Source organism: Acinetobacter sp. YH12135 (genome assembly GCF_013418565.1).
Taxonomy (GTDB): Bacteria; Pseudomonadota; Gammaproteobacteria; order Pseudomonadales; family Moraxellaceae; genus Acinetobacter; species Acinetobacter towneri.
In genome coordinates this window covers 57672-115342 of record NZ_VPBU01000003.1, presented here as the reverse complement: position 1 = coordinate 115342, position 57671 = coordinate 57672, and the positions used below count along the sequence as shown (strand labels likewise).

Sequence of the window (57671 nt, the reverse complement as noted above, 5' to 3'; positions counted from 1 at the left end):
TCGTTTTATAGCAGTTCTTATTCATTTTTCAATTACCAATGTGTCTTTATTTGGGAGATTTTTTCGCTTTAATACTACGAGCTCATTTTTTAGTTTGTACTTTTCTTTAGATCAGAATGAATAACTGGCACTAAAACCATAATTCAAATCATAATTTTGGAAATATTCAGGCTTCTTGATTGGTTTACCGATAAATATATCGTAGTAAAAAGTGCCACCCACCTTAAATTGACCACGTAGCCCCATCGCACCACCCACAAGGGTTTTACCTAAAAGCCATTGGGCAGATTGACCATCAACATGCCCAGCATCCAAGGCCATATAGAATTGATGTGCGGGAAAAATAGACATGGCTAAATCATTGCGCCAGTAGAAGCCACGGTCTGCTGCTAGGGTTAGGTCACCATCAAAACCGCGTACTGTATACCTTCCACCAATGGAAAGCCGGTCTTGGATGGTCAGCGGGGTGTCATTGTATTGCGCTCTAAAGGCACTTGAGTAGCTATATTGCTGGTTCTCAAATTGGAACGGAACATTCAGATTGGCATCTAGCGTCCAGATCTTCATCCGTGATGTACCTTCGTTCAGCGCTTCCTCAACTGCTGGTAATGAATCGAATGCACCTGTGCCTCGCTTATACCCTAGACTCAAATCCAGCACTGCAAATTGAATATATTCACGATGATCAAGGTTTAACTGCCAACCCGCAACATCTCTGCGCTGTATGGTCAGTTCGGCATCATCAATATAGCTTTTAGATTCTCGATGCCAGCCTTTCAAGGTCGCTGAGGTTTTACGCTTGGCATCCCGATAAAGCAATCGGGTCAAGCCTAAGTCTTGAGTCTGACTTTCTCCATTATAGTTATAGACATTATTGGTGCCTGCAACAGCTTGGTCATAATTGTATCGACTCGCATTGGCGCTGATCAGCCAGTTTTTATAAGGGACTGAATAATGAAGGGCATAGTTATGGGTTCCGCTCTTCACAGTGGTTCCATTTTGATCCGTAATCTCTTGCTGATCTGCTAAGTTACGGCCCATGGTGACGTAAAATAAGTCACTTCTAAATAAAGGGTTATCGACTGAAACGGTGATGTTACCTTGGTATTTACCGGTTTGACGACTACCGGCATCATCAGCACTTAAGGTCACGCGAATTGGAATTTTTCGCTGTTTCCATTTGACGATAACATCACTTTGATTGGGCGCATCTGCAGGAATAATTTGAATATCAGCTTCCGCTGTAGGCAGTCTTTTTAAGTTTTCTAAGCCTTGCTCTAAGTCACGTAAATTGAGAATATCGCCACTCTTCATTGGAAAGATATTTTTGGCATATTGAATTCGGCCTGCTCGGGTATTTTCCTCATCACTTAAATCGAGTTTGATTTCTCGAACTAATCCCGGAATGACGGTGAGTTTTAATACGCCTGTACTTAAGTTTTGAGGTGCAGCCAATATTCGTGTCGTAGTAAAGCCTCGGCCAATGATGATGTTCTGCGTTTGCGTCATCAACAGATTAATTCGCTGCTCACCCATGCATAAACCTGGAGTAAAACTTAAATCTTTTAACGCTTGTTGCACATATTGATCAAAATGCTTACTCATTTCGCCATCAAGTTCAACTGTCTTGATTTCAAAACAATTCTGATCTTCAAGGTCGGTAAGTTGTACAGCTTCTTTTTTTTGGATGACATCTAAATTAACATCACGTTCTGGTTGTATAATTTTTTCTAGTTCTGCTTGGCGCTGCTGGTTTCGAATCAAACCATCTATCGCTGGATCAAATGTTTCTGCAAATGCAAAAGGAGTAACAACAAAACCACCCAAAGTAAGCAAAATACTTTTTAATACTATATTTTTTTTGAACATAAATTTATTGCATGTTAAATTTTGCGCAGAAATTAACAAATAATGACCAAATATTCAATGGTATTTTATTTTTCAATTTCTCCCATTAGATTGTACCCCTCAATAGACACTTAACTTTCATTCTGCAGGACACCTTCACTTGCCACATGTGTCGTTGATAGCCAATCTGACCATTGTTCTTGATATAACTGTACCATATGAGCACTTGGCTGTTTTTTCGTAAGCGTCCGCTGAACACACCTTATGAATTCATCCTATAAGCCTTAATTTAGTCCCCACTTAAAAACAAGTGGGGACTTAAATTTATGACGACAAATAATCAGACATCCATCGCATCTCTAGCGAAAAAACGAAGAACATACAGTGCTGAATTTAAACAGCAGATCGTTCAGGCTTGTAAAGCACCTGACGTTTCAATTGCTTCGGTCGCTTTGCAACATGGATTGAATGCAAATCTTGTATCCAAATGGATTCGCTTATTTGATGGTAAACCAAAGAATGATCGCTCACCACCACCGAATAAACCTGCATTTATTGCCTTATCCTGCTCTGCACCATTAGATCCTATTTCTACTAATATGTTAACGGTTCAAATTGCTTTACCTCAATCAAAAGCAGAAATTGGCTTTGTGATACGGGTCTGATTTTTCTTGATAAGCTGTGGCTCAAATTTACCCTCACGATCTCTAGGGGTATCTAGTTCAAACTCACCATCATCAGTCAGTAGACGCTTCGTTGTGTAACCATTGCGAGCATTTTTACCTGTTCGTGGACTATTCTTTTCGTAACCTAAATGGTCGGTGAGTTCCGCATTAAGGGCAGTTTCAACAGTCAATTTCTTTAAAGCCCGACTAAAATTATTGAGATCGAGTTCGGTTTTTAGGTTCTTGGCTAACTCTTTAGCGAGTGCCAACATTGCTTCATCTTTCATGGTAAACACCTTTTGTTTGACCCCAACAACGTTGGGGGAGTTTAAGCGTTTACATAGTTTTATTTACAGTCTCAACAAATCCGAAAACAAGGCATCACCATTGCTCATCTAAGGAGTAGACCCAGATACGATATTAGGCATATTTAGGTTTTTTGTCGTGTACAGAGTCAAAAAAGATAGAATCTGGATTTTTATTACATTTACTATCCGTATACTTCAACAGCAGCTTTGAATGTTTCACTTAACCTTAAACTTTTTTTAAAATTAAATATATTTACATATACGTTCTAAAATTTGATATAATTTATTAAAACTTTAGATTCCAAGTGTAAATAATGAGAAGCGCTAATATTCGACGTGATGGCTACTTAAAATTTCTGAATACATGGCAAGACCGTGATGTCATTAAAGTACTTTCAGGTGTGCGTCGCTCTGGAAAATCCACCTTATTGGCAATGTTTCAACAAATCCTAAAAGCACAGGGTGTACAAGCCGAAAACATCATTGCCATCAACTTCGAATTTATGGAATTTGAAGAACTCACCGATTACCGTAAACTACATGATTATGTATTGTCCAAAGTTGATAAAAGTAAAAAAAACTATGTTTTCTTAGATGAAATACAACATGTTACAAATTTTGAGAAAGTAGTCGACTCTTTATATGTTCGGGATTATATCGATTTATATATTACAGGCTCAAATGCATTCTTTCTAAGTGGAGAACTTGCGACTTTACTTACAGGACGCTATATCGAGCAACATGTTCTACCTCTGTCATTCCAAGAATTTAAACAGTGGCATATTGAAAATAATCCGATCATCCAACAATTATCAAATCGTGATTTGTATGCCATGTATACGCGCAGTAGTTTCCCTTATACGCTTGCCATGACTAGCCAGCAGGAAACTTATGATTACTTGCAAGCAGTCTATGCCAGTGTAATGTTTAAAGATGTTATTCCCCGTTTGAATACTGCCGATATTAACTCTCTCGAGCGTGTCGCAAGATATTTGGCAAGCGTGACAGGCTCACCTATTTCCATCAATAAAATTAAAAATACCTTTGTTTCAAGTGGGGTTAAAATTTCATTTGAAACAGTAAAACGCTATATTCAGGGCTTACAGGACAGTTTGTTATTTTATAGTGCCGCACAATTTAAAGTACGCGGGCGTGAGTTATTACAATCCTCTGAAAAATACTATTTAGTTGATGTCGGATTGCGCCGGATTATGTTGCCTGATGCTAATGCTGATCAAGGTCATATCTTAGAAAATGTGATTTATCTTGAGCTTGTCAGACGAGGTTATACGGTCTATGTAGGGCGGGTTGATGAATATGAAATTGATTTTGTTGCTGTCGATACTTTACAGAATTTAACTTATTATCAGGTGGCATTAGAAACGCTCAATGAGGAGACACTCAGCCGAGAGTTACGTCCATTACAGAAAATTTCTGATTCGTATCCCAAGTATTTGCTTACCTTAGACACGATAGGGACTGAAGCGAATTATAATGGTATTGTAAAAATGAGTGCTCTCGATTGGTTGCTATCTGAAAATAAGTAAAGTTGAGGGTAGACATGGATACACTTATTTATTAATTAAAACTCAAAGACTTTTCAGCATTAACCAAGAGTGTGATCAAGCATAATTTCTGCTCCATTTGTGATGGATTGATTTACCTCGACTCGATTTCTATCTGATTAAGATGTATGGTCCGCTTGCATCATGTGAGGACAGGAAAAGGCGAAACGGCTACTTTTTGCATGTGATTAGATAGTTACGGCTGTTATAATCCGTTACTTAACGGGGGATTAATATGTTTAAAAATTTATTACTGAGTTTATTTGTGGCTGTTCCACGGCTTTGTTGCATAAAGATTTTGTAAGCTTCTGATTTAAATAGGTTTGTATGAATTTCAACCTAAAAATTAATGAACAAAATCAGTTGGTTATGTATTTATGCAACAAAGCCTATGTTAGAATATTTTTTTATCGATAGTCCAACATTAAAATTTCGTCTATCTGCGGGCTCAAAGAAACGATTATTACTATCATTGACAATCACGGAACCCACATAGTTTCGATCTAATAAATTATCTAGTCGTGCATAAGTATTTACTTTCCAGTCTTTATTGACCCACAAATAGCCAACATTTGCCGCAACGACCGTATAACTTGGTGCAGTATCAGAGTTGATATCATCGACATAAATCTTGTCCATATAACGTGCTTCTAAGCCTGCCTGAAATCCCTGCTCAGGTTGCCATGCCAAGCCTACAAAAGCTTGATTCTTGGCAATACCTGGAATATATGTTCCTTTTTGTATCAGCGGTTTGGTTGTGGTCGCTGGAATATCAGCATCAAAAGTCGCATCTAAATAACTATAACTGGTTCGAATATTGAGTGCTTGCCAGAGCTGTTTTTGCCACGATAACTCTAAGCCTTCACGTAAGGTTTTTTCTGCATTACGAAATGTGCTTCGCCCGCCATTGGCATCGTCAGGCACAATGTCATTTTTAGTTTCAGTATGAAATACAGCAAAAGTAAATAACCCTAAGGTATTCTGCGATTTTAAGCCAAGTTCTACGGTATCACTGGTCGCAGGTTTTAAATTAAAGTTAATGCCTGAAGTCCCTACTGTAAGATAGGCCATCTCGGTAAAGGTTGGTGTTTCGAAGCCTTTGCCATAGCTAGCATAAGTATAAAGCTCAGGTAATATATCCCAGCCTAAAGCGACAGTTGGAAGTAACTTTTGATAATCTGTTGAACCACTGTCATCACCATTGCCTGTGGTTTAGTCATGGTGCTGAAGCTATTTCTGATGTCTTAATTCTATTACCTGCAACACAGTACATTTAAGTTGATGATGCTACTAGCAATGTTTTAACTATTGGAAAATATTACAGTAATTTAAATTATTTGGGGGAATTTTCAATAAACATAAATTTCGACACGTCACATTGTGTCGTTAGTAAGTAGGATGATTCAATCACTTCAAACTTAGCATTGGTATAACCCTGCCCTATGAGACAGCTTCATAATAAGGCTGCTTATATCTAGAATACTGTGGCAGTTTAAAGTTTTATTTTAATTTTACCTCAAACCACATTTGATAAATAATGAAGAAAACCTAGATATAACCCCCACAAACTACTGATATTTTTAATTTGCTAAAATTTTACATTGATCATATTTCATTCATGTAATTGTCATTTTTGCTTCTTATGATGAAGCTTTTTAAACATGATGCTTCAAAAAAATGAAAAAAAAACCACTAACCTTAGCTTTATTAGCTTCGACAATTTTATTAACCGCATGTACTGATGATGGGGACAATGGTCAAAATGGATTGAATAGTTTGATTCAACAGACGCCTTTAGTACTTGGAAATGATGATTGCTGGAGTGCTGGAACACGTATTGAAAGTGGTTTGGATAAAAATCAAAATGGTGAGTTGGATGCGAATGAAATCCAGCAAAGCTCCATCCAGTGTGGTCCAAACTTATTTGCCCAAGGGGTTGCATTGCCTTACCAAAACTTAACAAGCTTTAAGGCGAATGGAACAACTATTGCGAGTGCATTTACACTTCGACAGGGTGGCTTTGGCTCTGATGTTGCTGCCCATCCTACGAACAATAAACAATTTTACGCAATCACAGATCGTGGCCCAAATGCTGACTATAATGATGGCGTGAATGGTGCTGGTAAGATTTTTCCAATGCCAGACTATATACCTAAAATTGGGTTGTTTGAGGTACAAGATGATGGCTCAATCAAACTCATCAAAACGATTTTATTAAAAGATCGTGATGGAAATAATATTAGTGGATTACCGAATACTGCTGCACTAGGTGGTACAGGCGAAACACCTTACGATATTCATGGCAAGGTCATCGCTAAAGATCCATCAAAGCCTTATGACCCAATAACGAACCCTATCAAACTTGATGATTACGGTCTCGATTCTGAAGGTTTGGCAGCATTGAATGATGGTACATTCTGGGTGAGTGATGAATATGGTCCTCACATTGTGCACTATGATGCCAATGGAAAAGAAATTGGTCGTATTAATCCTTTTGTAAATGATGTGCGCAATACCTTCACTTTACCGCAAGAATTTAGTTATCGTCGTGCCAACCGTGGTATGGAAGGTTTAACTATTACACCTGACCAAAAAACATTGGTTGGGATTATGCAATCGACAATGGACTTACCGACTAAAGCTGTTAATAAATCAACCTTAACACGTATTGTGACGATCAATCTTGAAACAGGAAAAGTTGCTCAGTATCTCTATCGTCAAGAAATTGATGCTAACTCAAACTCAGCTATTATTGCGATTAATGATCATGAGTTTTTAGTACTGGAACGTGATGGCAAATTCCTTAAAGACGATCCGAATATCATGAAACATGTTTATCGTATTGATCTGAAGGATGCTACCAATTTGGAGGATATCGCAACTCAGGGCGATCTAGTGCAAGATCCTAAACTTGGTTTAACGATTGCAGGTAAAACCCTCGAGCAATATTTCATCAATAACGATAAAAAATGGGAAGCATTACAAGCACTAAATATTCAGCCAGTAAGTAAAACATTGGTATTGGATATGGGTAAACGTGTAAGTTATGCGCATGACAAAATGGAAGGTCTATGGTTGATTAACCGACAAACTCTTGGCATTGTGAATGATGATGACATGGGTCTTTGGACAACCAATGGTTTAGAGCAAAAGTATTTGGATAATGTGGGCATGCGTGTCGATACACCTACCTTATATATTGCCGATAAGTTAAATCTTTTCAACCCATAACAATGAATGAAGCCCAAAAGCTAAAACTTTTGGGCTTTTTAAATTCAACTTTTGTCTAGAGAGAAAAATGAGAATAACTCAATCGGCTTTGATAACTTTCTTGGCAATTACAGTGCTACCATCGCTGAGCTATGCATCTCCCAAAGTCACATCTCGCGAATACAAAGTACTATTAGATCCCATAAATTTTAATTATGGAAATGAAGCAAGCAGCATAAATAGCTATTTTTCAGCGGTGAAAAATGCGATTGAAAATAAAATCAGTCGTGACGTAACTGGTGCTATGATCTTTGATACACAAAGAGAAATCCGCTTTTACGATACTCAAGGAAGCTGTACTTTAAAAAATATGGGATACAGCTTCAGAGAGCGTAATGAAAATGGTACAAAAGAAGTAACTTTAAAGTATCGTGGATATGACCATTATATTGCTGACTTCAAAGATTTGACTAGCAATGTATCAGGCGCAAAAACTAAGCTAGAAGATGACATTACTCGTAAAGATAACTTGAGTTTCCTTGTAGTTGCAAGCAAGTCAACAACCGTACCAACCTCGCGAACCATTAACGATTTTGAGGATATCAATATTCTATTTACTGGCTTCAAAAATGACTATAATTTTAATAATAGTCTAGCCCTGAATCAAGTTGGTGGTCTAACTATCTATGAACGAAAATATAGTGGTGCAACGATTGATTTAGGTGAATTCGATGCAGATTTAGAGTTAAGTTTATGGTATACCCTATTGCCTTACGGTAGTCTAAAACCTGTTTTAGCAGAAATTTCGTTTAAATATTCAGATCCCAATGCGAATTTCACAAGAAAAGTAGTTGATCGTGCTGCTTTAAGCTTCAGTGCTTTAAAAGGTTTAACCCAATATAATGCACCAACTTCGACAGCAACAAAGACTCAGTTTGTGTACCAATATCAATCAAATTTCTGCAATTAGCCTTCATACACATCTAGAAAATTTAACCTGATAGAAACAATAAAAAATGGGTAACTGTCAGATCAGGTTTGAGATACAAGTTATCCTTCTCTGCCCCAATTTCAAGCCCAATATTTAAAGCTTGGGCTGTTCTAAACACATTAATCACACAGCCTAAACCGAGTGAATAAATCGGCTGTCTTAATAGAACAACAACAGCACCTAGAATATGCTCAACTTCAGCCACAGTTTCAGGCTCGTATAGGTATTTTCCGTTCGCTTCTACGTGATTGTCAGTTTAGGACGCAAACTGGGGCTCATCCCGCCTGCACGTCCAACGCACAGCTTGGGGTATGAAGAATCACTCTATTGGTTCAGAGTATTGGCCTTCTTCGATGGCAAACGCAGCCGCATGTCGAAAAGGCCCATCAGGCGAAAATAGCAAGCCCCCCATTTGATCACTTACCGTGGCAGTTGGGACAATGGGGCAACACTTGATATGCCGAGCTTAAGAGGGTGAATAAGAGGGATGTGAACCGCCCCAAGGAATGGGGCAATTGGGGATGCGGTAACAACTCCTAACCGCATCAAGAATACCAAACTTGCAAAAGTCCCAAATTGGGACTAATATCTATTTATGAGAATTATCGCACTATCAACCTTAAAAACATTTTGGGAAGACAGCTCAGAATACATTGACGCTAAAGAGCCAACGTTAGCTTGGTATAGGCATGCATTAAACGCTGATTGGGGAGCACCGGCGGATGTGAAACAGGACTTTAGAAATGCCAGCATCCTCAAAGATGGGCGTGTCGTGTTTAACATTGCCGGTAATAAATACCGGTTAGTTGCTTGGATCAATTATGCGTACAAAGTGGTTTACATACGGTTTATCGGCAGCCATGCGCAATACGATAAAATTGATGTACAAACGATTTGAAGCCAAAAGGTAGTAACAAGAGGTAAATATAATGGACATCAGACCTATTAAAACAGATGCCGACTACCGCGCGGCATTAAACGACATCGAAAACCTAATGATGGCGGAGCCTGATACCGTCGAAGGCGAAAAGCTGGACATTTTGGTTACGTTAGTCGAGGCCTACGAAGCAAAGCATTTTCCAATGGATTTGCCAGACCCTGTTGAGGCAATAAAGTTTGAGATGGAGCGCAAAGGCTTAACCGTTAAAGATCTTGAACCCATGATAGGTAAAAGCAATCGTGTTTATGAAATCCTAAACCATAAGCGATCACTCACGCTAAAAATGATTTGGAAACTTCATGAAGGGTTAGGTATTCCAGCAGAGTCGCTGATCAAGCCACCGCAAGTTCGCGCTTTATAGTGCTGCGAATCAAAATTAGTTTGTTATGAATGACGCTCGCTACCCAAACATTTCTGCTATTGATAACAGGCTAGCTGAGCTTGAAAATGAAAAGCAGCAGCTTCTCGCATTAAGAGAGGCTTTGCGTAGCGCTCAAATCGAGCGTTCAGTACAGACATTCACGCCAGAACAAAAGGTCGCCTTATTCAGACAACGATTTCGTGGAAGAGAGGATATCTTTGCCAATCGTTGGCAAAATCAACAGGGGCGCAGTGGCTATTCCGTAGCCTGTGATAATGAGTGGGTAAGCGGGCTATGCAACAAACCCCGCATTAAATGCCAAGACTGTTCACACCGAAAGTTTAGCGAATTAAACGAGCACATTATTTACAGGCACCTTGCCGGTCATCAAGTGGTTGGTCTGTATCCACTACTTAAAGATAATTCGTGCTATTTGTTGGCAGCCGATTTTGACAAAGGCTGTTGGCAAGAAGAAGTCAAAGCAATGTCTAAAGTGTGCCAAGCGTTTGATATTCCGCACGCGATAGAAATCTCGCGTTCTGGCAACGGGGCTCACTTATGGATATTTTTTGAAACCAATATCCCAGCGAACCATGCTCGGGCACTGGGTTTCGCTTTGCTTGATAAAGCCATGGAAATATTTCCAAATCTATCGTTTGACTCCTATGACAGGCTCTTTCCTAACCAAGATGTACTTCCTGAAGGCGGGTTTGGCAATCTCATTGCGTTACCACTTCAAAAGGAGGCTCGCCTTTCAGGTCGTAGTTGCTTTGTTGACAGTGACCTGAATGCCATCGATGATCAATGGCGGTACCTTGCTGAGCTTAAAACGCTCACTCAGTCGAGTATTGACCAACTCATAACAACTATTTCACCCAACACCCTATTACTGTCCGAGCAAGGGCTAACAGACAACCGCCCTCCTTGGGAAATCACAGCCAAAGCCGCACCAATAAAATTAGAGTCTTTGCCGAAAAACGTGACCATTACCTTGGCCAACCATATCTACTTTTTGATGAGCGAGTTACCTGGGCCATTACTGGCCGGACTAAAGCGATTAGCTAGTTTTTCTAATCCTGTGTTTTTTAAAACACAAGCGTTGCGCTTTTCAACCCATGGCATTCCGAGGTTTATTTCCTGTGCTCGTATTGAAAACGGTTATCTAGCACTACCGCGAGGCTGCCTCGATGATGCGATTGCTTTGCTACAAGAGCAAAACATTTCGCCACTATTTGACGATAAGCGTGAAATTGGTAAACCATTATTAAAGCTTACCCCTGAGTTCACTTTGCGAAAGAACCAGCGTGACGCAGTGGCCGCAATATCTAAACATGACTTCGGTATTTTGCATGCGCCAACTGCATTTGGAAAAACGGTTACTGCCATTGCTATGATCGTAAAACGCAAAGTAAATACCCTCATACTGGTTCATAGCCGACAACTGCTCGAACAATGGCAAGAGCGCTTACGCACGTTCCTACCCGAAGTAACCATTGGCAGTATAGGCGGAGGTAAAAGAAAGCCGAGTGGCATTATCGACATAGCCACCTACCAAAGTTTGGTTAATAAAAAAGACAATTCCATCACTCCTCTCATTCAAGACTACGGCCATATTATTGTTGACGAATGCCACCACCTATCTGCACCAAGGTTTGAAATGGTACTCAACGAGGTAAGAGCAAAATATGTATTGGGCCTTACAGCAACACCAGAGCGACAAGATGGTCATCAAAAGATCATTTTTATGGCGGCAGGGCCTATTCGCTACAAAGTGAAACAAAGCCCTGATGAGCAATTTACTCAAACCGTGATGATTCATCAGCTCTACGATGTACCAGCAGCAGAGCTTATAAAAACAGATGAGCGCCCCAAAATAAGCGATGCCTACCGCTGGCTCGTCAATAATGAGCAGCGCACTTCAAAAATCGTCTCAGACGCCTACGAGTGTGTTCAAAATGGCGGACACCCGTTAGTCCTTACAGAGCGTAGAGAGCACGCAGAATCCATACACTCACGACTTACCGAAATGGGTATAAGCACTGTCGTACTTAAAGGCGCCATGAAAGCTGCGGAACGCAAGAACGCTGACAATCATCTGCAATCGGCTCAAGTCGTCGTCGCAACAGGAAAATATGTAGGCGAAGGGTTTGACCTACCAAGACTGGATACGTTGTTTTTGGCCATGCCCATCTCATGGAAAGGAACATTGGCTCAATATGCCGGTCGTATTCATCGTGAATCGGAAGGCAAAACACAAGTCACTATTCACGACTATGTGGACTGCACTCTCCCTATGCTGCAACGCATGTTTAAAAAACGCGAGAAAAGCTACAAGGCTATGAGGTACGCCCTTGAGTACATTGATGACAACAGTAACAAGCAACCTTCATTGAAATTAGAAAACATCCCTTCACCAAATACCAAGCCAAAATAAACAGCAGCACTTCATTAAACACTTCCCCATGCCTTTACCCCCATACGCCAAAACTGAGCTAAATCAGCTGTGGTTTGTGCTCCACAATTGGAAATAAATTCAGCAATCTCTAAGTAGCTGGCACCTTGAGATTGTTCACCATCATAGTATTGAAGCTGTGTCATGGCCGACGAAAAATGCAGCCGCTTGTCACCGTCGCGGTCAAACCGTTTTGTTAAGAAGGTATGGTGCTGTGACGAAAATTGCCTCATCTCACTTGGAAACATGTCAACACCTGCCGCTAACGCCAATTCATAACAGACCATCTCCCACGCGCCCACATCATGGGTATCGTTTAAATTGGGAAACTTAGCAATCCACAAGTGGTCTTGTTCATCTGTGACACAAGCTTTGGGCCTTGCACCACCTAATGATGAGCCTGGAGAAATCAGCATTTTCAACCAGCGGTAATACTCGTCACTGTCGATGTTATCGTCTTTTTCAATCTGCATTGCTGCATGCTCTAGCTCTCGCAAAGAAGCCATTGGCGGCGCAGCAAATTCAGAATTGTCGTCCAAAAAAGCATTCGAGCCTGTTCGCTTAAATCGAATACCACCCATCCGGTAAGAGTCATTTACGCCCAGCAGGTAATCCAATTCGTTTAATCGACTTGTTGCTCGAATGCCTTTGCGCGCCTCAATCGCCGCACGCCGCTGCATTAAAATACGCCCCCATCTATCAGGCGATGAATCAAGAAATGCGCGGAAGCTTTTATCGACTTCATCGTTTTAGAGTACACCGGAGTGGAGGGTCAGGATGGGATCAATTTGCAAGCGATAGGCTGAGGTTAAAAATGCTTTATCGTAGGCAAAACTAAACACGCCACCTCGGCTTGAATCGCTGTAAGAAAGCAGCCCTATTAGCAAAGGTGCTTCAATTGGCTGCCAGTCGGCATAGACTTCAACGATTTCACGGCTCATCTTGAACCTTCCAGCAATTTTATGTTTTGCAGCTTGATACCCACTTCATCATGGGCGGCCATTTCTGCAAAGTTGCTTTCCATGCCAAGAACGGCCATCACCTTTAAGTAAGTGCCTATGGCAACGCCCGGATCACCGGCTAAGACTTAATTCACGGTTTTATGATCAAAACCAGTACGTTCACACAGTAGCTTTTTGGTAAAACCACGTCTTTTCATCGCCAACAGCAAGTCTTCACCAAACTGCGTCAGGATTTTACGCTGCTTTGGAAACAATATATTGTGTAAGTCACGCTTAGCCATATCACCAACCAAAGGGACTATATTCCCACTTTACTCAATATAATTGGATTTATATCCTACTTTTAGGTTTAGCTTGCGCGTTGGCCAAGGCGATGATGTGAATCCCTGAATGCCAAAGGTCATCAAATTACACTTTTATGCGCATAAAAATGTAAAATTCCGCACTTTTCTGCGCGTAAAAGTGTAGGCTGAGTTATACTACAGGCAGTTAACAGTCTTAATTGGCGGGAAATGACAATGCAGCGCAACTTACTAAACGCCCTAATAACATGGAAAAATCAACCGGTGCGCAAGCCATTATTGATCGATGGTGCAAGACAAACAGGTAAAACCTATCTGCTACAAGAGTTATTTGGGAATACCTTTGCCAACATCCTTCGTATCGACTTCCTTGAAAACCCTGCCTACAAAGAAGCGTTCGATGGCTCTCTGTCACCTGACGAGCTAGTAATGAATATTGAGTTGTTAACCAACCAAGCGTTCAACCCAGAAACCGATCTGCTGATATTAGATGAAATTGGCGAATGTGAACGTGCCGTTACCTCACTAAAGTACTTTGCTGAAAAAGCACCGTCCTATTTTGTCGCTGCCAGCGGCTCGAATATTGGTTTGCTCAACACCTTCCCTGTGGGCAAGGTAGAACAATACAATTTACGACCACTGACCTTCCAAGAATTTATTTACGCATCCAACGAGCAAGCGCTGATCAAAGCGTTTGATAGTCAAGCAAGCACACCGGCAGTACACACCAAATTGATGGACAAACTCACTGACTACTTTTTTACTGGTGGTATGCCGGAAGCCGTTTCTGCTTGGTATCAGTATAAGGATTCAAGCATTCTAGAGCGTGTTGAAAAAGTCACAAAAATTCATGCCGATTTAGTGGAAGGTTATCGCCGCGATTTTGGTAAGTACGCGGGCAAGGTCGACACCACACTGATTGAATCGGTATTTAATAGCATTCCAGCCCAGCTATCACTTGTCAGCGATGAGTCGGTTAAACGCTTTAAATTTAAGCATGTGCATGAGCGTAAATCTCGTTATAGCGATTTTGAAACCGCGATCCATTGGCTTAACTGCTGCCGCCTAGCTTTGCCAAACTACCCTATTGAAGGATTGCCGAAATCTCCGTTAGCGGCCTATAAAAAAGAAAATATGGTGAAACTGTTTTTGTTTGATGTGGGTCTGCTTAATCATATGCTCGGCAGCAGTTATAAAGAAATTAAGCAACAAAACTATGAATACAAAGGTTATGTGGCTGAAAACTTTGTGCAACAAGAGCTCACTGCCATTGGCGTTGACCCAAGCTATTCATGGAATGACGCCCGTGCCGAAATCGAATTTATTTTGGCGACCGATGAAGGCGATATCGTCCCTGTGGAGGTCAAAAGTGGTAAACGTACAAGAGCAAAATCGTTGGCATCCTACGTTGAAAAATGTACTCCAAGTAAAACCTTTAAGTTAACGGGTACACAAGGCTCATCCGCATTAGAGCAAACCAATATCGTGATGCCTTTGTATTTCACGCAGTATTTACCACAGAGATGGTAAAAGCGCGTTACTTAGACCCCGAGGTCTACACAAAGTGACTTCATAGGTAACAATTTGTAGACCTTTGGTGGGCTTACAACCTTTCAACCAACCCTCAATCGGTTTTTTGCTAACGTCATTTGGCCAGCCTATCGCCTCATCGTTTAAAGCAAATCACTCAAGCGATTTAACAGTGCTTTACGGCTATTATTCGCCACAACAAAGCGCTTAAAACGTTGTTCAAACGCCGCTTCATCAGCTTTGAACTGATAGGCCTCAAACAGCTGATGCAGATAGCGTGATGCCGCATCGTAACCACTGGCGCAAGTTCGATCCGCTTGCTCTTGTGATTGCTGCCAGTAGTGCTCACGTTGATTGTAGATATACGTCAACGCTTTTTCTTTTTCCGCTTTTTCGATAGCTAATTTTTTTGCGAGTGCTGCGGCTTGCTCTTGCTGTAATTGACTTTGCGCTTGCTCAATGAAAGGAGAAATGACGGCGGAAGTTAACCAGTATTGATAGATCTCGTCTGTGTTGACAGGTTCTTTTCGCGTCAGCGCTAAGGCTTGGTGACGGGTTAGCTGGCCTTGCTCAAACAACGTGCGTAATAGCGTGTCTTTCTCTGCTTGCGAGAGATTATGGATCCACGCATCAAGCGTAAGCTGAGTTTGTTTGGCTTGGTGACTGGGTTGTTCGCTCAGCACCATGGCGAGCGCCTTAACCAATGCTAAGGGAATATCATACAGCGCAGCAAACGCCTGCTCCTCTTCCCTGAGGTGCTCAAAATCGAATTGAATTAACGGCACTCGCTCAACGCCATCATTAAAATCAAACGCTTTGAGCCACATTAAGTACACAAGGCGCCAATCCCCTTGCATTAACCCGCCGCGTAAAGCGGCTAAATGCTGGAAAAAGTCGTCAGCATGCTCATCGTCAAAATACTCATCACACTCCTCAAGGGAAAAAATCAGCAACTGCCACTCATCGTTTTCGTGAACATGAAGTCCATCACTTGAAAAGCCAAGTAACGCATCTGGAAGCGTTCCTGCTGGTAGCTTGATGTATACATCGATTGAGCCCCAATCGGCATAGTAAAAACCGATATCAAAGTATTTTAACATCAGCTCAAAAGGCTCGGCCTTTAGATCACTGTAGGTGTAATACACCTGAAAGGCCGTAGCGCTGATCTCGGCACGGCTTGAAATGGCTCTGAGTGCTTGACGTGCTTTAGCATCTAAATACCCATCCAGACGCTCAAATTTATAGTATTGAAATTCGCTCACGGTGACCTTGCTATTTATTTATTGTGAATTGAAAAGTTTGTTTTAACAAAGGCTGTACCTGAATCACTCTGGCGACTTGTTCAGCGTTTATATAACGTCTTGGGTCAATCGTTACAAATCCCCAAAACTGCAAAAATCGCTCAATAAATCGTGATTCGATGAGCATACTTAAGTTTCTTTCTGGCGAGAAGTAATCATCCGTAGGGAATACCAGCAATAGATTAGGGAAAGCTGTCATCACCTCTTTCACAAGCTGCTCCACACTGTTGTGGCTTTGAATACGCCACAGCATAAACAACCAAAAAGTGCGCAAGTCGACATCGTATTCGAAACTGTCCAAATAACCCCAGTTATATTTGCTGATAGCGGCCTCTAACATAGGTTTGAAAAAGGCCTGTATGCCTAGCGCTTGATACTGCTTTTGCGCTGATTTTTTTACATGGTAGCGGCCACTGCGCCGATAAATAATACCGCTAATTTCGGCAAGCACTCGGGTGTAGTGCAAGGCATTAAATTTGTCTTCATTGCTGCCCGAAAACTCGCTGATGCTTATACTACGTTCTAATTGAGCAACGGCAAACTCAGGCAATAACTCACTGGCCTGTTTAACCAACTTAGCCGGTAAGTTGCCTTTACTCGTGGCTTTGAAGGAGCCTTCTTGCGCCATGGCCTCATCAAGAATGAGGGCTAGATAACGCATTATTGGGCTGGCAGAAAGAGAGTCGGGAGTGCAAATTGTCACCCACTTTAATTCATCAAAAGGCGCATAAAGCCAATTGGCCATTTGCGTTGGCGTTACGCCACAAAAATCGGGATGAGGTTGATGATTGCGTTCTTGCACTTTGTGCTGCAAAGCGGCATTGAGTTCATCAAGACTCAAATTTGGGTTCATTGCCAGCATGGTTTCAACATCATCGAAGACTTGGGCATGTTGCTTGGAAACGCTGCTCATACAACAACGTTTAAATTTTTTACCACTGCCACAATGGCAAGGATCGTTTCGGCCGAGCTTCATTACTGTCCCTTCTTATTGTTATAGAAAAAGCGCTGCATTTTCTTGTTTACGCTGCTCCAATGTCTTAGCAATCACGGACATTGTTGTTTTACTGATCCCTTGTTGCTTGGCAAGATACGTAAATTGGCTGATGGCTTCTGCGACTTCTTCAATAACTTGCTTTGCATCATTCCAATTCGCAAAGCCAGCACTAGTAGCAAGTTTTTGCATCACCTTAAGCGATGGCGCTTTGCCATAACCGCCGAAAGCAGTGGCGTGTTCGTTGAATGGATGTGGGCTGTAGGTAACATCGTAAAAAGGTGCAGGGTTCCATTGACCGTCATCCGCTTGCAAAAACGCCCAGTTTTTACTGTGGTCGTCTTGGTTAGACGACAGCAGGTTAAAAACGGCACGGCGAAATTGCAGCTGCCCAGCAGCAGGAGATTTACACAACTGACGGCTGGCTTTGATCAAGTCAATATAATCTAAACTTGGCGTTCGAAAGTCTGCATCCAGCAGCCCGCAAGCGCTGTGCATATGCAAGCGACCTGAACTGCGATTACCGCTTAAACGGGCCTGCTCCGTGACATAATCAAAACGCTTAAGCGCCAACCAGGCAGACGCACCGCTTGTAGTTGGTGCTTCAATGAGTTGCCAGACTGGTGGTTGGCACTTGGCAAGCTCGGCCATTTGCAAATAAACCGCTTCACACAACCCTTCTTCATGCCCGAGCGCGAGATTTTTCGAGGTAAACTTAATCAGCCAAGCCTCATCTCCAGGCTGAGCAAAGGTTCGACAATGCTGAGTTTCCCCTGCAGGCATATAAATCTGCGCCTTAGGCCTTGCTCCACCCGAACTACCACCGGCGACTAATGCGGCCAACACCTGTTGCGTATGCCCATCTAACTCATCGTGATTATCATCCATATAATCTGACATTGAAGCATCGAACAGCGTTTGTGCTTCTAAGCCCAAGGTTGCTAAATCAATGTCCGCGTATGTCGTGGCTGAAAACTCAGACACCGGAGCAAAAGACAGCGCTCCCATGCCTTTATCACCGACAAAGGCCAGTCTATCCATCGCCGTTAATTGATTAGGTAGGATGCCCTTTTGCCGGAAAATACGATCTTGTAACAACATGCCCCAGCCATCGGGCAAACAATCCCCAAATACGCCATGTACACCTTGGTGCGGCGCTTTAGGTGCGGCTTGAACTAGCGTATTCGCTTGCAAGGTAAACGGTGATAAATTGCCAAACTGCTGCAAATAGTCGTCAGTATACTGAAAAAAAACGCCTTGCCGATTCTGCGCCAAGACTCCAACAGATATCTGCTCACCTGAGCTTAGCGTACGAGTAACATTAAGCTTCTGAATCGGTTTAAAACTCATCTTTTAGCACCTCATCAATACTCATGGGTATAGCAGCGCGTTCTTTGCTAAGTTGCGTGAGCTGATAAAGCCTATCTAGCGAATCAAGTGTCTGCCATAGCAACAGCAATTGACGAAATGAAATTTGCCCGGTCAGCTCAAATTTCTTAATGGTGGCCGCAGGTACGCAGCTTCGCTCAGCCAATGCAGCGCGCGACAGCTTTGCCTGCTTGCGTAACTCACGTAAATAAGCCGCATAAGCTTGGCTTACATCGGTATCATCAAGTAAGGTAAAATTCATCCGCAAAGACCAAATGGATACAGTTATATCCATTATAGCGAAATAAAACATAAAGTGGATACTATGATATCCATAATTGCGTAGAGTGTTGAAAAAATCACTCGATAAAGCCCTTCAAAACTGCTATTTTTAGACCCTAACAGCAGCATAAGATTAACCCGTTAGGTCAGGTGGCCTAACTTAAATAAAAAAGTCTCCGACAAACCCGGTACGGTTCAGCCATATATAACTCCATCAACCTGATTTTTTACCATTCGGTTTACCTAATTAATCATCACAAAATTATGTTGGTGATTATTTGGTAAATTTTTAAAAACTTATGTGACCAAAATTAAACGATCTTAATAAACATTAATTCCAATAAAAATATTTTAAAACGTAAGTTATTGATGTTATTGTACTTATATACACAGCAATTTATACAATTTAATGTAAATTATGTTGGTGACTATTGCCAAGGTTGGGGTAAATTTTTATGATCTAACTTTTACTACTTTGTAGCAGGAATCACAGCCATACAATCAATCAATCCCAACCTCGGTAATAGCTTAAAAATATTACTAATAAAAATAGAACCAAATTAAATTATGCACACCAAAACTATAAATTGTGTCTACTTTTCTACACTTACACAATAAATACCGTTAGATTACTTGAAAAGTAAACAGTTAAATAGTAGAAATGTATCATAGTTATATTTTAATAATCTAAATATGTGCCGTGGAACGCGTAAACAAGTAACTTCTGAATGTTCATTTAATTTTGATAACCCCAAAATTATCTTCAAGCGAGATCTTTCTAAACTCGCATTAAACACTCATCCAGATTTTGCTGGCATTCATCACTGCTATCACATGGCCTTTCGAGCTCTACGATTAACTTCTCATTTTCGTTTAGCATCAAACAAACTCAATGTTTGGTCTATAGCAGGAATATCCAATTTCTGGATCGCTGATAATTTTGATTTGTACCTGCATCACATGAAGCTTCCGCCTTCACCTCAGGAATTACATGTATATACGTTCCCACCTGATGCCAACTTACAACAACAACTCAAACACTATGCAAGCTTTGAATTCTTAAGTTTTTTGCAAGCAAATACTTTTGATATACACAATTTAAATCCGCAGCATCTTCAGCAAGCGATCAACCGATATATTTCGACTGAAGTTTTACTCGACTTTAATCGCTTACATTCATTCAAAGCACATAAAACGCTCAGTCTTGAGGGGCTTGGTAAGTTACTCAATTTTAGCCATACACAACTCCACAATAGAAACAGAAAAATCCATGCACGTCGCCAGCATCTACTTGACGAAGTCAGCAAGCAATCAAAAGTCGTCGATCATTATTTAAATCAAAATGATTTTTCACCAAATCCAACAGATTTTTGGAATTGTTCATATGCACGAAAGTGAAACTAAGCCCCTTCCTCAACCCAAAATTTTATTATCAGACTTATTAAAAAAGCTTTTTAATGCAGAGGATTTGTGTCTTCATGCACATATTAACTTTATCGCAGATCTATTGGTTTACCATGACTGCTCAGATTATCTTAAGGGGCTTGTTCTCAGTGAGATTGAATCTGATATTTCTACAAGTTCACCACCTCGCATTCCCGCTACTCTCCAAGCGTCTAGAAAATCTAAAATTGGTGATTCCCCAATCACGTATTACATCAACAGTATTGCCAGCATTTATCATGCGCACACGGAACTACTCACCTGGAATGTGCTCGTCCTTAAAGCAGCACTATATTTATTAGCATTGCCGCAGATCAAACCAGATTTATTTGAAAAACAACATACAGAGCATCTCAATACGATTAAGCGCTTATTTCAGCGTTTCCGCGTTGCAAACAAGTCTTTTTTTGCAAAAAAAAAAGATGCTCACGCATTAGATTATCAAGCATTCTTAACTCTTAAATTCCCTGCTTTATTTCTATCATTAGAGCAATTTGTAGAGTCTGCTCTTCAACCTGAAGCAGATCAAGAACTAAATGATTTTCAGAAAAATTTCTGTGATGAATTACGTATTGCATTCAATTATGTACTAAAAAGCCGTCCAAAAATTGCCAAATCAAGTGTAGATAGTAAACTGCAATATCGTACATGGGATACCGATGGAACTATTAACGAAATCATTGAGACTAAAAAAAGTAATAGAGGTTTAGCTAATGAGCAAGCCCTTGACGAGCAAGAAGACCCCTCTGTTATTGTTCAAGCAGATCAGATTACACCACTTGCCAGACATTCTAAAAATGCCCAACGTATGGCACTTTCGTTAATTCCAAAACATATGCAACGACAAGATCATTTGCTCACTGCAAGTTGTTTACTCCCAAGTGTTTATACTATTTCTGACCTAATTACATACCTGTATCATGATGATAAAAAACATAATGATAAAAGCGTGCTCGTTGTATTACTTTGCTTAATCACAGGCGTTGGCTTTAAAGACTGGTTAAATTTTCAAAAAAGGCGTGTAAAAAGATTAAATCATCGCCAAGTCATTAAATTGCAAAGTGACCAATACTATCTCTCAACCAAATTCAGCATTTTTGAAGATGCAACGTTTGAATATCCGGAGTCACTGATCAATAACACCGTTCATTTAGATATCCCTATCCCAAATCACTTTATTGATCGTATCAAAGCAGAACCAATCATCACTGAAGATGAGCTAAAGAAAAAAATTAGAATAATAAAAGATGAAGTCAAAATTCCTCAGCTGAACTTATCAAAAACTAGCTCATTACTGCATCATGTTATTTTGCAAAAAACAGGCAATAGGCAACTTGCTGACATCATCACTGGTGTAGATGCAAGTCACTCTTCTTCAAGCTCTTACTGCCATTACAATGTAAATAAATTACAAAAAAATTATGTCAAAGTTTTATCTGAACTATGTACACAGCTCGCTGAAAATGACTACGGTGATATTGTCTATAGTGATCAGTCCATCTGCTTTGGTAGCCAAAAAGCACCAAGTAAAAATGTCATAAAGGACATCCTTTTCTATCTTTACACCAAAATTTATACGACTTCAGATAACGACTGGGTAGAAAGTTTTAATGCTTATAGCATTTGGATGTGGCATATCCTACTTTTGTTTACCGCTGCACGACCTGTTCGGGACTTTCCAGGTTTTTTGAATAATATAAGTTTTCAGCAACAGACAATTATGCTGTCTGACAAAGAGGTCGGTGGTAGACGTGGCTTTGGACGCTTGATTCCACTTTGTGCATTTCTCATCGGTGAATTAAAGAAATATCTTCGTTTCCTCGAACATATCCAACAACATTACATGGCGATTAACCGCGAAATCTCAGCCCAAATTGATGCCATATTTAATAATGAACAGCCTCTGTTAAATCTTTTACAAAATGGCACACTCACTCCGCTTACACCTTCCAATGTGCGTGACTTTCATCCTGAAGTTGGGTTAGCACATCCCAACTGGCACCGCCATACAACACGTGCCTTTCTCACCAACAAACAAATCCCCGAGCCTTTAATACTTGCACTTTTTGGACATGAAGCCTTCCAACAGGAAGCCGCACATCCATTTTCTAGTTTGTCTCTGAACCAATATCGCGCGCTCGCAACACATTTAAATGAAATGCAGGAATATTTTGAAATTATTGGAGTGAATTTAAATGTCCTCATCGCTTAAAAAAGCAGATCAACTGTTTGCCGAAAAGAAACGAGAACTTACTCGACAATTAAATGAACAAAAAATTCAAAATGAAGTTCATGCTTCACTCCGCAAATATTTTTCAGAACAGCAGTTTGATCAGAATCCACATTTGCTAGGTGATTACGGCGAGGTTTATAGCCACATCAAGAAAAACTCTACGAGTAAAAAGTGGATCAAGTTTGCATATGATTTTTTTGAAGATTACATCAAAGAGTTAAATGCTCAGCATCGCTTGGATTTAGAGCTGCCTCATGCTGTTTTAGATATTAAAAGAGATAAGCCTATCGTGACCATGAGCTGGAATGCCGATGGTCATGAAATAAATGACCTCGTACAACAGCTTTATAATTATTGGGAATTGGCTGAAAGCTGTGACTCATTCTCAAATGAGGAAATCGTGGGCAATATTATATTGTCTGCCATTCTATTTGGTGGCTTAAATGAAAAAGCTGAACTTAATGCCTTGCTTGAACACCTCAGAAATCCAGTAAAAGTACGCCATTATAAAGACCTTAATATTCTTTTTTTAGAATCCCATTCTAATCATTATGGCGATATTTTTATTGATGAATATACTGTTCGAAAATCTAGAAATTTTATTCCAGACCCCGTCACACGTCTGTGGCTAATACATTTTAATCTGAGAGATATTCGACATGTTCATCTTCCCGTAGAGGGCTATCTTGAGTATATCTTTCGAAAAATAAAGAAAAAGTTTAAAAAAAATAGCTTATCGCATTTACTTCAGCATGCTCGCTACAACTGGTTACAGCTTCCCAACGTAGATATAGATCCGGCGCTCTCTGAATGCCTCATCGGGAATTTACTCAGTTGTGGTTTACCCGAACAAGAGTTTGAGCGTTTTGTGCAACCAAAATTTAAATATAAGCATGAGCTCACTACTGAAGTCATTCATCAGTCTAAGAATTTACCTCCACAAACTGTTTATTTGCATCATGAGCAAGATGCACTAAAAGATGTACTAAAAATTCATAAAGACTTATTAAAAATTATTCGTCTTCGCCAAACAGATGCCCCAATCTATCAACTCATGATCGATTATTGTATGGAGAATGCAAAACTCTTTAATGAATACAGTAAACGAATCACCCTGTGGTTAATTAGTCTCTTTAAACCACCTCAAGAAGATATAGATCTGCTAGCTCAGAGATTTGATTTTTGCGCAACAATTTTTGCTAAAATCATTTCCAACAATAGCCAGTTAGCCAAAAGCTCAATTTACACATACTACACTCGAATTGGTGAGCCTTGGCTAATCTATTCTTTACAATATCAATTTTCTGAGGACGATGAAGAAACACGCCTGCAAAAAATATATGCACAGATTTATCAAAATAACTGTATTGCTGAAAGTCTGCTCGAAGATACTGTTAAAAAATCGGCTGCTCAAATTGTAAAAACACTCAAACGTTTTCATCAATTTCAAGAACAACTATTCGATGCCCCAGCATTCACTTTAGAGACGCTGGATCAACAAACCAGACCACGCACACGTATTATCAGCCCAGTCACATTTCAACTGTTAATCAAAAAACTTCAACAAGCACATCTACAAAATATCATCTCTCAACATGACTATGAAAATCTTAGTCTTATTTATACGCTTGCTTACAGAACTGGGATGCGAATTAATGAAATGATTGGTTTACGTATCAAAGATACTGAAGGATTAAACAGAATATCATTATTGGTCAAGCCATATGGGTCAGAAAAAATAGGCAATGAACACAGATTAAAGACTGACAGCGCGCAACGTAGCGTGCCCGTGTATTGCTTACTCAAAGCATCTGAGTATCAACAATTTCATCAATATGTTGTCAAACAGCGGTTAACAAAAAAACCGAATGATTATTTATTCAGTCAGTTCAATGAGAATAAGAAACTCAGCCAGCACATGCTGACTGCACCCTTTAAAAATTTTATGGATCAGTTATTCAAGCAACATCACTATACATTTCATTCATTTAGACATTCTGCAGCAAATCATTTAGCATTAATTTTTAAATGTGATTATCATTTTTTGTCTGATAGCCTCACAGACTATACGGAAGTTGAATATAATCAGCTCAGGGCTGAGTTATTACGTAATTCAATTGATCAAAATCATTGGATTATCATCGCACATCTTTTGGGGCATCTCGAACCCATCGAGACCTTTAAAAGTTATATTCATGTAGCTTACTTTATTGCAGGTTATCAATTTTCCAAATATCGCCCATTACTAAGCAATGGTTTGGTTAAGAAAATGCTGGGGATAAGCAATTCAACACAAGAGTTACATTTTCTAAAATCGCTCAATGATCAGTCTGAATTCAATTTTGAAATGCATGCTACAACGCTCTGTAAACTCCTTCTAAACAATCAAGAAAAATGGATAGCGAGCAATGCTCACACACTACATGCAGAATTAGAGGTAAATCAAACGCAAGAACATTGTATTTTTGACTATTTTGTCGCGACTCCAGAATCTAAAATCGATCTTGATCTATTTTATAAGGCACTCTGCTTATTAGAGTTATACAAATATGATACGGAGCGCGTAGCACAAGAACTTTGCCTATCTCATGAGCTCATCAAGTATTGGTATGACAATGCAATCCAACTCAAACAACTTAAATCTAGAAAAAACAATCCAAGACTTTTTCATATAACCGAACTGCAATACATCAAACCGTCAATGATTGATACTAATGAGGACCTTTTATTGGTCACACATTTTTTTAACTATCTACAAGCCTGCTATCAAAAGTCACCTGAAAATATTAGGTATGTCTTAGAATTCTTTATTAATCACGTAACTGCTTCACATACAGGTTTACATTCAACGCGGAAAAATATTCAGAATCTGGAAAAATTCTACTATGCGGCCAAAGATCTGTTTCCTGCCAACATGTGGCATTTACTTGGAATAGATATGGTTAATTTTTTAAACAAAGAAATTACGCCGAATCTACTCAAACTTGCCAAGGCAAATCAGAAACTAGAAGGTTACCCAACAACAAAAGAAAATAATGCACGCTTACAGCTATATTCCTTAAAACAAGGCAAAGCACTACCGGCTTTTAAATTTTGTTTACATCTGGCTTGCATTGGTAGGCCTGCTCAATTGCAGTTAGAAATAAAATGACTTCAATAAATCATCGTAACGGATACTGCTTAACTCTCGTGCTACACCTAAGTTTTAATGGTGAGTGTCTGTTTTAATTTTTTTTGGGGGTTATACAGTTAATTAATGCTGATAAAAGCCTAGGCTGGCCATATATAATTCCATCAACCTGATTTTTTACCATTCGGTTTACCTAATTAATCATCACAAAATTATGTTGGTGATAATTTGGTAAATTTTTAAAAACTTATGTGACCACAATTAAACGATCTTAATAAAAATTAATTCCAATAAAAAATATTTGAAAACGTAAGTTGTTTATTTCATTGTACTTATATACACAGCAATTTATACAATTTAATGTATATTATGTTGGTGACTATTGCCAATATCGGGCTTTGGATTTTGATGCTGTATTGATTGAATTTAATGGGGAGGATGATCATGTTCATTTATTAATTAATTACCCACCAAAAGTTGCTATTTCAAATTTAGTGAATAGCTTAAAAGGTCTATCTAGTCGCCACCTTAGAAAAGACTTTCCTGAAATTAAAAACAAACTTTGGGGTGATTCTTTATGGTCGCCAAGTTACTTTGCTTCAAGTTGCGGTGGTGCGCCATTAGAAATTATTAAACAATACATCGAGCAACAACAATCACCTCATTAGAATTAAAAATCGAGCCTTATATCACCTCCATAAATGAGGGTGTTTTACGGCTCATTGGATAAATAAACATAAACGTCGACTACTCCCAGATCATTTAGCAACCGTACGTATTGAGCATGAATCTGCATCAACGCAATACATCTGTGGGTGCACACTGCGTCGTATCGGCGAATATCAGTGAAAAATTGAATTTCAGACCAGCGCAGTTCTATAAAGAACAGCATGTGCGTGGTAAATGGGTTTGTGATCAATGTGACACCCTGACTCAGCAAACGATGCCTGCCTATGTGATCGATAAATGTATTGCGACACTTGAGTTACTTAGCCATGTGCTGGTATCCAAATATGCTGATCACTTACCGCTGTATCGTCAGCGACAGATCTTTCTGCGCGCAGGTGTAGATCTATCTAGATCCACCCTGTCAGATTGGATTGGTCGCTGTGGTGTAGACACTTGAACCTCTGGTCAATGCCTTAAAACAGGTGGTGCTGCAGCAAGGGGGTGATCTATGACTTTCAAGAAACCGTTCAGGTCTGCATGCAGAAGAATTCCTGAATGGCTGGCAGGGACATCTGGTCTGTGATGATTACAGTGGTTATAAAGCACATTTCAAATCAGGTCAGATCATTGAAGTAGGTTGCATGGCACATGCATGTCGTAAATTCCATGAACTGCATATCACTGGGAAAAGTCAGATTGCTGAACAGGCACTGGTGCTGATTCAGAAATTGTATGCGATAGAAGCAGAGTTAAGGCACAAGACCGACGGTACAGCGCAACAACGCTGCGAATACCGGCAACGGCATAGTCAACCAGTGATGCAACAACTATATGAATTGCTCAACCAACATCATCTGATGGTGCCATCAAGCTCTACCACCGCTAAGGCAATCAATTACACTCTAAAGCGCTGGCAAGCCTTAAGCCGCTATTCAGATGATGGTAATCTATCTATTTACAATGATTTGGTGGAGAACCAAATGCACCCTTGGGCTTTAAGTCGTAAGAACTGGTTGTATGTTGGATCACTGCGCAGTGGTCAGCGAGTTGCTAACATCATGACATTGATCCAGTCAGCAAAGTTGAATGGTCTAGATCTGTATGCCTATTTAAATGGTGTACTGCAAAAGTTGCCGACATACAAAGTGATCCAAATTAAAAGATTGGCATAGAGTTTAGAGGACACTTACAAATCAATGGTATCGCCAAGTTGATCGTCATCATCTTTAGCTAAAACGGTCTTTAGCTTATCATTTGTGGCTAGACGCAACAGCATCAAATATCTAGCTTAAGAAGCATCTCAGAGTAAATTTTTACAACAAAGCTAATAAGCTTAGGCTATTTTAATAGTTTTCATGATCCGCTGCTTTATACAAAGGCTATAAAAATATTTAGTAATTTTTTATCTAAATTACTCTATATACTTAAAACTTGGTTGATCTCCCTATCTTAACCACACCATTTTTTGAGCACTGAAAAACTTTTTTCTGCAAAAATATATGAGGAACAACAAAAGTGTAAAATCTAAAAATAATATCTATTCTTTTAACTATTTTTCATTCAGCTATACACACAGATATTTTGTATCCAATTTTCTTAGTACTTGAATTCTTCAGTGATACATTAAAAAATGTGTAGCAAGTTGCTACACTTTTCCTTAGACAAGCTCTTTACCAAAAATATCATTCAGCCTATCACGAATACTTTGTACAAATTCCGGATTATTTTTTAGTTTATGCTTCATATTACGTTTAAAGTCATTCAAGCTCATACCAACTTCAGCAAAATCCATTTGGAATAAAGTGTCATTAATAACAATATTTGCTTGAGAGTCAGTGAGACAACCAATTTTTTTAAACCACTTCTTGAACTGCGAATACTTTTCATCATTATTAAAAATGTACCAGGAACGTACATTCGTATCGAATTTTGCCCCCAATTCTTTTACTAATGCATTCTCTTCAAATGGAACATCAAGATAAATTTTTTCAATTACAGCAGTTTCATTTAGTGTTTTATCAGTAATACGCTGATGCAGTTTAAAATTCACCCCCACAATTGGGCGCCCTTTTTTTATGGTTTCATACTCTAGTTGTAGATCTGTATTTTCGTTAATTTCTGCAACTATTTTATCTAATACATAGCGTCTAAAATCTACCCAGCGATCATATTTAGTTTCATTAATATCAATCAGAGCTTTCAAGTTTTCTAAAAGCATTGGGACTTCATAACTCTTTTGGCTTGCGTACTTGAATTCATTTTTAATGAAATACGTATAAAGACTCATACTAGCAACAGAATCCAAGGCAAACAGATGTTTCAATTGATAGGTGGTGAAATTCCCCCCAGCCAACTGCGTGAAATACGGTAACACCTCACTGGTAAAACGAATCTGAATGGCATTTTTAGAATCATCTTCCCATCTTAACTCACGGATAATAGGAACGACAGAATGTACTTTTTTAGTCTTTCTCTTACCATCATCAGTAGGTTCCTCAATAATAAAATGAGCCACCCTAGATGAAAGTTCTTTATAAATCCGGTCTATTGCAACATTAATCGAATTGCGTTTATTCAATCCTAGTAAATCTGCCAAATCATCCTTATACAGATAAATATAGGTTTGTTCTGTGATTTCACCATTTACCCTATTTTTCTCACTATAATTTGCAACAGCCATTGCATATAGGAGCGCCTTATATTCATTGGCTGATAACTCAATTGGGCGAATTAAGCGGTTACTAGTGCTAACAACGCCATTATGACGAATATTGCCTATACAGTAAGGAATATGATTCAATTCTTCTTGCAATGATTCTGATTCTGTCATAACCGTGATATTTATATATTTAATTCTATTTTTATATACAAAAGTGGAAAAACTTTCAAGACTTTCACCACAAGAATCTAAGAGTGGAAGGCTTGTCATCAGAAATATGCATTTTTGACGATTTATTGTCCTTAAAGTGGAATGAAATATATTATTTCCACCATATAGTGACAGACCTTCCACCTTTAGCTCTAAACTAACAGTTCAAAATACCCATTTTCACTTATTTCTTCCAAATTTAGGTATGCTATGTCAGATAGAAACCTAGATGTGACAAGGCTTCCACCTTTCATTAGATTTGAAAGGTATAAATGAATAGATAATCATCAGGAAATATCCAATAAAAAAAATTTATCCACAGGGTGCTAACACATAGTGACAAACCTTCCACCCTTAAAGATTGTTTAGCCAACTTTATCAACAAATTAAGTATTTATTTTTGCAAGAGTTTTTTAAAAAATATAACCTTTTTAAAAATAGTAGTGACAAACCTTCCACTCTTGTGACAAACTTTCCACTTTACGGTGACAGACCTCCCACCTTTGAGTGACAGACCTTCCACCTTTGAGTGACAGACCTTCCACCTTTGAGTGACAAACCTTCCACTTTACGGTGACAAGCCCTCCACTTTTAAACTTATAAGCATTTGTTTTATATAGCAAAAAAACAGTCTTAATTATTAATTAGCTAAATAAATAATTATACTAATTATTAATTAAGCTAGCTTATTTAAAAATTAGTTTTTTAAGTTGTTTTACACCTAAATAAATAAGATTTATAAATTTAAAAACTATAGTATGATGAGTGAAAGTTATTTATATTGTTAAACATTCAAATACGGAAGCATCTGACACGTATGTCTGCAAAAATTATTACGGTTGCTAACCACAAAGGTGGATGTGGCAAAACAACGACCGTTGTACATCTAGCCTCTGAACTTGCAAATCTTGGCAATAAAGTTTTAGTCATTGATTTAGATCCTCAAGCAAACGCAAGTTTACACATTGGGATCCAACATCCAAGCGAAATTGTTGTTACTTCAGCAGAATTACTCGTTGGTGATATTTCATTATTAGCTGATGCATTACAAGAAGAAACAAACTTTGAAAAAGTATCATTAATTTATGGCTCATTAAATTTAGGAAAAACTGAAGACCAGCTTAAAGAAGAAGCTCCTCGTCCTTCAGAAGAATTAAGCATCAAGCTAGAACTGTTAAAAGATCTTTACGACTTCATATTAATTGATTGCCCACCTAGTCTTAAACTATTAACCAGTAATGCCTTAGCATCATCAACACATGTCATTATCCCTATCGAATCTGGATCACAATATGGACTGTATGGGGTAACAGATCTTTTAAACCATCTTGAAAAGATAAAACGTATTAATCCAGATTTAGAGCTTTTAGGCGCTTTACTGATTAAACATGATGAACGTCAGAATGTTTGTAAATTGATTCGGGATGAAGCTTTAAAACAGGTTGGAAAAATTTTACAAACTACCATTCCTCAAAGTACTAAAGTTAATCAAGCAGCAATTCTGCAACAGCCACTTTTGAAAGTAGAAAAAAATTCAAAAGTACGTAAGGCTTTTGAAAGCCTTGCTTATGAAATTGTAGCGAAAGTTTAAACCTGAGAGTATTATGGCAAGCACTAAAGAGCTTTTAGCTCAAAAATTGAAACAAAATACAGAAAAACATCAGCAAGCACAGAAAGACAATATTAAAGAGCTAAAAGAATTTAGACGTAATGTTCCTATTGAGGATATCAGTCGCAGTCCCAACCAACCGCGTAAAGTATTTGAAGATTCTCAATTAAAAGAACTGGCGGATTCTATTAATGAAATCGGCCTTTTGCAGCCCATTACAGTGCGTAAACTTGATAATCTGAAATATGAACTGATTGCAGGCGAGCGACGCTTACGGGCGCATCAATTACTCGGCAAGTCGGTGATTGAAGCCATTATCATTGATGCTAATGATGAAGAAGCATCTTTGTTAACCCTAGCTGAAAATTTAAAGCGTCAAGATCTGACAGATTATGAAATTTTTATTGGTTTGAACTCACTTGATGAAAAGTTGAAGAAGAACAAGCAACGTTTAGCTAATTCATTGGGTTTAAATCGCGAAGATATGTACAAATATCTATCGTATGAAAAGCTGCCTAAAGCAATGTTGAATGACCTGGATTTGGAGCCAGGTCTAGTCGGTCGTACTGCTGCAACAGCGTTCAAGAAATTTTTATCGGATCATATAGAGCAACTTTCGGAGGCGGAAACAGCTTTACTCGGTGCTTGGGAGAAATTAAAAGAAAAAAAACTGGAGCAAAGCAAAGTTACTTCTTATGCTGAAAAACTATTGAGTCAAGATCCAGAAAAAGTAACCACGACATCAGTGGTAAGAAAAATCGAATATGATGGTAAGGTTGCTGGAAATATCAAACTGAATCAAAAACAGCTCAATATCTCTCTTAAAATTTCAGAAATTGATGAAGCTAGTCTTTTACAACTAGAAGATTTTTTAAAACAGCTTATTCAGAAAAGTGAAAAAGTGTAGCAACTTGCTACACTTTTCAGTTTGCTCATAAAACTCTCACACTTACGTGAGAATTTTTTATAATTATCACATGCGAAAAATTATACCACCCAAACTGAAATTGATATGGTTACGCTAGAAGAGTTTATTCCTAAAAATTATCTTATACGTAAAATAGACAAAGCGATTGATCTCAATATCATTCATGAACGTGTCGCGCATCTATATTGTCCCGATAAGGAGACTGTTGAACGAATTTTGCCGTTGCAAAATAATTACAGGGTCTCTGTTATGCAAGTAACGCAGCAATGTTTACTGTCAGTTACAGCACAAAACTTGAAGAAAATCGCCTTGCACTTATCGAAGTTAATTTTTATTGTATTTTTTAGCCATCAATACGCTTAAAAATAAATCACTATGAATAAGCGATAGAAGTTTAGAAAATACCCCCACTTTAACGATCGCTAAAGTGGGGTTTGTGATTAGTCTGAAAAGTGTAGCAACTTGCTACACTTTTTTAATACTTAAATTGTACGACAAGAAATGACGTATCAATACTTACACACGAGCGTATTATTGGGTACTATTGGTTTAACTAAAACTAGATAACCTATTCATTGCAGGACAATTCCATGGCACGTACTCCAAAGCAAACCAAACAAGAACCCATTGAGGTCATTCTTTGGAAAGCTGCAGACAAACTTCGTAAGAACATTGATGCTGCTGAGTACAAGCATGTAGTCCTTGGTTTGATCTTCCTCAAGTACATCTCTGACTCATTTGAAGCTCACTACAACCTATTGGTTGAAGGTGAGGGAGAGTTTGCAGGAGCTGATCCTGAAGATCGTGATGAATACACTGCATACAACGTCTTCTTCGTTCCTGAGATCGCACGTTGGTCATACCTGTTAAACCAAGCAAAGCAAGTCACCATTGGTAAGATTGTAGACGATGCAATGGAAGCCATTGAGAATGAGAACCCTCAGCTCAAAGGTGTACTACCTAAAGTCTATGCACGTCAAAATCTCGATCCTACGAGCCTAGGTGAGCTGATAGACCTCATTGGTAACATTGCCCTAGGTGATGCAAAAGATCGCTCTGCCGACGTTTTAGGACACGTATTCGAGTACTTCCTAGGTGAGTTCGCTTTAGCTGAAGGTAAGCAAGGTGGGCAGTTCTACACGCCTAAATCCATCGTGAGCTTATTGGTTGAAATGCTAGAGCCATACAAAGGACGTGTATTCGATCCTTGCTGTGGTTCAGGTGGTATGTTCGTACAGTCTGAGAAATTCGTAGAATCGCATCAGGGTTTAGTGGACGACATCTCCATCTATGGTCAAGAAAGTAACCAGACAACTTGGCGTTTGGCCAAGATGAACTTAGCCATTCGTGGCATTAACTCAGAGCATGTGAAATGGAACTCTGAGGGTTCATTCCTGAATGATGCACACAAAGACCTGAAAGCGGATTACATCATTGCTAATCCACCATTCAACGTCTCTGATTGGAGCGGTGAGCAGTTAGTGGGTGATGCTCGTTGGTCTCTAGGTACACCACCTGCAGGCAATGCGAACTTCGCATGGATGCAACACTTCTTGTATCACATGAGTCCTAAAGGTCAGGCAGGCGTTGTGCTTGCTAAAGGTGCATTAACCTCTAAGACCAGTGGTGAAGGTGAGATTCGTAAAGCCTTGGTTTCAGAAGCCAATGTCATCGACTGTATTGTGAACCTACCTGCCAAGCTGTTCCTGAACACACAGATTCCTGCTGCTTTATGGTTTATGCGTCGTGACCGTGTTAACTCAAGCCAATACCAAGATCGTAGCAATGAGATTCTGTTCATTGATGCTCGTAACCTAGGTCATCTGATTAACCGCAGAACCAAAGTCTTGTCTGATGAAGATATTAAGCTCATCACAGACACTTACCACAATTGGCGTAACAAGGGTGGTGAGTATGAGGATGTTGCAGGCTTCTGTGCATCTGTACCACTTGAGAAAGTCGCTGAGCTTGATTATGTACTGACGCCAGGTCGTTATGTTGGTTTAGCTGATGATGAAGATGAGTTCGACTTCAAGGTACGCTTTACAAGCTTAAAGGCAGAGTTTGAAGCACAGCTTGCTGAGGAAGCCAAGCTAAACCAAGCCATTGCTGAGAACTTAGCAAAGGTGGTTGTATGAGTGAGTGGCAGGTTGGGCGATTAGATAGCTTCTTTACCCTAAAACGTGGTTATGACTTACCAAAGCAATCTCGTGTTTCTGGTAGTGTTCCCATCATTGCTTCTTCAGGTTTTGCTGATTTTCATAATGAAGCCAAAGTAAATGAATCAGGTGTTGTGACGGGCCGATATGGAACCATTGGTTCAGTTTTTTTCAGTGATGTACCATTTTGGCCATTAAACACATCTCTTTATGTAAACGACTTTAAGGGGAATGACAAAAAGTTCATCTACTACTTTTTGCAAACATTGGATTGGGAAAAATTTAGTGACAAAAGTGCGGTGCCTGGAGTTAACCGTAATGATGTTCATCAAGAAGAGATATGCTTTCCGTCTCTCCCTGAACAAAAAGCCATAGCCTCAATCCTTTCATCATTAGATGACAAGATCGACTTACTGCACTGTCAGAACAAGACTTTGGAAGCCATGGCTGAAACACTGTTTCGTCAATGGTTTATTGAGGAAGCGAAAGAGGATTGGGATGATTTACTAGTAAGTGATATAGCTACTCATATCAAAGACAATGTGAACCCATCAAAAGATCCTCTTAAGACATACTATCATTTTAGTTTGCCTGCTTTTGATTCAGGAGAAAAGCCTACTATTGAATTGGGTGCGGAAATTCTGAGTAATAAGTACAGAGTATGTGAGAACTCAATTTTAGTCTCAAAGCTGAATCCAAGAGTGCCTCGTATATGGTTATTAACTGATGTCAAAGATAATTATGTATGTTCAACAGAGTTTCAGAATTTGAAGCCTAAAGTAGGATCTCATTTAATGTTCTTGTATAGCTTATTCAATTCAAGAGATGTTATTGATGAATTAGCAATGAGTGCTTCGGGAACCAGTGGCAGTCATCAAAGGGTTAAGCCAGAAGATATGTTAAATATCTCTTTTAAGACTCCAAGTTTAGACTACCTTGAAGAGTATTCGCTGTTGATTACTCCTTCGATGCAAAAGGTTTCATCTAACAAGAAGCAAATCCAAACACTTGAACAACTACGAGATACCTTGCTTCCTAAGCTGATGAGCGGCGAAGTCAGAGTCCAATACCAAACAGAAGAAGTTGCATAACATTTGAGGTGAAGTCATTTGATGGCTTCACCTTTTTTACATTCAGGGGGCTGAATTGAATAAAAAAATTATAGGGGCAATCATTGCCTTAGTCGTAGTGATCTGTGGCTACTTGTATGCTTCGCCATACATTGCCATCAATAACATCAAGAATGCTGCACAAGTAGGTGATAGCGAAAAGGTGTCCAAGTACATCGACTATCCAAGTGTGCGTCAGAGCTTCAAAGATCAAATGAATGCCATGATGATGAAAGAGATGGCAACCCATAAAGATGATGGTTTCGCAGCACTAGGTGCCATGCTTGCATCTACCATGGTAGACAAGATGATTGATGGTTTTGTCACACCTGAAGGGATGACCATGATGATGCAAGGCAAAGACCTTAAAGATGCAGCACATTCATCACAGGGAGCATCAACAACAGAAACCAAAGAAGAAGATCAAGCAGAGTACAAAACTCGCTATACCTCATTCAGTGACTTTGAGGTTGTGATCCAACATCCAAATGATTCCAAAGCCGTCACTGTCAAAATGGTTCGTGATGGTTTGAGTTGGAAAGTGAATAAGATCGCTGTGCCGATGGATTAAGTAAAAGAGAACAAAGAGGAAAAACAGAATGATAAAGCGCATGATTCAAATGGGATTTGGCTTGATTGCTGTAGTTAGCTTTGCTGCAACCGTTCAAGCAGCACCGGCTAAATTCAATCATAGCGGCATACAAAAAGGTAAAGTCATAGAAACCTGTTATCACTCTCCTTGTTCAGTCGCCAAGTTTGTCTCTTACAAACAACTGAATAAGACAGCGACTGAATCCAAGATTCAAGTCACCTTGCTGGGCGGTAGTCGTGAGTGGGAAGCCAAGAAAATTGACTGGAATAGATCGCCACATAAAGTCACTGTGAATTGCTCATACCAACGACCAACAGTTCAGATTGGTTCACAAAAGACTCTGATTCCACTCAATGATGGTTTAGGTGTTCCTGGAGTACTGATGGTAGATGCTGAACTCTATCTATATGTTTGCCATAAGTTTGAGGGCGCTATTGAGAATGCTGTGCAGAAGTATGGCTATAACGTGCAGGACGATGAATAAGGTTTCTTAGCTTTACATCATATAAAAAATTAATGAGTCCAGGTTATATGGATAAGTTTAGGGGGAAATAATCAAGTGACTAAGATGACCGAATCAGACATTGAGCTGATGGCGATAGAGCAACTAGAGGGATTGGGCTATACCTATGTGTATGGACCTGAGATTGAATCGAAGGGCACTAACCCTCTACGAAGCTATAAGCAGGTCATCTTGGAAGACAAAGTGCTTGATGCATTACAACGCTTAAATCCTCATTTAAGCCAAGACAAATGTACTGAAGCACTAAAGCAAGTCACCAATATTCAATCCCCTGATCTACTCAGTAATAACCAAGCATTCCACCGACTGCTCACTGAGGGCATTAACATTGAGGTGAGCAAAGAGGGTAACACTCAAGGTGAGTATGCTTGGTTGATTGACTTTGAGAATCCAACCAATAACGAATTCCTTGTCGTCAATCAAGTAACCATCAAAGAAGATCGCTGGACAAGACGACCAGACATTATCTTGTATGTGAATGGCTTACCCTTGGTGGTCATTGAACTCAAGAATGCAACAGACGAGAATGCCACTGTAGAAGGCGCATACAAGCAAATACAGACCTATCAAAGCCAAATCCCTAGCTTGTTTACCTACAATGCTTTCAACGTCATCTCTGATGGTTTAGAGGCGAAAGCAGGTACTGTCTCAGCAGACTACAGTCGCTACATGGCGTGGAAGACAAACAATGGTCAAACCAAAGCCAAGAAGACACAAGCACAGCTAGAAGTCCTGATTCATGGTTTACTGAATCCAGTCACACTACTCGACATGATTCGACACTTCATTGTCTATGAATCAACGAAGCACGAGGATACCAATGGCTTAATCACCATTAAGACCATCAAGAAGATGGCTGCATATCATCAGTACTATGCAGTGAATGCAGCAGTCCTCTCGACTATTCGTGCGTCTGCAGTGAACTCGGACTCGAAATCAGCAGAAGTTGCCATGCAACATCAAGGTAGAAGTAAGCTCGAATTGGTACAGCAACAAGCAGTCGGTGACAAGAAAGCCGGTGTGGTATGGCATACCCAAGGCTCAGGTAAGTCTTTGTCTATGGTTTTCTACACAGGCAAGATTGTCTTGGCTTTGGATAATCCAACAGTCGTTGTGATCACAGATCGTAATGATCTAGATGATCAGCTCTTTGGTACATTCGCTGCATCAAGCCAACTCCTTAGACAAACACCACGACAAGCAGACAGCCGAGAAGAACTCAAAGAGTTACTCAAGGTGGGTTCAGGTGGCGTGATCTTCACCACCATCCAAAAGTTCCAACCGGATGATGGCACTAGCGTCTACGAGCAACTGTCAGACCGAACCAACATTGTCGTGATTGCAGATGAAGCACATCGTTCTCAGTATGGCTTTAATGCCAAGGAAGTCGATGTCAAAGATGAAGATGGCAAGGTTGTCGGTAAACGTACTGTCTATGGTTTTGCCAAGTACATGCGTGATGCACTTCCTAATGCTACTTACCTTGGTTTCACAGGAACACCAATTGAGAAGACGGATGTAAACACACCTGCAGTCTTCGGGAACTATGTAGATATCTATGACATCTCGCAAGCAGTGGAGGATGGTGCAACTGTTCGTATCTTCTATGAAAGCCGCCTAGCTAAGATTGCCATCAGTGAGGAAGGCAAAGAGCTGATTGAAGACTTTGATGACCAGTTTACTGAAGATGACTTAAACCAAACTCAAAAAGAACGTGCGAAGTGGGCAAGAGTCGAAGGTTTGATCGGCAGTAAAGAACGTATCAAAGCCATTGCAAAGGACATCGTAGAACACTTTGAGCAGCGTCTTAAAGCCAATGCAAACCAAGGCAAAGGCATGATCGTCAGCATGTCTCGCAGGATCGCTGTAGACCTTTACAACGAGATTGTAAAGATCAAACCAGAGTGGCACAGTGATGATCTGAATGATGGTGTAATCAAAGTTGTGATGACTGCCTCAGCTTCAGATGGTGAGGTGATTGCTAAACATCACACTACCAAGCAACAGCGCCAACGCTTAGCAGATCGTATGAAAGACAATGATGATAAGCTCAAACTCGTTATTGTTCGTGATATGTGGCTGACTGGTTTCGATGCCCCAAGTATGCACACCCTTTACATCGACAAACCAATGAAAGGTCACAACCTCATGCAAGCGATTGCACGAGTCAACCGTGTCTACAAAGACAAGGCTGGTGGCTTGGTTGTGGACTATCTTGGTATCGCATCTGACTTGAAAGAAGCCTTATCGTTTTACTCAGAAGCAGGTGGTAAAGGTGATCCTGCATTGGTGCAGGATGAAGCTGCAACGATCCTGCAAGAAAAGCTAGAAGTGCTTGATGGCATTTTGCATGGCTTCAACTACCAAGAGTACTTCACTGCAGATACTTCTCGTAAGCTCAACATCATTTTAGAAGCGGAAGAGCATATCCTTGGTGTAGATCAAGGAGAAGGGAAGACTCGCTTCCTGACAGCAGTCACAGCGATGTCACAGGCATTCGCATTAGCTGTACCTCATCCACATGCTATGGAAGCTGCACCAGTGGTGGCATTCTTCCAAGCAGTCAAAGCACGTCTTGCTAAGTTTAGTGATGGTACAGGCAAGATTTCTGGCTTAAGTAATGCTGAGCTTGAAGCCAAGGTAAAGCAAACCATTGACCAAGCTCTAGTCACAGAGCAAGTGGTAGATATCTTCGATGCTGCAGGGATTCAGAAACCAGATATCTCGATTCTCTCTGATGAGTTTATGCAGGAGATGAAAGACTATAAGCATAAGAACATTGCGCTTGAAACACTTAAGAAGTTACTTGGTGATGAGATTAAGGTACGAGAGCAACGCAGTGTCACCCAAGGTAAGAAGCTCATGGATATGTTGATTTCAGCAATTAAGGGTTATCAGAACAAGGTACTTACTGCAGCAGAAGTCATTGATGAACTGATCAAGTTAGCTAAGACAATTCAGGAGTCAGACAAACTGGCTGAAGAACTCAACCTGACTGAATACGAATATGCGTTCTACTCAGCAGTAGCAGACAATGACAGTGCTCGAGAATTGATGCAGAAAGACATATTGAGAGAACTTGCAGTCGTACTCACTGATTCTATTCGTAAGAATGTGACTTTGGATTGGACGATCAAGGAAGCTGCTAGAGCAAAGTTAAGAGTCATCGTGAAGAGATTGCTGAAGAAGTATGGCTATCCACCTGATATGGCTTTATTGGCTACAGAAACTGTATTGGAACAGGCTGAGCAGTTGGCTGAAGAGCTTTCCAGTTCAAAAGAATAGGGTACAGATAGTGTTCAAAAAGACCGCTATATTAACCATAACCAAGGGGGCATTTTTACACTGCTGCTAACAAGGACAACCCTTCACTTATACTAGCTCAAAACTGATCTGACAGTTCCCCGTTTTTTATTGTGCCTGTCAGGTTAAATTTGGGCTAAATTCTTATCAGCCCAAATTCGTTTTCCATTAAGTAAAGTTTCAAATGGGCTTCCTGTTTGACATCTTTTGGGAATAGTTTCGGATATTTTGTTGTTCTAACTTTTCATGATGCTGTTGAATTTAGTCCAGATCTCATAAAACATTGTATAACTGAAACGCTGGAAAACCTATTTAGCAAATTTGGGGTGTAGTTTCCACTTGAAATAATTCAATTAAAAATAAATGTATGTATTTTATTTATTTTTTGATATATTTCAGTTTAACCTAAAAACGACTAGTGATAGTTATAAAAAGTTGTGCTTAGAAGAATCTTTATTATTTTCAGAGGTTTACTTATGAAAAAGTTAGTAATCTTATTATCAATGTCGACGGTTTTTTTATCAGCTTGTGGTAATAAACATGACAAAATGGTTGGCTACTGGCAATTAGAAAATGTGCAAGGAAAGCGCATTATGCAAATTTTTAAAGAGGGTAAAGATAGTTATATTCTTAAAGAAAATGTGGTTGCTCGTAGTAATGTGGTGAATGGTAAAGAGGGAAGTTCTCTCGTATTGGAAAAAAAAGATGATACTTTAGCGGTTAATAATGGTTTAGCTGCTATGCCCTTACATTTATCTGATGATGGTCAAACATTACGTATTTCTAAAAATCAGTACAAAAAAGTAGATGAAAATTTTGTCAATAAAACAATAGAAAATATTAAAGTGTGTCATGAAATTGAAACAGAATATCGGACTAAAGTTAAAGAACTACCTATTTTTACTCGTGACCCTGCAATTCAAGAGCAACGTAAAACGTTGGCTGAGTCAACTACTAAAAAAATGCAAGCCATTGAAGATTGTAAATTTGGTATCTACTGATAATTACACTATTTAATGAGGGTGTAAATAATTCTGTGTAAATGTGGTTTTAAAAATACTTGGTTACACGTTCATCAAACATGATACTAAAACGATTCATGGCAGCTTTCCAATTCTGAATGGGCATCGTCCATTTTTTGCTTGCTGCCATAATCGCTAAATATACCACTTTTTTCACAGATTCATCGGTTGGGAAGATTTTTCTTTTCTTGGTGGCATGGCGAATGACACTGTTCAAGGATTCAATTGCATTGGTGGTATAAATCGCCTTGCGAATGTCCATTGGATAGGCAAAGAACGTGTTGAGATTCGACCAGTTGGCAAGCCATGATTTACTGATTTGAGGATATTTATCGTCTCACTTTTGACCAAATTCATCCAGGGATGACATACAATCGATACAGCGCATCATTATTATTGAAAATGGTGCCATGATGAATAGGGTATTTGATTGGTATATGCAGTTGCCTCTTGAGTGGCAGTCGAGCCTGTTTGTCTATCGTGGGCATGGGGCCAACATTAAAACAGTAGTTAAATTATTAGAACAAGTATCGGATAACTGCTTGTTGGCATTTTATGGTGATCTTGATCCGTATGGGATTAATATTGCCTCTCATTTTTATAAAATACGTCCTTTAGCCCTGATTGTGCCTAGTATCTGGCAGGAGATCACAGTCACTCATATCGACAACAATGTGAATAAATTCTTGAAGCAGATCGTTCAGACTAGGGATATTGCATTTGATCAAGCTGAACCTTTGATTTTAAGAGAGCTATTTCATCATGTTGATCCTAGCCAAAATAATGGACAGTACTTCCCTCTAAAGATAACGTAACGTTAACTTTGGAGATCCAAGAAATGGCCAAACGTTTTAATCCCAAATTTAAACAGCAAGCAATTGATTATGCACTTTCAAACTCACACGAGCCTACAGCTGCAATCGCCCAGAAATTAGGTGTGGGTTATTCAACTTTAGACAAATGGATTCGTGAAGCCAATCCAGTGGGTTCAAGCAAACGTCAACTTTCACCAGAACAACAGCGGATATTGGAATTAGAGAAAGAAGTCAAACAGCTTAGGGAAGTCAATGACATCTTAAAAAAAGCGCATGTGTACTTTCTGACAGATCATGCCAAGAAAAGTACACGGTAATTCAAGATCTGGATGTGAATGAAGTCACTGTATCTTCTGTCTGTAAATGCCTGGGTGTCAGCACTTCAGGCTATTATGCCTGGCGAAAGCGCCAGACCAATCTAGCGCAGAAATATAATGATTTAAAAGCCGTATATTGGCAGCATCATGCACGATTGGGTGCACCTTCATTGGTACATGACATGCATGATTTAGGTTACAGCATGAGCGAACGAACCGTTGGAAGAATGCTTAAAAAGCTTGGTTTACGTAGCAGGATTGCACGTAAATACAAGCATACGACTGATTCAAACCATCGTTTGCCTACAGCACCTAACTTGTTAGATCGTCAATTTACGGTCAATGAACCCAATAAGATCTGGACAACAGATATTACCTATATCCGTACTAAGCAAGGTTGGCTGTATTTATGTGTGATGCTGGATCTATTCAGCCGTCGTATTGTCGGTTGGCAAACCAGCTATCGAATAGACCGTCAATTGGTATGTGATGCGTTTCATTATGCAATGGCTCGTCAGGGGTATCCAATGGGTGTCATGGTACATTCGGACCAAGGCTCACAGTACTGTAGTCGTGATTTTAGGGCGCTATTATTGACGAATAACTGCGTTCAAAGTATGTCACGCAGGGGAAACTGCTGGGATAATGCAGTGACCGAAAGCTTCTTTCATACATTGAAAGTTCATGTGGTCCATGGCAGTGTATTTGCCACTCGAAAAGAAGCGAATGCTGTCTTGTTTGACTATATTGAGATTTATTACAATCGAATCAGAAGACATTCTGCAAACGGCTGTTTAAGCCCAGAAGCCTTTGAACAGAAATATTTCAAGAATTTAGAGGGATTTGTTGTCCACGATACTGTCTAGGATCAAAAACTAGATCACCTACCTGTATATCTTCGATTTTTTTCCAAATTCTCCGTGGTAAATTTAGATCCCTCTGTACACGCACTAGAGTACCCGCAATAAAACACCCAGTAAGTGCTGGTATTTCTTTCAATTTATCACCCATAAAAAATGTCCCCTATTATTTGTTAATGATAATGTATGACTGTTAATTTTTTATCGTTCAAATTCTATTCTATTTAACATAATCAATGTTATACGAAATACAGATGTTAGAACCCATTTAAAGTGTCTGTATTCTCACCAATAAAAATGTCTAGTTTATGATGATTTAACCATCATGGACTGGATATGAAATATAGATGCTGATCACTATGTCTGACAAAGAAATTCAACGTCTTGCGGTTCTGCAAGACGTTCGAGATCATCGTATTACCCAAGTCCGTGCTGCTGAAATCCTGAATCTTTCCCCCGTCAAATTACCCGGTTATTGCAGAAGCTCAATCAAGATGGTGTTTCAGGTCTGGCTCATGCCAGTCGTGGTCAACCTGGCCATCGTCGCCATGATGACTTGTTAAAAGCAAAGTGCCTTTCCATTATTTCTGAACATCTGCTGGGCTTTGGGCCCACCTTGGCGCATGAGAAGCTCAGCAGCATGTTTGAGCTGAATATTCCTGTGGAAACAGTTCGTCGCTGGATGACTGCCAATGAGCTCTGGATTCCGCGATCCAAGCGTCTGAAACGTCCATATCAGCCTAGATATAACCGTGATTGCTTCGGTGAACTGATCCAGATTGATGGCTCCTATCATGACTGGTTTGAAGGACGATCCGCCAAATGCTGTTTGCTGGTTTATATCGATGACGCCACTGGAAAGCTGTTGCATCTGCGCTTTTGTGAGGCTGAAACGACCTTCGACTATATGCTTTCCACGAGAGCCTACATTAAGCAATATGGCAAGCCTTTGGCCTTTTATAGCGATAAACACTCAGTATTCCGAGTGAATCAGAAATCGAGCCAAGTCAGCAAGATCACGCAATTTGGGCGGATTCTGAATGAGTTAAACATCGATATTATTTTTGCCAACTCACCACAGGCCAAAGGACGTGTGGAACGTGCTAACAGGACACTTCAGGATCGTCTGATCAAAGAGATGCGTCTGGAAGGCATCAGTTCGATTGCTGAAGCCAATGCTTGGCTACCCTGCTTCATTGAGCAGTTCAATCAGAAGTTCGCCAAGTGTGCGCGTAACTCAAAGAATTTACATCGACCATTAACCGAATCTGATCTTGAACTGGATGATATTTTTACCTGGCAGGAACCACGTAAGGTCACCAAGAATCTAACCCTGACGTATGACAAATGTATTTATATGCTTGAACCGACTGAATTGAACCAGAAATTAGTTGGACAATACATTTCATTTCTGGAGTACCCGGATGGCACTGTTGCGATCATGTATGAAGGACGGAAGATCAACTACAGTATCTTCAATAAACTGACTGGACTGCAGCAGAATGAAGTGGTTGAGAATAAACGGTTAGGCGCAGTTCTGGCCCATATCCAACAACAGCATGAAGAGTTGGAAAAACAGAATAAACGTTCCCGTGCCAAGAAAAGTATGCCGAGTCGTAAAGCTCAGAAAGCTAGCAATGAACAAAGAAATTTAAATCCTGTTCTTGACTCTTGCAGTTAAAAACAGGACATTTTAAATGGTTTATCGCATAGACATTTTAATTGGTGAATAACAACAGCTTTTTAAATTGTGTTATAATTCAGTATGCTAACACCTAGTTTACAGCCCACTCACCCTCGAGTGGGCTTTTTTTATGATTTTTCACGTTCCACGCCTATTCTTTAATCAATGTTCCACGGTTTTATTTAATGTTGCTGAACAATCAATGGATACCAGTAAAGCCCTTTAGGTCTTCTGTTGCTTCAAATATAAAGTCTCTACGATCAAGGATTAGACAATCTTTATTGTGTCGTCTGACTGATCTTGTGGCTTTGCTAATATCATGGCAATCCCAAGATTTGGGATAATACTTTATTAAAGAACGGACAATCTTGTTTTTATATTCTGAGTTTTCTATAATCTTAATTATGTTACATAATCAAGATTGATAATAAAAATGACGCAAAATAAGCATGGTGGTGCACGCAAAGGTTCTGGCCGTCCTTTTGTCTATAACGAACCGACCAAGGTCATTCGGGTGCCAGAGTCTCGTGTATTGGAAATCAAGAAATACCTGAAAAAAAATGACACTCCAAAGTTTAACGATATTTCCTCTATTACATTGCTTGAGACAAAAACACATTATGAGATTCCTGTTGCTTTGCAAAAAGTTGCTGCAGGCTTCCCTTCCCCTGCTCAGGACTATATCGATAAGACCCTTGATCTAAACGAGTTTCTTATTCAAAACCAACAGGCAACCTTTATCGTTGAAGTGGAATCCTTATCCATGCGTGATGCAGGGATTGATCTGAATGACAAGCTAATCGTTGACCGTAGTATTGAAGCCAAGCATGGGGATATTGTTCTGGCATTGATAGACAATGATTTTACGATTAAACGTTTAATGATTGAGGGTAATCAATGCTGGTTGCAGGCGGCTAATCCTGATTTTGCTGATATCTATTTGAAAGATAATCAAACCATGCTGATTTGGGGTGTGGTTACCAGTGTGATCAAGAAGTTCAGATGAGCAGTTACGAGCGGATTTATGCCCTGATTGATATTAACAACTGTTATGTCAGTTGTGAGCGGGTATTTAATCCCAGTCTAAACAACAAACCTGTCATTGTTCTCAGCAATAACGATGGCTGTGCTGTGGCAAGAAGTAATGAAGCCAAAGCGCTGGGCATCAAAATGGGCGTTCCTCTCTTTCAAATACAAGATATTGTTCAGCAACATCAGGTCGTGGTGTTATCCAGTAACTATGCTTTATATGCTGAAATGTCCAAGCGTTTTCATTCAATTTTGGCTAGTTTTGTTGCGCCACCTGAACAGGAAATCTATTCAATTGATGAGTGTTTTTTAGACCTGACCAGTTATGCACAAAATTTTGACTTAACTCAGTATGCGCATCACATGAAACAACGATTGTTGGATTGGATTGGCTTGCCCGTCTCGATTGGTATCGGGCGTAGTAAAACTGAAGCCAAAATGGCCAACCATCTTGCCAAAAAAAGACAGGGTTTCAAGGGTGTGTGTAACTTACTCAATATGGATTTCCTAGATCAGGAAATGCTTTATTCAGACATTGAGGTCGGTGAAGTTTGGGGCGTTGGTCGTAAGTTAGTTAAAAAACTAAATGCCATGGGAATCTATTCGGTACTGGATTTAGTGATGCAAGATTCTCATCGCATGGCGAGCCTTTTTTCTGTGGTAATGCAAAGAACAGTATTGGAGCTGCAAGGTGTTTCTTGTATGCAGTTAGATGATGCCCCTCCCCCCAAACAGCAAATCATAGCAAGTCGTTCATTTGGTGAAAAAGTTACCGAGCAAGATGATCTCAAAGAGGCTATGGGCAAGTATGTACAGGATGCGGTCATACGTTTACGAGCAGACGCTTCCTTATGTGGATGTGTCATTGCTTTTGTGCAATCGAATCCTTTTGATTCAAAGGTTCCCTATTACAGTAAATCGTTGGCTTTTGAGTTTCCTGAACCGACGGATTGTGTTTTGGATCTGATTAAAACAGCTATGCAACTGCTGGAACACATTTATAAATCTGACGTGAAATATAAAAAGTGTGGTGTAATTCTGACGGATTTAATTGCTAAGCAGCGCTTTACTCCTGACCTGCTGACGGACCACAGCCAGCGTGAAAGTAATGAAAGCCTCATGCAGACTTTAGAAGCGGTACAGGCGAGATATGGGAAAACTAAATTAGCTGTTGGCAGCTGCTACTTGCCACAACGAAAGTGGTCCATGAATCGTACCCATTTGACCCAAAACTATTTCAGCTGGCAGGGATTATTAAAGATCAGCCATTAAATTAATTAGCCTCACCTATTTGGTTTAAGTCAGCTTAATGAAGAACTCGACACATAAGCCGACACAGGCTTGATCCTCAGTCAACCATTTAACAACGTAAGTATGTTGTTTGGGATCCATGTAACACCTCTCGAGGAAAAGGTGGTTAGTAATAAAACTCTGCTCAAGCAAATTTATTGGGTTAACTGTCAGTTTTCACCATCTCATGTCCTTTATTTCTAGAACATTCTAGACTTTTCTCGACCTAGAATTTTTATTCTTTAAAGGTGTCATTCAACGCCTGTTGCACAGCATCAATACGTAATTTGCAGGCTTTATAGGCAGTCATGGACTCTTCAACGATCGCCATAAGGTTATCAATATCCGGTTCTTCCTGAGATTCAAGAAATTCGGCATTTTTCTTGAGAATTTCATAACCTTTCTTGAAACTTAGTTCTTCATTGTTCATGTGCGTTTACCTGTGTCACGGTGGCATCAATGGTGCCATCCTTAAGTTCAATCTGTAATTGCTGGTCAGTAATCTGCTGTATGGAACGGATGGCTTTGCCTTGGCTACGGACAATTGCATAGCCCTTGGCCATCACATTACGTGGATTCTGTAGCAAGGTTTCCCTCATCAATGACTCTACCTGCTGTGAAGCTAGTTTAATCTGTTGTTGAGCAAGATACTTAGTATCACTCTTCAGCATATCAACTCTACGTTGGGCTTCATTGATCTGGTTCTGTGTCAGAGTTTTGATAGTTTTCAGATACTGATCACTCTGGCTCTGGTAGGTGATCAACTGGTGCTGTGACAGTAGCTTGATGGTCTGCAAAGCAGTACTAACTTCATTGACTCGCTCCACAATCAGGTTACGGATCCCTGCGATCACTTTACTCGGAGTATCAAAGGAACGGTGTGCAATTTCATCCAAAATAGTGTGGTCTTTCTCGTGGCCAATACCGACCCAGATAGGCACAGTTCTTTTACACAGCAGTGCGGCCAGATCATAATCATTCAGGTAAGCTAGGTCATTCACGGCTCCACCACCACGGATAATCACAATAAGGTCTGGTGCTATCAAGTAATCTTGAGCCCACTGTCTTAAGGCACGGCCCAAAACCTGAATGATGCTGGCAGAAGCAGTATTACCCTGAAAAGTTGCTGAATGATAAACGAAATGGCAGACACCAGCCTGAGCCAGGGCATCCGCATCTTTTTTAAAGTCACCTAACCCTGCAGCATTTTCCGGTGCAATGACCAAGACATTCTGAATATCAAAGGGTACCGGCAACTGTTTATTGTTATTGAGCAGGCCTTCCTCAGTCAGTCGCAGCAGAATCTGCTGATAGCGTTTGGCGATGTCTCCTAGAGTAAAGCTAGAGTCGATATCTTCGATATTGACCGAGAAGCCATATTGCGGATCAAATCTAGCTTTGACCTTGATCAGTACATTCAGGTCTTTCGACAGTTCAATACCACTTTCTCGTTCAAACTTTAGAACTATTTTTTGTGCCGTAAATTTCCAAATGGTGCCTTTACAACTAGCGATCACCTTATGGCTTTCTTCATCTTTCTCAGCCAACTCAAGATAATAGTGACCGCCTTTAATACTTAAATTACGGATCTCAGCCTTGACCCACACTGCCCCATCAAAAGTCAGATGGATGACTTCCTGTACAGTGGCAAGGTATTCACTAAGGCTGAGTTGTTGACGTTCTGACATGATGTAAAGGATAGCTAAAATATAAGGAGGTGAGATTTAACCTAATATTGATCAATTCTACTGCAAATCAGATGAGTTTATTGCAATTTTGAGAAATGTATAAGTTCTTCTTAGACACCTAGAGTGATCATTGAGATTTTTAGTTTAATTATACTTTTATATTAAAATAGATATATAATCAATAAAATCATTATATTTTACTATTTTAATAAAATTATGAAGCAATACTGTACACTGCAAATCTACCAAGACTATGAATGGCATGACTGTGCTTTGGTTGAGGTTACGGATGATCAAAATGCTGGATGGCAGGCAGCTACACGTACATCATATTTGTTCGAATATGCTATTTCATATATGGATCTAAGAGATGGTCATGCGCTTGCTTATGACTTACCAGTGAACGTTCAAAATAGATTGGAATCAACTTGGCCAGCATTTCTTATGGATCTATTACCTCAAGGATACGGCCGCAAAGAATTACTAATACAGCTTGATTTTTCTGAGAATGTTCAGGAACAAGCGGACTGGGCGCTTTTAAAAGCAGGCGCAGGAAATCCAATTGGGAATCTGCGAGTCAAAGAGGCTCATGAGTGGTTACAAAGTCATTTCCCAAAGCTGCAGAATCAGGGATTTAGCCTAAGCCAAATTATTGAACGTAAAGAGAAGTTTATTGAATCGCTCGCATCTTATGGACTTTTTATTGCTGGTTCATCTGGTATTCAGGGTGAGTGGCCAAAATTGTTGTTAACACAAGGTTATGATGATCTTTTCTATCTAGATCATACTCTTCCAGATGATCAAGTTAAGCAGCATTGGTTGGTTAAATTTAGCCGCGGCAGTGATCAAAATTTGAATAAAATCCTGATGAACGAAGCTTTGTATATGAAAGTCGCTCAGTACTTGCAACTACGTGTACACCGGGATCTTGAGCTACATGGCAAGACTTTGTTTATTCCAAGATTTGATCGCAAAGTAATTAATGGCAAAGTTGAAAGAATTGCTCAGGAAAGCCTTGCATCTCTAGGTGGGAAGGCGGGCTTTGGGGTTAGAATGACCCATAATCAAATATGTACCCTGCTTATGGAGGCTTGTACCGAACCAAAGCAGGAAGTATTTGAGTATTTGAAGCGTGATCTCGCAAATGTTGCCTTAGGCAATAAAGATAACCATACTCGCAATACAGCAATCCAACGCTTCAATAATGGTAAAATTCAGCTCACACCATTATTTGATTTTGCGCCAATGTGGTTACATCCTGATGGTATTGCACGTACTACTCGTTGGGAAAGAGATGATCATGGTGGTATGCCACTTTTGAGTTCTGTGATTGAGCAGATAGCTGAAAGCACTTCGATTGGTCCACAAGAAATTAAAACTTTATTAATTGAACAGTTACCAATTTATCGGGGATTGTTAGAAAAGATGCAGGCTCTTCAAGTAGCGGATGAAATTCTGGAAAATAGCCAATATCGAATAATCAATATTTGCCAGCAGTTGGAGGAGATCAGCCATGGATAAACGTTTTAAACCATTGACCCCTATTCAACAAATGGAAAAAAGACTATCTGTGCTTGAAACCATCAATAATCATCCAGACTGGTCTTTTTATCAAGTTGCTCGATTTATTCGAACAGAGCTACATTTAACACTGAATGATATGGCTAAAATTACTAAGATTGCGCCACAGACACTGCAAAAAATGGAGCAACCAGGGAGCAATCCTACTTTGAAATCCATGCAGAAATTACTCGATACTTTCGGTTTACAATTACAAATAAAAGTTAAATGATTTTTAATTCTGAGCCATCGGTTTTTCTAAAATCTTATCCGTTTAAGGATACAAAGAGGAAATAAACAGGCTCTAGGTTGTTTTATGATTATTTTTAGACAAACGACTCCAAAACCTTATGTAGCAAGGGTTTTGTCTCTACAGTAATTAATTTGTTTTTGAAAAAATGGAGTAGAGTGTTTGAAATATGAATAATCGAATTCGGTTTCTGTAAGCACAGTAATTTCATCTGCATGTGCTTTATATTCATCTATATTTTCGAGTAATTCATCCTCTGAGAATGGGAGTTTTTTTTGATTTTCAGTGTCGTTCATAGAGTCATATCCTGAGAAGTTATTTAGATCATCATAAACCAGACATTTTTAATGGTGAGAATACAGACACTTTAAATGGTTTCTAACACAAAAAAGGGAGCTTATAGCTCACTGCTGTCCCATAGTTTGATTTAAATAAAAAAACCTGAGTCTGAATCGTTAAAATATAAGTGCGAACCAACACTTTAACGACCAAGGACTCAGGTTTTGTCATATCAGAATACCGTATTTCATCAATTGATTAAACCCATACTCCGACAAGATTTTGAACGTCTTGTTCAAATACATCATGTCGGTCAGAAATTTAGAGCCGCTTCAAGATGGGATCAGTTCATTGCCATACTGATGTCTCAACTTTCCTGCAGACAAAGTCTGCGGGATATTCAATCTAATCTAGAGTGTCAACAAGAAAAGCTGAATGCTCTCGGAGCAAAGTCTATCACCCTCGCAGTACACTGGCTCGAATCAATCAGGAACAGCCTGCAGCCTTGTATGAACAGCTATTTTACACCTTGCTTAAATCTTATGAACACTCAAAAGTAGCTCATAAATTCCGCTTTAAGAATCCCTTATATTCCCTGGATGCCAGCCATATTGATCTGTCATTTTCCTTATGTGAATGGGCCAAAGTGCATGAATCCAAAGCCAGCATGAAACTTAGCGTTGGCTTAAATTACAGCAATACCATTCCTGAATTTGTGGCGCTTGGGGATGGCATTGAAAATGATATGGTACAAGGCAGAGCATTCAAATTTCCTGCTGGCAGTATTGTCGTATTTGACAAAGGATATATTGATTATCAATGGTTTGCCCAATTGACTCATCAAAAGGTCAGTTTTGTCACCCGATTGCGCCCAAAGACAGTTTATCAAGTGAAATCTAGCCGCAGCGTATTAGCATCTAAAGGTATTATTGCGGATGAATGGATTGAATTAAGTAGTGCTTATGCAAAGAAAAGAGGTGCTCCCAAATTATTAAGACGTATAGAATTTTATGATACCGATAAGAACAGGACGTTTGAGTTTCTGAGTAATAACTTTCATCTGGCAGCATTAACGATTGCTGCAATTTATAAAGACCGTTGGAAAGTGGAGCTGTTCTTTAAAGCACTTAAACAGAATTTAAAATTAAAGTCATTTCTAGGCCGAAGCCGTAATGCCATACAAACTCAAATTTGGATCGCGTTAATCGCCTATTTGCTGGTGAGTTTCGCTCAACATCTGGGGAAAGAAGGCTGGACAGTGCAGCGCTTACTCAGAATCATTCAAGTGAATTTGTTTGAAAGAAAAACGTTAAAAGCTTTATTCTCACCCGATAAAATCCCCATTAAACAAGAGGAAGCTTATTTAAGCTTCCTCTTGTGAAAAATTGTGGGACAGCAGTGGCTTATAGCTACCTTTTTTATCGTTACACATTAAATCCTATATGTTTTCCTGTTGGAAGCTCCACATCAATACGGAGCTTACCACCCATTGCCTCAACATACTTTTTCATGGTTGAAATCTTTAAATCATTACCACGATTTTCAATTGCTGAAAGTGATGGCTGTTTTATTCCCAAAGTTTCAGCAAGTTCTTTTTGGGAAATCTCTAACTCTTCTCGAATAAGATGGAGCTGAGTCTCTAACAGTAGCTCATCAGCCATTTTTTTAATACGTGCTTGGCTCTCTGGAGAGCGACTAACCAATAATTCCTGTAAGGTTTTAGCCATTAGATTGTTCTCCTAGGGTTGAGAGATGAAGTTCGTATTGCTGTTCTGCAATGTCCAGCATCTCTTTTATAGAAACGCTTTTTACCGCCTTTATCACCGATGCAAAGCACAATGGCCTGTCGTAATGGATCAAATGCAAAAAAGGCTCTAAGTGGTTTACCTCTATGCTGAACGCGTAGCTCTTTCATATTGGTAAATTTAGAGTCATACACGGTATCCACTAAAGGGCGACCTAAGCTAGGTCCCTGCTGCTGTAGAACGACCAAAGCTGCGAGGACTTTCTCTTGTGTTGATTCATCTTGCTGCTCAAGCCACTCATTAAACAGATCTGTTGTGATGACTGTCCACATATCACAACCAAAATATAGATTATAGTCTATATTTTATAGTGAACTTAGTCAGTTTTCAAATGGTAATAAAAAACCCCGACATCCTGTCGGGGTTTTTCGTGTTTGGTTGCAAGGTATAACTTCTGTCGTACCTAACCATCCTTGTGCTGATCTTTCTTATTCTTGTTGTTTGGAGCTTCCTGCTTTCCTTGACTACATCATAAGAAATAAAGCTTTGATCAGCTAGAAGCAGATTCCTTAAATTACTGTACGTCAAAGCGTACAAAAATGGCTTAAAAATAGCCCCAGAGTTATCCCCATAAATTGTGGATTTTTTTCAGGTTGAAAGCCTTATAGATTGTAGGTGCATTTTTAGATTTTTCTGGTTTTATTAAGTATCTGATATTTATATTAATATACAAGTGTATTGCGTATAACCACCATTATGTTAAATGGAGGTTAGATTGGTGGAAAACTCCAGTTTTTGAAACTTCAAATAGAAGCTCTTTCGTTCAATTAGTAATTGTAATTTCTATATAAATTTATATTCTATTGAATAATTATTTCATAAATTCTCCTATCATATTTGGCTGCATATGTAGCTACTTCTTGATTAATCTTTTTATGACTTTTATCTACATATGAAAAGATTATTGAATCCTCATTATGCTGCTCATAGTTGATGGCGTATTTATATTCCGAATAAGGATAAAGAGTACCTAAGCTATAAGTTTTTTGAGCACTGATATAAGTTATTTTAAGATCTGTGATTGGGGCATTGGTCCAATTTTTAATAGAAATATATCCATTCTTTTCTAATGGTTGGCATCCTATAATTAAAACTAATGCAAGACAGTAAAATAGGCTATTCTTCATTTTGGTAGTTCTGTTCAATTGGTCTTATGAGTCGACTAATAACTATAACTTTTGAGGTATCACAGCTAGGATCTACTTCAGTTATCCAAGAATAATTATTTTTTTCTAGAGGATAGGATTCTCCGCCTCCATATGCTGCTTTATCACCTAAAAAATAAGTATCCGAATCTACTTTTAGGCTCTTAGTTTCCATATCCCAATCTAGAGTTTTTGTAGCAAAAATTGGCAGAACTTTAGATCCATCAGCATGTTCTAGGTATAGGCATTTACCTTCCCTAATAAGCTTAGCCTCACTATAACTTGCATTATCTGCTCCCCCCGTATATTGAATACGTGGAACAACTATATTTGATTCAATTTTTTCTGTAACTGGACTACAGGCTGCAAGTAAACTTAATAAAATAAATTCTAATTTTTTCATATTAAAGGAATTTTTTGATAAAATAATAATAGAGAAATTAAAGCAAATTATTCCAAAAGGCTCTGATTAAAAATTGTTAAAATTAATAGATATATGAGATAAAATTATGAAAAAATTTTTATATTTTAATTTCTTAGCAATTATTTTGACCTACGTATCTTTGCTTTATCAAAAAAATATATTAGTTGACCGCATAGTTGTAGATAAGCTTGGAGAAGTTGAAGTCATAGCTGGGGGATTTCCTCTACAGTTCCTTATAGATGGTGAAACCTCTCCAGTCGGAAGTATAAGTATCAACCCTTTATTTATTTTCATCGGCATGGATCAATTTGTTTTTCTCAATTTTTTTATTGATTATTTATTTTGGATAAGTATTTTATTTGCTTTTTCTATGATTGTGAAAAAGTACAGAATTGTATAGATCTCCTAAAATTAACATAATGCACGTTATACGAAGCCAAAAATGGGGGCATGCAGCTCCCATTTTTAGTCTTTTATCCGCTTTTTTGCTTCATCATAAACAATGCTATCAGCTCGTTTTCCAACGGTAATTAGCAAAATAACTACCTGATCATCTTTGACCTGGTAAACAAGTCGGACACCAGCTTTTAATAATTTTATTTTATAGCAGCCTGCAAGATCACCTTTAAGCATATTCTTTGGAATATGTGGTTGCTCTATTACCTTAGCTAATTTTTTCTTGAATTGATCTCGTATAGCACTAGGAAGCTTTTCCCATTCTGCAGTGAAGTCCTTATGACGTAAAAGCTTATAAGTCATCTAATGTGACTTCCTCGAACATCTCTTTAGGATCATTAACACGTTTACGAACAATCGCTAATAGCTCGGTATCCTCTTCTGAGAGTAAAGCTTTTTGTACTGGAAGCTTTCCAGTCGTAGCAATATATTCAAGAATATTAGTAAAGAACTCAGTAGGTGCAATTCCTTGTTCTTTTAGGATGGAATAAGACTTTTCTTTAAGGGCTTCATCGACCCTGAAATTAACAGTAGCCATCATTTTCCCATTTATTGAATGCATGAGAATATTGTAATGCAATATGCATTACAGAGATAGTTCGTATAACAGCCATTATGTTAAATTGATTTAAGAACCTTAGATTGAACAACCCTTAAAGGGCATATGGATCAGAATAGAAAATGGCAAAAAGTGAAGATATATTTGAGTATAACTTTTATAAAATTAAAGAAAATCGTTATCAAGTGATAATTGCGATTTGTATCTATTTTTTACTCAGCATAGGCAGTGTTCTTTTGGGTTTATACATCTACGGATTCGATAAAAATATTATTTGGGGCTTAAACAAACAAACTATAGATAATTTAGCTATGTTGGTGCTTGTAGTATTTTTTATCTTTATTTCACCAATGGTCGGAATGTTTAAGATATTTATGTACTCTAGGCTGATCTATAAATGTGAAGTATTTGGCTCAAAAATTGTTGTTGAAAATCTATTTGGTCAGCAGTCAGAAATAGAACATTATGAAATTTATGAAGGATTTTCTGATTATGTTCAAAGCTATAAATGGCTTTGGCTGAAGGGCGAAAATTATATTAAAGAAGAATTAATAGAGAATAAAGGATGGCATTTCACTGTTAGAGATATGAATACAGGCCTTTTTTACTTAATGACAATTGATCCTAGTAGAAAGCGGGAATAATTAAAAGAACAAAGCTTTTTATACTAATTATAAATTCATAATACTGCTCATGAATTTGTCATCTTGATCTGTTACTTTAGAAAGATAACTTACAGCGAGTATAACAATTGCACCAGGTCGGCTGCTGGATGTCTTTCATCACCATTACTAAGAAATATGGTCAAATCATTATAAAACCAATACAAATAAGTCGATGAATTTTGAGTTAAACAAACTCTGGATTAAAAAACTGACCATCACCACGGGTTTGGTGAATGCCAATATACGACAGACATACTTTTAAAAACTGCTGTTCAGGTAAATCGCCTTTAGAAAAATTAGCAACGCAGCATTTTAATTTTCAGAATTTGTAAAAGCTTATGATGTGCTTAAACATGCTTCAGTTGAAAAAGCCCTGAAAGTGACGGTTAATTACGAATAATCTTGACTGGCTTTGTTGCACAAAGATTTGAAATGCAAAGCGCCCCTAATTGATCCAAATTTAAGGCGTAACTTGGGTAAGTGGGCGACCTAATTCCGTAAATCTGTTAAGGACTGCTACACGTGCATGGATCTCATTCACCTGACTAGGAAAGCTTCTTGCCATTAATTTATCGCCTAATAATTTGATGCAATGCATCTTGGTTTCCACCAAACTGCGGCGATGATAGCCTGACCATTTTTTCCATAATGTCCTGCCTAAATGTTTAACTGTTCGAAGTAATTCATTTCGCTCTAGCGAGCTACTCTTTGTATCTTTCCATGGTTTCGCATTTTTTCTAGGTGGAATCACCGCATGCGCTTGCCGATCTGCAATGACCTGACGGCATTGCTTGGTGTCATAAGCTCCATCGGTATAAACAGAGTCAATCTGCTCATCTTGTGGAATCTGATTAAGTAAATCACCAAGCACCTGTGAATCACTGACATTATTGGTTGTGAGCTGAATAGCGCGTATTTGTAGGGTTTTGGCATCTATACCAATATGTAGTTTACGCCATTGGCGACGATATTCAGCTCCATGTTTCTTGCGTTTCCATTCGCCCTCACCTAGAAACTTCATGCCTGTAGAGTCTACGAGTAGATGCAGCCCATCGCTACTTTTTTGGTAGCTGATTGCAATATCAATATGCTTTTGTCTTCTACAAAGCGTACTGTAATCTGGTGCGGTCCAATTTAATCCGCAAAGTTTAATCAGACTTTGCACAAAGCCAGTGACCATACGTAAAGACAAACGGAATAGAGATTTAATCATTAAGCAGCATTGGATAGCTGCGTCGGAGTAGGTTTGATTTCGCCCTTGTTTGCCTTTTGATGGAGCATACCATTGCGTAGCAGGATCAAACCAAATGGCAATATTTCCGCGACTCATGAGTGCTCGGTTATATGCGGGCCAATTGGTTGTGCGGTAGATTTTGTGTGTAGGCTTCTTCATTTGAAAATTATATCGCTGAAAAAGCCTTTACAGATAGGTTTGTGCAACAAAGCCGTTATAATATCAAGTAGTTTAAGTATTATTAATATTTAGAGTGTACGGCATTGACGGTATAGGTTAAATTGACACTACAAGACAGCACTTTAACCAATTTCAACAGCAACATCCCCAAATATATTTAATATAAATTAAGCATGAGATATAAAAATGCACGCCTTTGATATTATCATACCCCAATATACAGGTATCGCTGAAGATGATGATAGCCACGACCATGATGTATTTTGTTATTTAGGAAATTTAGAAGGCAACGGACAAATATTACCCCGTAACCATCATTTAGCTGTTAGCCAAAATGATATTACTCGCGTGACTGTGGTGTGTCCTGAAATGGATGCCCTTGACCGTAAAAATATGAACAGCTATGCCCAAGAAATGCACAATAAAATCGAACAGTTAGCAGGTAAACCCATTCAAACCTTGTATATCGGAGAAGACCATGACTATCCTCTTCCCCGTTATGCCGTACCAACGCAATCTGAATTTTACATGTTGCGTTGGGGCTGGAGTTCGCCTTTACTAGATGGAGTAACCTTACAAGGCATTCCTCTATATAAAATCCCATATACCCAACCTGATCACCCTTGTTATGATAATGTGTGGTCATGGTATCGTCAGGCTGAAGCGTTATATCGTTTGTGGCTTGGTTCTCAACCAGTAAGTGAAGCCTTTGCCTTAGAGCAAATGCAAAATCCCAATTCTGAGCATAGCAAAATAGGTCGAG

47 protein-coding genes and 10 pseudogenes (2 of these 57 cut by a window edge) are annotated in these 57671 nt (G+C 39.2%); 34 read left to right on the top strand and 23 right to left on the bottom strand.

Annotation, left to right across the window (positions count from 1 at the left end):
* Together FTU70_RS03275 and FTU70_RS03270 are read right to left on the bottom strand one after the other, a co-directional pair.
* On the bottom strand, positions 1-25 hold the beginning of the coding sequence (locus FTU70_RS03275) for a hemagglutinin repeat-containing protein (RefSeq protein ID WP_179990510.1). 7019 nt of this gene lie to the left of the window's left edge; the window shows 25 of its 7044 coding nt (coding positions 1-25); the start codon lies at positions 23-25; the stop codon falls past the left edge of the window.
* Positions 26-111: 86 nt separating this feature from the next.
* Entirely contained in the window at positions 112-1869 is a 1758-nt protein-coding gene (locus FTU70_RS03270; protein ID WP_154320126.1) for a ShlB/FhaC/HecB family hemolysin secretion/activation protein, read from the bottom strand.
* A gap of 305 nt (positions 1870-2174) precedes the next feature.
* Between FTU70_RS03270 and FTU70_RS03265 the strand changes: the two genes are divergently transcribed.
* A complete protein-coding gene (locus FTU70_RS03265) occupies positions 2175-2513 on the top strand; it encodes a transposase (RefSeq protein ID WP_180038019.1) in 339 nt (112 codons plus the stop codon).
* On the opposite strand, the pseudogene FTU70_RS03260 reads toward FTU70_RS03265, so the two are convergent.
* Positions 2498-2800 (bottom strand): annotated as a pseudogene (locus tag FTU70_RS03260) (transposase); the annotation flags it as partial. The gene FTU70_RS03265 and the pseudogene FTU70_RS03260 overlap by 16 nt on opposite strands.
* A gap of 335 nt (positions 2801-3135) precedes the next feature.
* Between FTU70_RS03260 and FTU70_RS03255 the strand changes: the two are divergent.
* The gene (locus tag FTU70_RS03255; RefSeq protein ID WP_094069408.1) at positions 3136-4368 is read left to right on the top strand and encodes an ATP-binding protein; all 1233 of its coding nucleotides are present in this window, start codon (positions 3136-3138) and stop codon (positions 4366-4368) included.
* Between the two features lie 38 nt (positions 4369-4406).
* Positions 4407-4493, top strand: a pseudogene (locus tag FTU70_RS14415) (HNH endonuclease); the annotation flags it as partial.
* A gap of 268 nt (positions 4494-4761) precedes the next feature.
* Here FTU70_RS14415 and FTU70_RS03250 read toward each other — a convergent pair.
* Positions 4762-5589: pseudogene (locus tag FTU70_RS03250) on the bottom strand (TonB-dependent receptor domain-containing protein); the annotation flags it as partial.
* Between the two features lie 474 nt (positions 5590-6063).
* On the opposite strand from FTU70_RS03250, the gene FTU70_RS03245 reads away from it, so the two are divergent.
* Positions 6064-7617, top strand: coding sequence for an esterase-like activity of phytase family protein (locus FTU70_RS03245; protein WP_167846514.1), 1554 nt, complete (start codon positions 6064-6066; stop codon positions 7615-7617).
* Between the two features lie 67 nt (positions 7618-7684).
* Positions 7685-8566 carry a hypothetical protein gene (locus tag FTU70_RS03240; protein WP_094069355.1) on the top strand — a complete coding sequence of 294 codons (882 nt, stop codon included), beginning with the start codon at positions 7685-7687 and terminating at the stop codon, positions 8564-8566.
* Positions 8567-8588: 22 nt separating this feature from the next.
* Here the strand turns inward: FTU70_RS03240 and FTU70_RS03235 are convergent, their stop codons facing one another.
* On the bottom strand, positions 8589-8792 hold the full coding sequence (locus FTU70_RS03235) for a hypothetical protein (protein ID WP_094069354.1): 204 nt from the start codon (positions 8790-8792) through the stop codon (positions 8589-8591).
* Positions 8793-9182: 390 nt separating this feature from the next.
* On the opposite strand from FTU70_RS03235, the gene FTU70_RS03230 reads away from it, so the two are divergent.
* From FTU70_RS03230 to FTU70_RS03220, 3 genes are read left to right on the top strand one after another with little or no spacing between them, the layout of a single operon-like run.
* Entirely contained in the window at positions 9183-9485 is a 303-nt protein-coding gene (locus FTU70_RS03230) for a type II toxin-antitoxin system HigB family toxin (protein ID WP_154320130.1), read from the top strand.
* Positions 9486-9516: 31 nt separating this feature from the next.
* A complete protein-coding gene (locus FTU70_RS03225; protein WP_000354814.1) occupies positions 9517-9888 on the top strand; it encodes a type II toxin-antitoxin system HigA family antitoxin in 372 nt (123 codons plus the stop codon).
* Positions 9889-9913: 25 nt separating this feature from the next.
* The gene (locus tag FTU70_RS03220; RefSeq protein ID WP_094069352.1) at positions 9914-12322 is read left to right on the top strand and encodes a DEAD/DEAH box helicase family protein; all 2409 of its coding nucleotides are present in this window, start codon (positions 9914-9916) and stop codon (positions 12320-12322) included.
* Between the two features lie 44 nt (positions 12323-12366).
* On the opposite strand, the pseudogene FTU70_RS03215 reads toward FTU70_RS03220, so the two are convergent.
* Positions 12367-13281, bottom strand: a pseudogene (locus tag FTU70_RS03215) (type II toxin-antitoxin system HipA family toxin); the annotation flags it as partial.
* Positions 13278-13583: pseudogene (locus FTU70_RS14410) on the bottom strand (transcriptional regulator). The pseudogenes FTU70_RS03215 and FTU70_RS14410, both read right to left, overlap by 4 nt.
* A gap of 237 nt (positions 13584-13820) precedes the next feature.
* Here FTU70_RS14410 and FTU70_RS03205 point away from each other — a divergent pair.
* Positions 13821-15134: an ATP-binding protein gene (locus tag FTU70_RS03205; RefSeq protein ID WP_070153175.1), complete on the top strand. Its 1314-nt coding sequence runs from the start codon at positions 13821-13823 to the stop codon at positions 15132-15134.
* A gap of 143 nt (positions 15135-15277) precedes the next feature.
* Here the strand turns inward: FTU70_RS03205 and FTU70_RS03200 are convergent, their stop codons facing one another.
* The 4 genes from FTU70_RS03200 to FTU70_RS03185 are packed head-to-tail and all read right to left on the bottom strand — an operon-like array spanning position 15278 to position 19059.
* The gene (locus tag FTU70_RS03200; protein ID WP_154320131.1) at positions 15278-16396 is read right to left on the bottom strand and encodes a hypothetical protein; all 1119 of its coding nucleotides are present in this window, start codon (positions 16394-16396) and stop codon (positions 15278-15280) included.
* 10 nt (positions 16397-16406) lie between these two features.
* Positions 16407-17411 (bottom strand): YecA family protein, encoded by a 1005-nt coding sequence (locus tag FTU70_RS03195; RefSeq protein WP_070153169.1) that lies wholly within the window; start codon positions 17409-17411, stop codon positions 16407-16409.
* 18 nt (positions 17412-17429) lie between these two features.
* Positions 17430-18779, bottom strand: coding sequence for a type II toxin-antitoxin system HipA family toxin (locus FTU70_RS03190; protein WP_154320132.1), 1350 nt, complete (start codon positions 18777-18779; stop codon positions 17430-17432).
* Positions 18769-19059 (bottom strand): helix-turn-helix transcriptional regulator, encoded by a 291-nt coding sequence (locus FTU70_RS03185; protein WP_070153163.1) that lies wholly within the window; start codon positions 19057-19059, stop codon positions 18769-18771. Before FTU70_RS03185 ends, FTU70_RS03190 begins: the two co-directional genes overlap by 11 nt.
* A gap of 713 nt (positions 19060-19772) precedes the next feature.
* On the opposite strand from FTU70_RS03185, the gene FTU70_RS03180 reads away from it, so the two are divergent.
* From FTU70_RS03180 to FTU70_RS03160, 5 genes and pseudogenes are all read left to right on the top strand, one after another.
* Positions 19773-20477, top strand: coding sequence for a hypothetical protein (locus FTU70_RS03180; RefSeq protein ID WP_094069346.1), 705 nt, complete (start codon positions 19773-19775; stop codon positions 20475-20477).
* Positions 20464-22734 (top strand): hypothetical protein, encoded by a 2271-nt coding sequence (locus FTU70_RS03175; RefSeq protein ID WP_070153152.1) that lies wholly within the window; start codon positions 20464-20466, stop codon positions 22732-22734. Before FTU70_RS03180 ends, FTU70_RS03175 begins: the two co-directional genes overlap by 14 nt.
* A complete protein-coding gene (locus tag FTU70_RS03170; protein WP_154320135.1) occupies positions 22718-25906 on the top strand; it encodes a tyrosine-type recombinase/integrase in 3189 nt (1062 codons plus the stop codon). The genes FTU70_RS03175 and FTU70_RS03170 overlap by 17 nt, the downstream gene beginning before the upstream one ends.
* A 329-nt stretch (positions 25907-26235) precedes the next feature.
* Positions 26236-26553: an IS200/IS605 family transposase gene (gene tnpA / locus FTU70_RS03165; RefSeq protein WP_257229519.1), complete on the top strand. Its 318-nt coding sequence runs from the start codon at positions 26236-26238 to the stop codon at positions 26551-26553.
* A gap of 61 nt (positions 26554-26614) precedes the next feature.
* A pseudogene (locus FTU70_RS03160) lies at positions 26615-27726 on the top strand (IS66 family transposase); the annotation flags it as partial.
* A 485-nt stretch (positions 27727-28211) separates the two neighbouring features.
* On the opposite strand, the gene FTU70_RS03155 reads toward FTU70_RS03160, so the two are convergent.
* Positions 28212-29384 carry a replication initiation protein gene (locus FTU70_RS03155; protein WP_094069347.1) on the bottom strand — a complete coding sequence of 391 codons (1173 nt, stop codon included), beginning with the start codon at positions 29382-29384 and terminating at the stop codon, positions 28212-28214.
* 856 nt (positions 29385-30240) lie between these two features.
* On the opposite strand from FTU70_RS03155, the gene FTU70_RS03150 reads away from it, so the two are divergent.
* From FTU70_RS03150 to FTU70_RS03110, 9 genes are all read left to right on the top strand, one after another.
* A complete protein-coding gene (locus FTU70_RS03150; RefSeq protein ID WP_094069344.1) occupies positions 30241-31014 on the top strand; it encodes a ParA family protein in 774 nt (257 codons plus the stop codon).
* A 13-nt stretch (positions 31015-31027) separates the two neighbouring features.
* On the top strand, positions 31028-31939 hold the full coding sequence (locus FTU70_RS03145; RefSeq protein ID WP_070153141.1) for a ParB/RepB/Spo0J family partition protein: 912 nt from the start codon (positions 31028-31030) through the stop codon (positions 31937-31939).
* 105 nt (positions 31940-32044) lie between these two features.
* Positions 32045-32323 (top strand): hypothetical protein, encoded by a 279-nt coding sequence (locus tag FTU70_RS03140; protein WP_070153138.1) that lies wholly within the window; start codon positions 32045-32047, stop codon positions 32321-32323.
* 227 nt (positions 32324-32550) lie between these two features.
* On the top strand, positions 32551-34098 hold the full coding sequence (locus FTU70_RS03135) for a class I SAM-dependent DNA methyltransferase (RefSeq protein ID WP_154320136.1): 1548 nt from the start codon (positions 32551-32553) through the stop codon (positions 34096-34098).
* Complete coding sequence (locus FTU70_RS03130; protein ID WP_104915058.1) at positions 34095-35210, top strand: restriction endonuclease subunit S; 1116 nt, start codon at positions 34095-34097, stop codon at positions 35208-35210. The genes FTU70_RS03135 and FTU70_RS03130 overlap by 4 nt, the downstream gene beginning before the upstream one ends.
* Positions 35211-35265: 55 nt before the next feature.
* Positions 35266-35799 (top strand): DUF2939 domain-containing protein, encoded by a 534-nt coding sequence (locus FTU70_RS03125; protein WP_167846516.1) that lies wholly within the window; start codon positions 35266-35268, stop codon positions 35797-35799.
* A 28-nt stretch (positions 35800-35827) separates the two neighbouring features.
* Entirely contained in the window at positions 35828-36304 is a 477-nt protein-coding gene (locus tag FTU70_RS03120; protein ID WP_070153126.1) for a hypothetical protein, read from the top strand.
* 84 nt (positions 36305-36388) lie between these two features.
* A complete protein-coding gene (locus tag FTU70_RS03115) occupies positions 36389-39628 on the top strand; it encodes a type I restriction endonuclease subunit R (protein ID WP_154320137.1) in 3240 nt (1079 codons plus the stop codon).
* A gap of 494 nt (positions 39629-40122) precedes the next feature.
* Complete coding sequence (locus tag FTU70_RS03110) at positions 40123-40647, top strand: hypothetical protein (RefSeq protein WP_154320138.1); 525 nt, start codon at positions 40123-40125, stop codon at positions 40645-40647.
* Between the two features lie 49 nt (positions 40648-40696).
* Here the strand turns inward: FTU70_RS03110 and FTU70_RS03105 are convergent.
* A pseudogene (locus FTU70_RS03105) lies at positions 40697-41005 on the bottom strand (transposase); the annotation flags it as partial.
* Positions 41006-41036: 31 nt separating this feature from the next.
* Here FTU70_RS03105 and FTU70_RS03100 point away from each other — a divergent pair.
* From FTU70_RS03100 to FTU70_RS03080, 5 genes and pseudogenes are all read left to right on the top strand, one after another.
* Positions 41037-41483, top strand: coding sequence for a Wadjet anti-phage system protein JetD domain-containing protein (locus tag FTU70_RS03100; RefSeq protein ID WP_228291712.1), 447 nt, complete (start codon positions 41037-41039; stop codon positions 41481-41483).
* 23 nt (positions 41484-41506) lie between these two features.
* A protein-coding gene (locus FTU70_RS03095; RefSeq protein ID WP_154320140.1) for an IS3 family transposase occupies positions 41507-42666 on the top strand; the annotation gives its coding sequence in 2 pieces (ribosomal slippage) (positions 41507-41741 and positions 41741-42666; 1161 coding nt in all).
* A gap of 341 nt (positions 42667-43007) precedes the next feature.
* Positions 43008-44341, top strand: a pseudogene (locus FTU70_RS03090) (ISNCY family transposase).
* Positions 44342-44777: 436 nt separating this feature from the next.
* The gene (locus FTU70_RS03085) at positions 44778-45350 is read left to right on the top strand and encodes a LexA family transcriptional regulator (RefSeq protein ID WP_000193118.1); all 573 of its coding nucleotides are present in this window, start codon (positions 44778-44780) and stop codon (positions 45348-45350) included.
* Entirely contained in the window at positions 45347-46645 is a 1299-nt protein-coding gene (locus FTU70_RS03080) for a Y-family DNA polymerase (RefSeq protein WP_000100479.1), read from the top strand. Before FTU70_RS03085 ends, FTU70_RS03080 begins: the two co-directional genes overlap by 4 nt.
* A 253-nt stretch (positions 46646-46898) precedes the next feature.
* On the opposite strand, the gene xseB is transcribed toward FTU70_RS03080, so the two are convergent.
* Both xseB and xseA read right to left on the bottom strand, forming a co-directional pair.
* Positions 46899-47093, bottom strand: a complete 195-nt coding sequence (xseB, locus tag FTU70_RS03075; protein ID WP_001058302.1) for an exodeoxyribonuclease VII small subunit — start codon at positions 47091-47093, stop codon at positions 46899-46901.
* Positions 47083-48351, bottom strand: a complete 1269-nt coding sequence (gene xseA / locus FTU70_RS03070; RefSeq protein ID WP_000004127.1) for an exodeoxyribonuclease VII large subunit — start codon at positions 48349-48351, stop codon at positions 47083-47085. Before xseA ends, xseB begins: the two co-directional genes overlap by 11 nt.
* Positions 48352-48567: 216 nt before the next feature.
* Between xseA and FTU70_RS03065 the strand changes: the two genes are divergently transcribed.
* Positions 48568-49872, top strand: coding sequence for a type II toxin-antitoxin system HipA family toxin (locus FTU70_RS03065; protein WP_000816116.1), 1305 nt, complete (start codon positions 48568-48570; stop codon positions 49870-49872).
* The gene (locus FTU70_RS03060) at positions 49865-50143 is read left to right on the top strand and encodes a helix-turn-helix domain-containing protein (RefSeq protein WP_000361155.1); all 279 of its coding nucleotides are present in this window, start codon (positions 49865-49867) and stop codon (positions 50141-50143) included. Before FTU70_RS03065 ends, FTU70_RS03060 begins: the two co-directional genes overlap by 8 nt.
* Positions 50144-50259: 116 nt before the next feature.
* On the opposite strand, the gene FTU70_RS03055 is transcribed toward FTU70_RS03060, so the two are convergent.
* Positions 50260-50457: a hypothetical protein gene (locus FTU70_RS03055; protein WP_096902802.1), complete on the bottom strand. Its 198-nt coding sequence runs from the start codon at positions 50455-50457 to the stop codon at positions 50260-50262.
* Between the two features lie 207 nt (positions 50458-50664).
* Between FTU70_RS03055 and FTU70_RS03050 the strand changes: the two are divergent.
* Positions 50665-51821, top strand: a pseudogene (locus FTU70_RS03050) (IS4 family transposase).
* Between the two features lie 43 nt (positions 51822-51864).
* On the opposite strand, the gene FTU70_RS03045 reads toward FTU70_RS03050, so the two are convergent.
* From FTU70_RS03045 to FTU70_RS03030, 4 genes and pseudogenes are all read right to left on the bottom strand, one after another.
* Positions 51865-52167: a helix-turn-helix domain-containing protein gene (locus FTU70_RS03045; RefSeq protein WP_096902794.1), complete on the bottom strand. Its 303-nt coding sequence runs from the start codon at positions 52165-52167 to the stop codon at positions 51865-51867.
* Positions 52160-52517: pseudogene (locus tag FTU70_RS03040) on the bottom strand (type II toxin-antitoxin system RelE/ParE family toxin). The gene FTU70_RS03045 and the pseudogene FTU70_RS03040 overlap by 8 nt, the downstream one beginning before the upstream one ends.
* Before the next feature lie 528 nt (positions 52518-53045).
* Positions 53046-53372 (bottom strand): hypothetical protein, encoded by a 327-nt coding sequence (locus FTU70_RS03035; RefSeq protein WP_005108845.1) that lies wholly within the window; start codon positions 53370-53372, stop codon positions 53046-53048.
* Complete coding sequence (locus FTU70_RS03030) at positions 53362-53793, bottom strand: hypothetical protein (protein ID WP_018680121.1); 432 nt, start codon at positions 53791-53793, stop codon at positions 53362-53364. Before FTU70_RS03030 ends, FTU70_RS03035 begins: the two co-directional genes overlap by 11 nt.
* Before the next feature lie 106 nt (positions 53794-53899).
* Between FTU70_RS03030 and FTU70_RS03025 the strand changes: the two genes are divergently transcribed.
* Positions 53900-54214, top strand: a complete 315-nt coding sequence (locus FTU70_RS03025) for a hypothetical protein (protein ID WP_005108843.1) — start codon at positions 53900-53902, stop codon at positions 54212-54214.
* A 65-nt stretch (positions 54215-54279) separates the two neighbouring features.
* On the opposite strand, the gene FTU70_RS03020 is transcribed toward FTU70_RS03025, so the two are convergent.
* Together FTU70_RS03020 and FTU70_RS03015 are read right to left on the bottom strand one after the other, a co-directional pair.
* Positions 54280-54573, bottom strand: coding sequence for a type II toxin-antitoxin system RelE/ParE family toxin (locus FTU70_RS03020; protein ID WP_004733298.1), 294 nt, complete (start codon positions 54571-54573; stop codon positions 54280-54282).
* The gene (locus FTU70_RS03015) at positions 54563-54808 is read right to left on the bottom strand and encodes a type II toxin-antitoxin system RelB/DinJ family antitoxin (protein WP_026438268.1); all 246 of its coding nucleotides are present in this window, start codon (positions 54806-54808) and stop codon (positions 54563-54565) included. The genes FTU70_RS03020 and FTU70_RS03015 overlap by 11 nt, the downstream gene beginning before the upstream one ends.
* Before the next feature lie 143 nt (positions 54809-54951).
* Here FTU70_RS03015 and FTU70_RS03010 point away from each other — a divergent pair, with 143 nt between their 5' ends.
* Positions 54952-55473 carry a hypothetical protein gene (locus tag FTU70_RS03010; RefSeq protein ID WP_096902852.1) on the top strand — a complete coding sequence of 174 codons (522 nt, stop codon included), beginning with the start codon at positions 54952-54954 and terminating at the stop codon, positions 55471-55473.
* A 481-nt stretch (positions 55474-55954) separates the two neighbouring features.
* On the opposite strand, the gene FTU70_RS03005 is transcribed toward FTU70_RS03010, so the two are convergent.
* Positions 55955-56887: an IS5-like element IS17 family transposase gene (locus FTU70_RS03005; RefSeq protein WP_099475569.1), complete on the bottom strand. Its 933-nt coding sequence runs from the start codon at positions 56885-56887 to the stop codon at positions 55955-55957.
* A 207-nt stretch (positions 56888-57094) separates the two neighbouring features.
* Between FTU70_RS03005 and FTU70_RS03000 the strand changes: the two genes are divergently transcribed.
* Positions 57095-57671 carry the 5' portion of a DUF2310 family Zn-ribbon-containing protein gene (locus FTU70_RS03000; RefSeq protein ID WP_114237944.1) on the top strand. It continues 224 nt past the right edge of the window, so 577 of the gene's 801 nt are visible here — the first part of the coding sequence; the start codon lies at positions 57095-57097; the stop codon falls past the right edge of the window.

Coding starts and splice junctions, on each gene's coding strand:
- FTU70_RS03240 (WP_094069355.1), top strand. CDS start 7,685: ATGAGAATAACTCAATCGGCTTTGATAACTTTCTTGGCAATTACAGTG.
- FTU70_RS03030 (WP_018680121.1), bottom strand. CDS start 53,793: ATGAAAAAATTAGAATTTATTTTATTAAGTTTACTTGCAGCCTGTAGT.
- FTU70_RS03185 (WP_070153163.1), bottom strand. CDS start 19,059: ATGAATTTTACCTTACTTGATGATACCGATGTAAGCCAAGCTTATGCG.
- FTU70_RS03035 (WP_005108845.1), bottom strand. CDS start 53,372: ATGAAGAATAGCCTATTTTACTGTCTTGCATTAGTTTTAATTATAGGA.
- FTU70_RS03055 (WP_096902802.1), bottom strand. CDS start 50,457: ATGAACGACACTGAAAATCAAAAAAAACTCCCATTCTCAGAGGATGAA.
- FTU70_RS03010 (WP_096902852.1), top strand. CDS start 54,952: ATGGCAAAAAGTGAAGATATATTTGAGTATAACTTTTATAAAATTAAA.
- FTU70_RS03255 (WP_094069408.1), top strand. CDS start 3,136: ATGAGAAGCGCTAATATTCGACGTGATGGCTACTTAAAATTTCTGAAT.
- FTU70_RS03005 (WP_099475569.1), bottom strand. CDS start 56,887: ATGAAGAAGCCTACACACAAAATCTACCGCACAACCAATTGGCCCGCA.
- xseB (WP_001058302.1), bottom strand. CDS start 47,093: ATGAACAATGAAGAACTAAGTTTCAAGAAAGGTTATGAAATTCTCAAG.
- FTU70_RS03140 (WP_070153138.1), top strand. CDS start 32,045: ATGGTTACGCTAGAAGAGTTTATTCCTAAAAATTATCTTATACGTAAA.
- FTU70_RS03270 (WP_154320126.1), bottom strand. CDS start 1,869: ATGTTCAAAAAAAATATAGTATTAAAAAGTATTTTGCTTACTTTGGGT.
- FTU70_RS03130 (WP_104915058.1), top strand. CDS start 34,095: ATGAGTGAGTGGCAGGTTGGGCGATTAGATAGCTTCTTTACCCTAAAA.
- FTU70_RS03145 (WP_070153141.1), top strand. CDS start 31,028: ATGGCAAGCACTAAAGAGCTTTTAGCTCAAAAATTGAAACAAAATACA.
- FTU70_RS03085 (WP_000193118.1), top strand. CDS start 44,778: ATGACGCAAAATAAGCATGGTGGTGCACGCAAAGGTTCTGGCCGTCCT.
- FTU70_RS03150 (WP_094069344.1), top strand. CDS start 30,241: ATGTCTGCAAAAATTATTACGGTTGCTAACCACAAAGGTGGATGTGGC.
- FTU70_RS03195 (WP_070153169.1), bottom strand. CDS start 17,411: ATGAAGCTCGGCCGAAACGATCCTTGCCATTGTGGCAGTGGTAAAAAA.
- FTU70_RS03205 (WP_070153175.1), top strand. CDS start 13,821: ATGCAGCGCAACTTACTAAACGCCCTAATAACATGGAAAAATCAACCG.
- FTU70_RS03155 (WP_094069347.1), bottom strand. CDS start 29,384: ATGACAGAATCAGAATCATTGCAAGAAGAATTGAATCATATTCCTTAC.
- FTU70_RS03025 (WP_005108843.1), top strand. CDS start 53,900: ATGAAAAAATTTTTATATTTTAATTTCTTAGCAATTATTTTGACCTAC.
- FTU70_RS03015 (WP_026438268.1), bottom strand. CDS start 54,808: ATGGCTACTGTTAATTTCAGGGTCGATGAAGCCCTTAAAGAAAAGTCT.
- FTU70_RS03265 (WP_180038019.1), top strand. CDS start 2,175: ATGACGACAAATAATCAGACATCCATCGCATCTCTAGCGAAAAAACGA.
- FTU70_RS03020 (WP_004733298.1), bottom strand. CDS start 54,573: ATGACTTATAAGCTTTTACGTCATAAGGACTTCACTGCAGAATGGGAA.
- FTU70_RS03135 (WP_154320136.1), top strand. CDS start 32,551: ATGGCACGTACTCCAAAGCAAACCAAACAAGAACCCATTGAGGTCATT.
- FTU70_RS03245 (WP_167846514.1), top strand. CDS start 6,064: ATGAAAAAAAAACCACTAACCTTAGCTTTATTAGCTTCGACAATTTTA.
- FTU70_RS03045 (WP_096902794.1), bottom strand. CDS start 52,167: ATGGCTAAAACCTTACAGGAATTATTGGTTAGTCGCTCTCCAGAGAGC.
- FTU70_RS03175 (WP_070153152.1), top strand. CDS start 20,464: ATGCACGAAAGTGAAACTAAGCCCCTTCCTCAACCCAAAATTTTATTA.
- FTU70_RS03190 (WP_154320132.1), bottom strand. CDS start 18,779: ATGAGTTTTAAACCGATTCAGAAGCTTAATGTTACTCGTACGCTAAGC.
- FTU70_RS03065 (WP_000816116.1), top strand. CDS start 48,568: ATGAAGCAATACTGTACACTGCAAATCTACCAAGACTATGAATGGCAT.
- FTU70_RS03115 (WP_154320137.1), top strand. CDS start 36,389: ATGACCGAATCAGACATTGAGCTGATGGCGATAGAGCAACTAGAGGGA.
- FTU70_RS03225 (WP_000354814.1), top strand. CDS start 9,517: ATGGACATCAGACCTATTAAAACAGATGCCGACTACCGCGCGGCATTA.
- FTU70_RS03180 (WP_094069346.1), top strand. CDS start 19,773: ATGTGCCGTGGAACGCGTAAACAAGTAACTTCTGAATGTTCATTTAAT.
- FTU70_RS03220 (WP_094069352.1), top strand. CDS start 9,914: ATGAATGACGCTCGCTACCCAAACATTTCTGCTATTGATAACAGGCTA.
- FTU70_RS03110 (WP_154320138.1), top strand. CDS start 40,123: ATGAAAAAGTTAGTAATCTTATTATCAATGTCGACGGTTTTTTTATCA.
- FTU70_RS03060 (WP_000361155.1), top strand. CDS start 49,865: ATGGATAAACGTTTTAAACCATTGACCCCTATTCAACAAATGGAAAAA.
- FTU70_RS03170 (WP_154320135.1), top strand. CDS start 22,718: ATGTCCTCATCGCTTAAAAAAGCAGATCAACTGTTTGCCGAAAAGAAA.
- FTU70_RS03080 (WP_000100479.1), top strand. CDS start 45,347: ATGAGCAGTTACGAGCGGATTTATGCCCTGATTGATATTAACAACTGT.
- FTU70_RS03120 (WP_070153126.1), top strand. CDS start 35,828: ATGATAAAGCGCATGATTCAAATGGGATTTGGCTTGATTGCTGTAGTT.
- xseA (WP_000004127.1), bottom strand. CDS start 48,351: ATGTCAGAACGTCAACAACTCAGCCTTAGTGAATACCTTGCCACTGTA.
- FTU70_RS03230 (WP_154320130.1), top strand. CDS start 9,183: ATGAGAATTATCGCACTATCAACCTTAAAAACATTTTGGGAAGACAGC.